At 69.0% G+C, this 55,733-nt stretch carries 53 protein-coding genes (2 of these 53 running past the window's edge); 24 read left to right on the forward strand and 29 right to left on the reverse strand.

Translation table 11 applies throughout. The features are described 5' to 3' along the window. Together ABC419_RS00525 and ABC419_RS00530 are read right to left on the reverse strand one after the other, a co-directional pair. Positions 1-36, reverse strand: the 5' end (the start) of a protein-coding gene (locus ABC419_RS00525) for a S1C family serine protease (protein WP_412876667.1). The gene continues 1,311 nt to the left of window position 1, outside the view; the window shows 36 of its 1,347 coding nt (coding positions 1-36); it begins with the start codon at positions 34-36; its stop codon lies beyond the left edge, outside the window. Between the two features lie 128 nt (positions 37-164). Further along, the gene (locus ABC419_RS00530) at positions 165-1,355 is read right to left on the reverse strand and encodes an acyl-CoA dehydrogenase (protein WP_412876666.1); all 1,191 of its coding nucleotides are present in this window, start codon (positions 1,353-1,355) and stop codon (positions 165-167) included. Between the two features lie 157 nt (positions 1,356-1,512). On the opposite strand from ABC419_RS00530, the gene ABC419_RS00535 reads away from it, so the two are divergent. Further along, positions 1,513-1,779: a DUF6356 family protein gene (locus ABC419_RS00535; protein ID WP_125899481.1), complete on the forward strand. Its 267-nt coding sequence runs from the start codon at positions 1,513-1,515 to the stop codon at positions 1,777-1,779. Between the two features lie 14 nt (positions 1,780-1,793). Here ABC419_RS00535 and ABC419_RS00540 read toward each other — a convergent pair whose 3' ends face one another. The 8 genes from ABC419_RS00540 to ABC419_RS00575 all read right to left on the reverse strand — a co-directional run bounded on the left by ABC419_RS00540 (position 1,794) and on the right by ABC419_RS00575 (position 14,041). Continuing rightward, complete coding sequence (locus tag ABC419_RS00540; protein WP_412876665.1) at positions 1,794-2,312, reverse strand: hypothetical protein; 519 nt, start codon at positions 2,310-2,312, stop codon at positions 1,794-1,796. Between the two features lie 74 nt (positions 2,313-2,386). After that, positions 2,387-2,830 carry a putative signal transducing protein gene (locus ABC419_RS00545; RefSeq protein ID WP_368924295.1) on the reverse strand — a complete coding sequence of 148 codons (444 nt, stop codon included), beginning with the start codon at positions 2,828-2,830 and terminating at the stop codon, positions 2,387-2,389. Between the two features lie 91 nt (positions 2,831-2,921). Continuing rightward, complete coding sequence (gene odhB / locus ABC419_RS00550) at positions 2,922-4,433, reverse strand: 2-oxoglutarate dehydrogenase complex dihydrolipoyllysine-residue succinyltransferase (RefSeq protein ID WP_412876664.1); 1,512 nt, start codon at positions 4,431-4,433, stop codon at positions 2,922-2,924. 55 nt (positions 4,434-4,488) lie between these two features. Next, the gene (locus ABC419_RS00555; protein ID WP_412876663.1) at positions 4,489-7,509 is read right to left on the reverse strand and encodes a 2-oxoglutarate dehydrogenase E1 component; all 3,021 of its coding nucleotides are present in this window, start codon (positions 7,507-7,509) and stop codon (positions 4,489-4,491) included. 342 nt (positions 7,510-7,851) lie between these two features. Further along, positions 7,852-8,754: a succinate--CoA ligase subunit alpha gene (gene sucD, locus ABC419_RS00560; RefSeq protein ID WP_412876662.1), complete on the reverse strand. Its 903-nt coding sequence runs from the start codon at positions 8,752-8,754 to the stop codon at positions 7,852-7,854. A 46-nt stretch (positions 8,755-8,800) separates the two neighbouring features. After that, a complete protein-coding gene (gene sucC / locus ABC419_RS00565) occupies positions 8,801-9,991 on the reverse strand; it encodes an ADP-forming succinate--CoA ligase subunit beta (RefSeq protein WP_087141821.1) in 1,191 nt (396 codons plus the stop codon). 168 nt (positions 9,992-10,159) lie between these two features. After that, complete coding sequence (locus tag ABC419_RS00570) at positions 10,160-11,677, reverse strand: spinster family MFS transporter (RefSeq protein ID WP_368924302.1); 1,518 nt, start codon at positions 11,675-11,677, stop codon at positions 10,160-10,162. Positions 11,678-11,812: 135 nt separating this feature from the next. Next, positions 11,813-14,041 (reverse strand): TonB-dependent receptor, encoded by a 2,229-nt coding sequence (locus ABC419_RS00575; protein ID WP_412876661.1) that lies wholly within the window; start codon positions 14,039-14,041, stop codon positions 11,813-11,815. A gap of 177 nt (positions 14,042-14,218) precedes the next feature. On the opposite strand from ABC419_RS00575, the gene ABC419_RS00580 reads away from it, so the two are divergent. Beyond that, a complete protein-coding gene (locus ABC419_RS00580; RefSeq protein WP_200168274.1) occupies positions 14,219-14,947 on the forward strand; it encodes a TetR/AcrR family transcriptional regulator in 729 nt (242 codons plus the stop codon). Beyond that, positions 14,944-15,726: a LytTR family DNA-binding domain-containing protein gene (locus ABC419_RS00585; RefSeq protein ID WP_412876660.1), complete on the forward strand. Its 783-nt coding sequence runs from the start codon at positions 14,944-14,946 to the stop codon at positions 15,724-15,726. The genes ABC419_RS00580 and ABC419_RS00585 overlap by 4 nt, the downstream gene beginning before the upstream one ends. Before the next feature lie 4 nt (positions 15,727-15,730). Here ABC419_RS00585 and ABC419_RS00590 read toward each other — a convergent pair whose 3' ends face one another. The 3 genes from ABC419_RS00590 to ABC419_RS00600 all read right to left on the reverse strand — a co-directional run bounded on the left by ABC419_RS00590 (position 15,731) and on the right by ABC419_RS00600 (position 18,858). After that, the gene (locus ABC419_RS00590) at positions 15,731-16,711 is read right to left on the reverse strand and encodes a magnesium transporter CorA family protein (RefSeq protein WP_412876659.1); all 981 of its coding nucleotides are present in this window, start codon (positions 16,709-16,711) and stop codon (positions 15,731-15,733) included. 224 nt (positions 16,712-16,935) lie between these two features. Beyond that, on the reverse strand, positions 16,936-18,399 hold the full coding sequence (locus ABC419_RS00595; RefSeq protein WP_412876658.1) for a carotenoid oxygenase family protein: 1,464 nt from the start codon (positions 18,397-18,399) through the stop codon (positions 16,936-16,938). A gap of 24 nt (positions 18,400-18,423) precedes the next feature. Then, a complete protein-coding gene (locus ABC419_RS00600) occupies positions 18,424-18,858 on the reverse strand; it encodes a DUF2141 domain-containing protein (RefSeq protein WP_200168277.1) in 435 nt (144 codons plus the stop codon). A gap of 209 nt (positions 18,859-19,067) precedes the next feature. Between ABC419_RS00600 and rpe the strand changes: the two genes are divergently transcribed. The 4 genes from rpe (at position 19,068) to purH (ending at position 23,628) form a co-directional block, all read left to right on the forward strand. Next, on the forward strand, positions 19,068-19,751 hold the full coding sequence (gene rpe, locus ABC419_RS00605; protein WP_368924312.1) for a ribulose-phosphate 3-epimerase: 684 nt from the start codon (positions 19,068-19,070) through the stop codon (positions 19,749-19,751). Next, positions 19,748-21,562: a heparinase II/III family protein gene (locus ABC419_RS00610; protein ID WP_412876657.1), complete on the forward strand. Its 1,815-nt coding sequence runs from the start codon at positions 19,748-19,750 to the stop codon at positions 21,560-21,562. Before rpe ends, ABC419_RS00610 begins: the two co-directional genes overlap by 4 nt. Further along, the gene (locus ABC419_RS00615) at positions 21,562-21,957 is read left to right on the forward strand and encodes a hypothetical protein (RefSeq protein WP_200168280.1); all 396 of its coding nucleotides are present in this window, start codon (positions 21,562-21,564) and stop codon (positions 21,955-21,957) included. The genes ABC419_RS00610 and ABC419_RS00615 overlap by 1 nt, the downstream gene beginning before the upstream one ends. A gap of 66 nt (positions 21,958-22,023) precedes the next feature. Next, entirely contained in the window at positions 22,024-23,628 is a 1,605-nt protein-coding gene (gene purH, locus ABC419_RS00620) for a bifunctional phosphoribosylaminoimidazolecarboxamide formyltransferase/IMP cyclohydrolase (protein WP_200168281.1), read from the forward strand. Positions 23,629-23,875: 247 nt separating this feature from the next. On the opposite strand, the gene ABC419_RS00625 is transcribed toward purH, so the two are convergent. After that, a complete protein-coding gene (locus tag ABC419_RS00625) occupies positions 23,876-24,691 on the reverse strand; it encodes a siderophore-interacting protein (protein WP_412876656.1) in 816 nt (271 codons plus the stop codon). Next, the gene (locus ABC419_RS00630; protein ID WP_412876655.1) at positions 24,688-25,188 is read right to left on the reverse strand and encodes a PadR family transcriptional regulator; all 501 of its coding nucleotides are present in this window, start codon (positions 25,186-25,188) and stop codon (positions 24,688-24,690) included. Before ABC419_RS00630 ends, ABC419_RS00625 begins: the two co-directional genes overlap by 4 nt. A gap of 213 nt (positions 25,189-25,401) precedes the next feature. Here ABC419_RS00630 and ABC419_RS00635 point away from each other — a divergent pair, with 213 nt between their 5' ends. From ABC419_RS00635 to ABC419_RS00645, 3 genes are read left to right on the forward strand one after another with little or no spacing between them, the layout of a single operon-like run. Continuing rightward, entirely contained in the window at positions 25,402-26,151 is a 750-nt protein-coding gene (locus ABC419_RS00635; protein ID WP_412876654.1) for a dienelactone hydrolase family protein, read from the forward strand. Between the two features lie 57 nt (positions 26,152-26,208). Continuing rightward, complete coding sequence (locus ABC419_RS00640) at positions 26,209-26,697, forward strand: Rrf2 family transcriptional regulator (protein ID WP_312219676.1); 489 nt, start codon at positions 26,209-26,211, stop codon at positions 26,695-26,697. After that, positions 26,666-27,589: an NAD(P)/FAD-dependent oxidoreductase gene (locus ABC419_RS00645; protein ID WP_234287879.1), complete on the forward strand. Its 924-nt coding sequence runs from the start codon at positions 26,666-26,668 to the stop codon at positions 27,587-27,589. Before ABC419_RS00640 ends, ABC419_RS00645 begins: the two co-directional genes overlap by 32 nt. Before the next feature lie 7 nt (positions 27,590-27,596). On the opposite strand, the gene ABC419_RS00650 is transcribed toward ABC419_RS00645, so the two are convergent. Genes ABC419_RS00650 through trpS form a run of 3 tightly spaced genes read right to left on the reverse strand, consistent with a single transcriptional unit; the run spans position 27,597 to position 29,862 of the window. Beyond that, entirely contained in the window at positions 27,597-28,061 is a 465-nt protein-coding gene (locus tag ABC419_RS00650) for an OsmC family protein (protein WP_200168286.1), read from the reverse strand. A gap of 32 nt (positions 28,062-28,093) precedes the next feature. Further along, positions 28,094-28,819, reverse strand: coding sequence for a GNAT family N-acetyltransferase (locus tag ABC419_RS00655; RefSeq protein ID WP_412876653.1), 726 nt, complete (start codon positions 28,817-28,819; stop codon positions 28,094-28,096). Positions 28,820-28,824: 5 nt separating this feature from the next. Next, positions 28,825-29,862: a tryptophan--tRNA ligase gene (gene trpS / locus ABC419_RS00660; protein WP_200168288.1), complete on the reverse strand. Its 1,038-nt coding sequence runs from the start codon at positions 29,860-29,862 to the stop codon at positions 28,825-28,827. Positions 29,863-30,112: 250 nt separating this feature from the next. Here trpS and ABC419_RS00665 point away from each other — a divergent pair, with 250 nt between their 5' ends. Next, positions 30,113-30,616 (forward strand): hypothetical protein, encoded by a 504-nt coding sequence (locus ABC419_RS00665; protein ID WP_412876652.1) that lies wholly within the window; start codon positions 30,113-30,115, stop codon positions 30,614-30,616. On the opposite strand, the gene murJ is transcribed toward ABC419_RS00665, so the two are convergent. The 6 genes from murJ to ABC419_RS00695 form a co-directional block, all read right to left on the reverse strand. Continuing rightward, on the reverse strand, positions 30,611-32,308 hold the full coding sequence (murJ, locus tag ABC419_RS00670; protein ID WP_412876651.1) for a murein biosynthesis integral membrane protein MurJ: 1,698 nt from the start codon (positions 32,306-32,308) through the stop codon (positions 30,611-30,613). The genes ABC419_RS00665 and murJ overlap by 6 nt on opposite strands. A gap of 30 nt (positions 32,309-32,338) precedes the next feature. After that, complete coding sequence (glnD, locus tag ABC419_RS00675; RefSeq protein ID WP_412876650.1) at positions 32,339-35,041, reverse strand: [protein-PII] uridylyltransferase; 2,703 nt, start codon at positions 35,039-35,041, stop codon at positions 32,339-32,341. 147 nt (positions 35,042-35,188) lie between these two features. Further along, positions 35,189-37,882, reverse strand: a complete 2,694-nt coding sequence (gene mutS, locus ABC419_RS00680; protein ID WP_412876649.1) for a DNA mismatch repair protein MutS — start codon at positions 37,880-37,882, stop codon at positions 35,189-35,191. 95 nt (positions 37,883-37,977) lie between these two features. Then, complete coding sequence (locus tag ABC419_RS00685; protein WP_125899508.1) at positions 37,978-38,877, reverse strand: aldo/keto reductase; 900 nt, start codon at positions 38,875-38,877, stop codon at positions 37,978-37,980. A 69-nt stretch (positions 38,878-38,946) separates the two neighbouring features. Further along, positions 38,947-39,579 (reverse strand): maleylacetoacetate isomerase, encoded by a 633-nt coding sequence (gene maiA / locus ABC419_RS00690; protein WP_412876648.1) that lies wholly within the window; start codon positions 39,577-39,579, stop codon positions 38,947-38,949. Further along, entirely contained in the window at positions 39,576-40,229 is a 654-nt protein-coding gene (locus ABC419_RS00695; protein ID WP_412876647.1) for a fumarylacetoacetate hydrolase family protein, read from the reverse strand. The genes maiA and ABC419_RS00695 overlap by 4 nt, the downstream gene beginning before the upstream one ends. 158 nt (positions 40,230-40,387) lie before the next feature. Here ABC419_RS00695 and ABC419_RS00700 point away from each other — a divergent pair, with 158 nt between their 5' ends. From ABC419_RS00700 to ABC419_RS00710, 3 genes are all read left to right on the forward strand, one after another. Further along, the gene (locus ABC419_RS00700; RefSeq protein WP_003166480.1) at positions 40,388-40,732 is read left to right on the forward strand and encodes a glycine zipper domain-containing protein; all 345 of its coding nucleotides are present in this window, start codon (positions 40,388-40,390) and stop codon (positions 40,730-40,732) included. Then, entirely contained in the window at positions 40,732-41,130 is a 399-nt protein-coding gene (locus ABC419_RS00705) for a hypothetical protein (RefSeq protein ID WP_313576905.1), read from the forward strand. Before ABC419_RS00700 ends, ABC419_RS00705 begins: the two co-directional genes overlap by 1 nt. A 102-nt stretch (positions 41,131-41,232) precedes the next feature. Continuing rightward, positions 41,233-41,412, forward strand: a complete 180-nt coding sequence (locus ABC419_RS00710) for a DUF1328 domain-containing protein (protein WP_003166483.1) — start codon at positions 41,233-41,235, stop codon at positions 41,410-41,412. A gap of 76 nt (positions 41,413-41,488) precedes the next feature. On the opposite strand, the gene ABC419_RS00715 is transcribed toward ABC419_RS00710, so the two are convergent. Both ABC419_RS00715 and ABC419_RS00720 read right to left on the reverse strand, forming a co-directional pair. Beyond that, entirely contained in the window at positions 41,489-42,277 is a 789-nt protein-coding gene (locus tag ABC419_RS00715; protein ID WP_200168236.1) for a metallophosphoesterase family protein, read from the reverse strand. Next, positions 42,277-43,242 (reverse strand): diacylglycerol/lipid kinase family protein, encoded by a 966-nt coding sequence (locus ABC419_RS00720; RefSeq protein WP_125899514.1) that lies wholly within the window; start codon positions 43,240-43,242, stop codon positions 42,277-42,279. Before ABC419_RS00720 ends, ABC419_RS00715 begins: the two co-directional genes overlap by 1 nt. 154 nt (positions 43,243-43,396) lie before the next feature. Between ABC419_RS00720 and ABC419_RS00725 the strand changes: the two genes are divergently transcribed. The 4 genes from ABC419_RS00725 (at position 43,397) to ABC419_RS00740 (ending at position 47,348) form a co-directional block, all read left to right on the forward strand. Then, positions 43,397-43,750 (forward strand): YMGG-like glycine zipper-containing protein, encoded by a 354-nt coding sequence (locus ABC419_RS00725; protein WP_125899515.1) that lies wholly within the window; start codon positions 43,397-43,399, stop codon positions 43,748-43,750. Positions 43,751-43,876: 126 nt separating this feature from the next. Next, on the forward strand, positions 43,877-44,332 hold the full coding sequence (locus ABC419_RS00730; RefSeq protein ID WP_412876646.1) for an OmpA family protein: 456 nt from the start codon (positions 43,877-43,879) through the stop codon (positions 44,330-44,332). 104 nt (positions 44,333-44,436) lie between these two features. Continuing rightward, positions 44,437-46,650: a protein-disulfide reductase DsbD family protein gene (locus ABC419_RS00735; protein ID WP_412876645.1), complete on the forward strand. Its 2,214-nt coding sequence runs from the start codon at positions 44,437-44,439 to the stop codon at positions 46,648-46,650. Positions 46,651-46,673: 23 nt separating this feature from the next. Further along, on the forward strand, positions 46,674-47,348 hold the full coding sequence (locus ABC419_RS00740; RefSeq protein WP_412876644.1) for a thioredoxin family protein: 675 nt from the start codon (positions 46,674-46,676) through the stop codon (positions 47,346-47,348). A gap of 83 nt (positions 47,349-47,431) precedes the next feature. Here ABC419_RS00740 and ABC419_RS00745 read toward each other — a convergent pair whose 3' ends face one another. Beyond that, positions 47,432-47,908 (reverse strand): hypothetical protein, encoded by a 477-nt coding sequence (locus ABC419_RS00745; RefSeq protein WP_125899519.1) that lies wholly within the window; start codon positions 47,906-47,908, stop codon positions 47,432-47,434. A gap of 150 nt (positions 47,909-48,058) precedes the next feature. Here ABC419_RS00745 and pgi point away from each other — a divergent pair, with 150 nt between their 5' ends. The 3 genes from pgi to ABC419_RS00760 are packed head-to-tail and all read left to right on the forward strand — an operon-like array spanning position 48,059 to position 50,537. Beyond that, positions 48,059-49,663 (forward strand): glucose-6-phosphate isomerase, encoded by a 1,605-nt coding sequence (gene pgi, locus ABC419_RS00750; RefSeq protein ID WP_412876643.1) that lies wholly within the window; start codon positions 48,059-48,061, stop codon positions 49,661-49,663. Continuing rightward, the gene (locus ABC419_RS00755) at positions 49,660-50,046 is read left to right on the forward strand and encodes a DUF4260 domain-containing protein (protein ID WP_412876642.1); all 387 of its coding nucleotides are present in this window, start codon (positions 49,660-49,662) and stop codon (positions 50,044-50,046) included. Before pgi ends, ABC419_RS00755 begins: the two co-directional genes overlap by 4 nt. Next, the gene (locus tag ABC419_RS00760) at positions 50,043-50,537 is read left to right on the forward strand and encodes an ion channel (protein WP_412876641.1); all 495 of its coding nucleotides are present in this window, start codon (positions 50,043-50,045) and stop codon (positions 50,535-50,537) included. Before ABC419_RS00755 ends, ABC419_RS00760 begins: the two co-directional genes overlap by 4 nt. A 59-nt stretch (positions 50,538-50,596) precedes the next feature. Here ABC419_RS00760 and ABC419_RS00765 read toward each other — a convergent pair whose 3' ends face one another. Then, positions 50,597-51,064, reverse strand: coding sequence for a YMGG-like glycine zipper-containing protein (locus tag ABC419_RS00765; protein ID WP_200168231.1), 468 nt, complete (start codon positions 51,062-51,064; stop codon positions 50,597-50,599). 239 nt (positions 51,065-51,303) lie between these two features. Here ABC419_RS00765 and groES point away from each other — a divergent pair, with 239 nt between their 5' ends. Continuing rightward, a complete protein-coding gene (gene groES / locus ABC419_RS00770) occupies positions 51,304-51,591 on the forward strand; it encodes a co-chaperone GroES (protein WP_003166488.1) in 288 nt (95 codons plus the stop codon). Positions 51,592-51,647: 56 nt separating this feature from the next. Next, positions 51,648-53,294, forward strand: coding sequence for a chaperonin GroEL (groL, locus tag ABC419_RS00775; protein ID WP_200216301.1), 1,647 nt, complete (start codon positions 51,648-51,650; stop codon positions 53,292-53,294). 89 nt (positions 53,295-53,383) lie between these two features. Here groL and ABC419_RS00780 read toward each other — a convergent pair whose 3' ends face one another. Further along, a complete protein-coding gene (locus ABC419_RS00780) occupies positions 53,384-54,328 on the reverse strand; it encodes a LysR substrate-binding domain-containing protein (protein ID WP_412876640.1) in 945 nt (314 codons plus the stop codon). A 389-nt stretch (positions 54,329-54,717) separates the two neighbouring features. Here ABC419_RS00780 and ABC419_RS00785 point away from each other — a divergent pair, with 389 nt between their 5' ends. Continuing rightward, positions 54,718-55,733 carry the 5' portion of a leucyl aminopeptidase gene (locus tag ABC419_RS00785; RefSeq protein WP_412876639.1) on the forward strand. The gene runs 625 nt beyond the window's last position, so the window shows 1,016 of its 1,641 coding nt (coding positions 1-1,016); its start codon is at positions 54,718-54,720; the stop codon falls past the right edge of the window.

Consider the following 55,733-nt stretch of genomic DNA (forward strand, 5'->3'; position numbering starts at 1 on the left):
CAGGGCGGCGCCGGCCAGCAGGCTGTGTTTGGTCATTCCGGTTTCCTTCAGGCGCCGACCGCCTTCGGCCGACAGACGGGCGAGCATCGCCGCCCCGCAGGCGAGACAAACGCGCGACAACGGCAAAGGATCGTCGCGTCGCGCGTTTTCTGCAACGCTTGGGATCAGAAGGCCGCTTCGCCCGTGATCGCACGGCCCAGGATCAGGGCGTGGACGTCGTGCGCGCCCTCATAGGTGTTGACCGTCTCCAGGTTCATGGCGTGGCGCATGACGTGCAGCTCGCCGGTGATCCCGGCCCCGCCGTGCATGTCGCGGGCCTCGCGCGCCACGGCCAGGGCCTTGCCGCAGTTGTTGCGCTTCATCAGGCTGATGGCCTCGGGAACCCAGGCACCCGTGTCCAGCAGACGGCCCAGGGCGTAGGCGCCCTCGAAACCCAAGAAGATCTCGGTCTGCATGTCCGCCAGCTTCTTCTGCACCAGCTGGCGCGACGACAGCGGGCGGCCGAACAGGGTGCGCTCGGCCACATAGTCGCGGCTGGCGTGGAAGCAGAACTCGGCCGCGCCCATGGCGCCCCAGGCGATGCCGAAGCGCGCCTTGTTCAGGCAAGAGAACGGCCCCCGCAGGCCCTGGACGCCCGGCAGCAAGTTGGCTTCCGGCACGAAGACGTCGTTCAGGCCGATGTCGCCCGTCACGGAGGCGCGCAAACTGAGCTTGTCGCCGATCTTGCCCGTGGTGAAGCCGTCGAAGTCGCGCTCGACGATGAAGCCGCGGATCACGCCGTCAAGCTTGGCCCAGACGATGGCCAGGTCGGCGATGGGCGAGTTGGTGATCCAGTATTTGCCGCCGTTCAGGCGATAGCCGCCCTGAACCGCGACCGCCGTGGTCTTCATCGAGGCCGGGTCCGACCCGCCGTCCGCCTCGGTCAGGCCGAAGCAGCCGACCAGCTCGCCCGCCGCCATCTTCGGCAGGAACTTCGTCTTCTGCTCTTCGGAACCGAAGGCGTAGATCGGATACATGGCCAGGGACGACTGCACCGACATGGCCGAACGATAGCCGCTGTCGATCGCCTCGACCTCGCGGGCGATCAGGCCATAGGCGACGTGCGACGCTTCGGAACCGCCGTACTGTTCCGGCAGCATGGCGCCCAGGAAGCCCATCTCGCCCATCTCGGTCATGATCGCGCGATCGAACACCTCGTCGCGGAAGGCGGCGACGACGCGCGGCAGCAGGGCCTCGCGCGCATAGGATCGCGCCGCATCCTGAACCATCCGCTCCTCGTCGGTCAGACGGCCCGTCAGGTCGAAGGGGTCTTCCCAGCGGAAGGTCTGGGCGGAAGTGGTCTTGCCGTCGGCCATGTGTCGTCCTCTTGAGCATCAGAGAGGAGGCTTCTCCGCGCCCGCGTCACGCGGGGTTGAAGCGGCGTGACGAAGCGCCCTCTGTTCCTGGCGCGGGTTTAGGCCAGAATGCGGCGGCCGGGTAGAGGGACCGGCGCGAACACGCTAGGCTGTCTTCATGTCGAACGCTTTCAACCGCCTGTTCCGCGATCACCCGCGTGAGGTCGATGAGACCTATCTCGAGCATATGGCCGCTTCGTCGCGCTTCGGCTTCAAGCTGATGCGCCTGGCCGGATGCGCCTTCATCCATGCGGTGACGCCGGGTCTGCACAAGACGACCGTATCTGACGCCATTCGCGGCATGGCCCACGACATGGGCGGCCGCGCCGCAGAAGCCCGCGAATGCCGCATGCGCGACGCGGGCGTCTGGGACGTCGGCCTCTAGCCCCTGACGCGCCGTCAGTCCGGCGTCTGGGTGCGGCTGTAGAAGCCCGAGATGTCAGAGCCCATGCCGCAGAAGCGGTTGGCGGCCGTGCTGTCCTCGACAAAGGCGCCTTCCGGACCCACGCGCACCTTCACCACCGGCGCGTCGGCGCCGATGTCGGCCGCCGTCAGTTCATTCAGCTCGCCTTCGAACGGGATCAGCTTGGCGTGGATGACATCGTCGCGGTCCTGAGCGCCGCGCGCCTGAAGCTCGCAATCGGCCGCCGTGGCCCCGCCGTTCGGAACGCCCCCGGCGCGGATCAGCACGCGCCATTCGGCGCCTTCCTCGATCAGCTTGAGATCGGCCTGGGCCGGATCGGTGCGGCGGAAGTCGGCGCTTCTCTCGGCGACAGCCGGGGCCGTTGCGGGGGCCGTCGCCGCAGCGTCTTCCGCCTTAGGCGCGGCGGCGGGCGCCTCGGCCGGGGCCGGCCCGCAGGCCATGAGCGCAGCCGCCAGGGTCAGGGCGCCGGACGCAGGGATCAGATTGAGACGCAAGCAAACTCTCCATCACAAGGAAGCGGGGCGAAGCTCCGTTATTTTCAATGCGCCCGTCAACCGCCCGCAACGCCTCAACCCAGGGCGCCGTTCACCGACGCCCATAAATAGGCGCTCCCGGACAGCAGCAGGATCGCCGCAATCAGCGCCAGGCCCGCCCACTGCAGCGCGTTGAAGCGCCGCGGCATGGCCGTGCCGACAAAGCCGGCCCCGGTCGCGAAGGCGAACAGGGCCAGTCCGCGCGACGCCGTGCGAACCGTCGAATCCGGCCCGTCCAGATCATCGCCTTCATCGGTCGCGAATTCCCCGTTCCCGGCGCGCGCCAGCAGGTCGCGCGCCCGCGCCGCCTGATCCGCCCGTCCCATCAGCCGGATGCCCAGGGCGCGCTGCATCAAGGGATCGACCGTGGTCTGGAACCGCTCGGTCACCGACACCTCGATGTCGTGCGACGACAGGAAGGCGGCGGCCAGATCGGCCTCATAGACGTCTTGATAGCGGGCGATCTCGACCAGGCTCATGGCGGCAGCCTAACACGCCTGCAGGACGCGCAATTGAAAACGGCGAGATCCGAAGATCCCGCCGTCGTCAGTCGTTCGCGTGGTGCGGAGCTTACAGGTCCAGCAGGGCGCGCGCCGGGTCTTCCAGCAGCTCCTTGATGCGGACCAGGAAGGTCACGGCTTCCTTGCCGTCGACGATGCGGTGATCGTAGCTGAGGGCCAGGTACATCATCGGACGGATCTTGACCTCGCCGTTGATGGCCATCGGGCGCTGCACGATGTTGTGCATGCCCAGGATGCCCGACTGCGGCGCGTTCAGGATCGGCGTCGACATCAGCGAGCCATAGGTGCCGCCGTTGGTGATGGTGAAGGTGCCGCCCTGCATCTGATCCATGGTCAGGGCGCCGTCACGGGCAGCCTTGCCCAGGGCGCCGATGCCCTTCTCGATGCCGGCCAGCGACAGGGCGTCGGCGTCGCGCAGAACCGGAACCACCAGGCCCTTGTCGGTGCCGACGGCGATGCCGATGTCGTAGTGGTTCTTGTAGATGATGTCCGTGCCGTCGATCTCGGCGTTGACGGCCGGGATTTCGTGCAGGGCCTGAACCACGGCCTTGGTGAAGAAGGACATGAAGCCCAGCTTCACGCCGTGGCGCTTCTCGAAGACCTCCTTGTACTGGGCGCGCAGGGCCATGACGTTGGTCATGTCCACCTCGTTGAAGGTGGTCAGCTGGGCGGCCGTGTTCTGGGATTCCTTCAGGCGACGGGCGATGGTCTGACGCAGGCGCGTCATCTTCACCCGCTCTTCGCGCGGTTGGTCGGCGCGCGCCGCGGCCGGGGCGGCCGCGGCGGGCGCAGCCGGAGCGGCGGCGCCGATGGCGGCGATGGCGTCGGCCTTAGTGATGTTGCCCTTCGGACCTGAGGCCGACAGCGAGGCCGGGTTGATGTTGTTTTCCGACACCACGCGCTGGACGGCGGGCGACAGATGGGTCGAGGTCGGAACCTGGGCCGAACCGGCGTTGGCCGGGGCGGCGGCCGGGGCCGGTGCAGCAGCCGCCGGAGCAGCCGCAGCGGCCGCGCCCGAGGCGGCGACCGAACCGATCACCTGACCAGGGGTCACGGTGTCGCCGTCGGCGGCGATGATGGTCAGGACGCCGGCGGCCGGGGCCGAGACTTCCACGGCCACCTTGTCGGTCTCGATCTCGACCAGCAGCTCGTCCTTGGCGACAGTGTCGCCCGACTTCTTCAACCAGGTTCCGATCGAGCCTTCGGCGACGCTCTCGCCCATGGTCGGCACGGCGATGTCGACCGCAGCGCCGCCCGAAGCGGCCGGAGCGGCGGCCGGAGCCGCAGCCGCCGGAGCCGGAGCCGGAGCCGAGGCGGCGGCCGCGCCGCCTTCGCTCACCGAGCCCAGCACCGTGCCGGGAACGACGGTGTCGCCGTCATTGGCGTTGATCGCCGACAGCACGCCGTCGGCGGGGGCGACGACTTCGAGTGAGACCTTGTCGGTTTCCAGCTCAACCAGGACTTCGTCCTTCTTCACGGCGTCGCCGACCTTCTTGGTCCACTTGGCGATGGAGGCTTCGGCGACGGATTCACCGAGGGCGGGGGTCAGGATATCGGCCATCTTCAGTGTCTTTTCGTGTCTGAACTTTGCTTGTCTTTTAGGTCAGGCGCGGCGGTCAGGCCATGGCCTCGGCGAGGAAGGTCTCGAGTTCCTTCAAGTGTCGGCTCATCAGGCCCGCGGCGGTCGAGGCCGAGGCCGGGCGACCGACGTAGCGCGCGCGCTTGGCCTTCACGTTCAGCTTCTCGAGCGTCAGCTCGATCCACGGATCGACAAAGGTCCAGCCGCCCATATTCTTGGGTTCTTCCTGACACCAGACCAGATCGGCGTTGGGGAAGCGCGCCAGCTCCGCCGAGATCGACTTGATCGGCCACGGATAGAACTGTTCCAGACGCAGGATGTAGATGTCGTTGACGCCCGCCTTCTCGCGCGCGTCCAGCAGGTCGTAATAGACCTTGCCCGAGCAGACGACGACCTTGCGGATGTCCTTGTCGGCCTTGAGCGTGACGCCCGCCACGTCCGGACGCAGCTCGGCGTCGTCGCGCAGCACGCGGTGGAAGGACGAACCCTCGGCCATGTCGGCCAAGGTCGAGACGGCCTTCTTGTGACGCAGCAGCGACTTGGGCGTCATCAGGATCAGCGGCTTGCGGAACGAGCGGTGCAGCTGGCGACGCAGGATGTGGAAGTAGTTGGCCGGCGTCGTGCAGTTGGCGACCTGCATGTTGTTCTCGGCGCACTGCTGCAGGAAGCGCTCCAGGCGAGCCGAGGAGTGCTCGGGGCCCTGGCCTTCATAGCCGTGCGGCAACAGCATGGTCAGGCCGCTCATCCGCAGCCACTTGCGCTCACCGGACGAGATGAACTGGTCGATCACCACCTGGGCGCCGTTGACGAAGTCGCCGAACTGGCCTTCCCACATGGTCAGGGTGTTCGGGTCGGCCAGCGAATAGCCGTACTCGAAGCCCAGCACCGCCTCTTCCGACAGGGCCGAGTCGATGACCTCGAAATGGGCCTGACCTTCGCGCAGGTTGTTCAGCGGGAAGTAGCGCTGCTCGGTCGTCTGGTCGGTCACGCCCGAGTGACGCTGCGAGAAGGTGCCGCGCACCGAGTCCTGACCCGACAGGCGGATGTTGTAGCCTTCATCCAGCAGGCTGGCGAAGGCTAGGCTCTCGGCCGTGGCCCAGTCGATGTTCGCGCCGCTCGACACCGCATCGCGACGGCCGTCGATGACGCGCTTCAGCGTCTTGTGCATGTCGACGCTGTTCGGGATCGTCGTCAGGCGGTGGCCGTAGTCGAGCAGCTTCGCGGCCGGAACCCCGGTCTTGCCGCGCTGCTGCTGATCATCGCCCGCATCGACGCCCAGACCCTGCCACTGGCCGTCCAGCCAGTCGGCCTTGTCGGCCTTGAAGGTCTTGCCGGCTTCGAACTCGGCGTCGAGGAAGGCCTCGAAACGGGCGATCTCGGCGTCGGCCTCGGCCTGGGTGAGGACGCCTTCGGCGACCAGGCGCTTGACGTAGATCTCCAGCGTGGTCGGCTGATTCTTGATCTTCGCGTACATCAGCGGCTGGGTGAAGGTCGGATCGTCGCCTTCGTTGTGGCCGAAGCGGCGGTAGCAGAACATGTCCACCACCACGTCCTTGTGGAACTTCTGACGGTATTCCGTGGCGACCTTCGAAGCGAAGACGACCGCTTCGGGATCGTCGCCGTTGACGTGGAAGATCGGCGCCTGGACCATCAGGGCGACGTCAGACGGGTAGGGCGACGAACGCGAGTTGCGCGGCGCCGTGGTGAAGCCGATCTGGTTGTTGATGACGAAATGCAGGGTGCCGCCGGTGCGGTAGCCCTTCAGCCCCATCAGGGCGAAGCACTCGGCCACCACGCCTTGCCCTGCGAAGGCGGCGTCGCCGTGGATCAGCAGCGGCACGACCTTGGAGCGGTCCAGCACCCATTCGTTGTCCGGCTTGCCGACGTTGACCTCGGCCTCGCGGATGTCGAAGGCCTGCTTGGCGCGCGCCTTGCCCAGGACGACCGGGTTGACGATCTCGAGGTGCGAGGGGTTCGCGGTCAGCGACAGGTGGACCTTGTTGCCGTCGAACTCACGGTCCGACGAGGCGCCCATGTGGTATTTGACGTCGCCCGATCCTTCGATGTCCGACGGTACGGACGAACCGCCCTGGAACTCGTGGAAGATGGTCTTGTAGGGCTTGCCCATGACCGCGGCCAGGGTGTTCAGGCGGCCGCGGTGCGCCATGCCGAAGACGATCTCGTCGACGCCCAGGGCGCCGCCGCGCTTGATCACCTGCTCCAGGGCCGGGACCATGGCCTCGCCGCCGTCCAGGCCGAAACGCTTGGTGCCGGGGAAACGCTTGTGCAGGAAGCGCTCGAAGCCCTCGGCCTCGACCAGCTTCTTGAAGATGGCCAGCTTGCCTTCCTTGGTGAAGGCGTTCTGCTCGAACTTGTCCGGGCCTTCAAAGCGCTGCTGCAGCCAGGCCTTCTCGTCCGGCTCGGCGATGTGCATGAACTGCACGCCGATGTTGCCGCAGTAGGTGCGCTTGAGGATCTCCAGCACCTGGCGGACCGAGCCGGTCTCCAGGCCCAGGACGCCGTCCAGGAAGATCGGGCGATCCATGTCGGCGGCGGTGAAGCCGTAGAACTCGGGCGTCAGCTCCGGGTTCTGGATCGGCGGCTCGATGCCCAGCGGGTCGAGGTTGGCCTGCAGGTGGCCGCGCACGCGATAGGCGCGGATCAGCATCAGGGCGCGGATGGAATCGTGGGCGGCGGCGCGCACGTCGGCGGCCGAAACGGCGCCCGAGGCGTCAGCAACCGGAGCGGTCGGGCGAGGGCCGGGCTTGCCGGCGGCCTTGGGATCGACCTTGGGGGCGGGCCAGCGGCCGTCGAACACGGCGGTTTCCTCGGTCGGCTCGGAAGCGCCCGAACGACCCCAGGAGCCGGCGGCGGCCGACTGCTTCACCAGGTCGGCGTTGTCCTTCAGCTGATCGAAGAAGGCGCGCCATTCCCCCGACACCGAGCCGGGGTCCGCAGCCCATTTTTCGTGCAGGTCCTCAATGAAGGCGGCGTTCGCGCCATAGAGGAAGGAGGTCTCGGCAAAGACCTGGTTCAGCCGACCCGCATCGTCCGCCATTTTTCTCTCAATCGTCCCTTTACAACCGCCCGCGCACAGCCGCGCGGAGAGCAGCGCCGTTCATATAGGCCCTGTTTCCTTACTGGTCATGACCGAAGGGAGGCCGACCGGGTGGAAATTGGTCGAATCGGCAAGAAAAAACGCCCCCGGACGATTCCGGAGGCGTTACAAAAGGTCACACGGCGCGAAAAACACCCCCGGAACGCGGATAGATCAGACTTTGGTCCAATCCGCCGCCCGCCCGCCGCCGAACCCACCCTGAAGTGAATCCGGCGCTCAAGCAGCGAGCCGCCGCGCGGCGAGCGGTAGCGCCCGCACGCGCAGCGTGCGCCGCTGAAAGGCTTAGCCCTTCAGCACTTCCACCAGAGTCGTGCCCAGGCGCGCCGGCGACGGCGAAACGCGGATGCCCGCGGCCTCCATCGCAGCGATCTTGGATTCCGCATCGCCCTTGCCGCCCGAGACGACGGCGCCGGCGTGGCCCATGGTGCGGCCCTTCGGAGCGGTACGACCGGCGATGAAGCCGGCCATCGGCTTCTTGCGGCCCTTGTTGGCTTCGTCGATCAGGAACTGGGCGGCGTCTTCTTCGGCCGCGCCGCCGATCTCGCCGATCATGATGATCGACTCGGTGGCGTCGTCGGCCAGGAACATCTCCAGCACGTCGATGAACTCGGTGCCCTTGACCGGGTCGCCGCCGATGCCGACGGCCGTGGTCTGGCCCAGGCCTTCGTTCGTGGTCTGGAACACGGCTTCATAGGTCAGGGTGCCCGAACGCGAGACGATGCCCACGTTGCCCTTCTTGAAGATGTTGCCCGGCATGATGCCGATCTTGCACTCGTCCGGGGTCAGGACGCCGGGGCAGTTCGGGCCCAGCAGGCGCGAGTTCGAACGGTCCAGGCGGGCCTTGACGCGCACCATGTCCTGCACCGGGATGCCTTCGGTGATGCAGGTGATGAAGGGGATCTCGGCCTCGATGGCCTCGATGATGGCGTCGGCCGCGCCTGCCGGCGGGACGTAGATGACGGTGGCGTCGGCGCCGGTGCGCTCCTTGCCTTCGGCGACCGAGGCGAAGATCGGCAGGCTTTCGCCGTGCGAGCCGGTCCAGGTCTGGCCGCCCTTGGTCGGGTGCACGCCGCCGACCATCTGGGTGCCGTGATAGGCCAGGGCCTGTTCGGTGTGGAAGCCGCCGGTCTTGCCGGTCAGGCCCTGGACCAGGATCTTGGTGTTCTTATTGACGAGGATGGACATGTGTCTGTGCTCTGAATTCTGTGTGTCTGCTGGGCGGTAGCGGCGCTTACGCGACCGCCGCGACGATCTTCTGGGCGGCGTCGTCCAGGTCGTCGGCAGCCTGGATGGTCAGGCCCGACTCGTTCAGGATCTTCTTGCCCAGCTCGGCGTTCGTGCCTTCCAGACGCACGACCAGCGGCACCTTCAGGCCCACTTCCTTCACCGCAGCGACAACGCCTTCGGCGATGACGTCGCACTTCATGATGCCGCCGAAGATGTTGACGAGGATGCCCTCGACCTTCGGGTCAGCGGTGATGATCTTGAAGGCCGCCGCGACCTTGTCCTTGCCGGCGCCGCCGCCGACGTCGCAGAAGTTGGCGGGTTCCTTGCCGTACAGCTTGATGATGTCCATCGTCGCCATGGCCAGACCGGCGCCGTTCACCATGCAACCGATGTTGCCGTCCAGGGCCACATAGGCGAGGTCCCACTTGGAGGCCTCGATCTCCTTGGCGTCTTCTTCGGTTTCATCGCGCAGGGCGCGGATGTCTTCGTGGCGGTACAGGGCGTTGCCGTCGAAGCTGACCTTGGCGTCCAGAACGCGCAGACGGCCGTTCTCCATGACGATCAGCGGGTTGATCTCGAGCATGTCCATGTCCTTCTCGACGAAGGCCTTGTACAGGATCGGGAACAGCGACTTGCCGTCTTCGGCGGCGTCGCCCGTCAGTTCCAGCGCGGCGTTGATGGCGGCGATGTTCTCGGCGGTGACGCCGGCTTCCGGGTTGATGGCGATGGTGTGGATCTTTTCCGGGGTGGCGTGGGCCACTTCCTCGATGTCCATGCCGCCCTCGGTCGAGACGACGAAGGCCGTCTGACCGACCGAGCGGTCGACCAGCAGCGAGCAGTACAGCTCACGGGCGATGTCGGCGCCGTCTTCGATGTACAGGCGGTTGACCTGCTTGCCGGCCTCGCCCGTCTGGGCGGTGACCAGGGTGTTGCCCAGCATTTCCTTGGCGTGGGCGACGGCTTCCTCGATCGAGAAGGCCAGACGCACGCCGCCCTTGGCGTCGGCGCCCAGTTCCTTGAACTTGCCCTTGCCGCGGCCGCCGGCGTGGATCTGCGACTTCACGACATAGAGCGGGCCAGGCAGTTGCTTGGCGGCGGCTTCGGCCTGGTCGGCCGAGGTGATGGCGACGCCCGCCGCGACCGGGGCGCCGAAGCCCTTGAGGACTTGCTTGGCCTGATACTCGTGAATGTTCATGTCTGGATCCGCGCCGTTAGGGAGGTTTGTGGAAACTTTGGCCGCGCTTATAGGCGTCGCGCCTTCGCCTGCGCAACCGTCTGTCGTCTTATGGCCCGGCAAGGCTTTTCTTATGCACGGCGACCGCCCCTACGCCGCGACCGCCATTGGATCGACAACGGATCAGGATCAGTCGACCCAGTCCTTCTTCAGCGTTCGCGATGCGCCGAACAACAGGATGGAAGCCATGAGATAGAAGCCCATGCCGGTGTAGATGGCCCAGCGCAGGCTCTCGTCGCCGAAGGTCGGGCGCAGCAGGTCGCTCATCCAGCCGAAGTAGTAGAAGCCCACGGCCAGACCGAGCAGGTTGTTGATCAGCAGGAAGATGGCCGAGGCGGTCGAGCGCATCGGCGCCGGCGCCAGATGCTGCACCGCCGCCGTCACCGGCCCCAGCCAGGCCAGGTTCAACCCCGTTGGAATCAGGAAGATCAGGAAGGCCAGCGCAAGAGCCATGGCGTGACTGCCGCCGCCCGGGATCAGGCCGATCAGCCAGGGCGAGTTCATCGCCAGGATGAAACAGGGCGCCGAAATGATGAAGGCCACGGCCGGCACCAGCGGATAGGCTCCCTTGGACCGGCGCGCCATCTTGTCCGCCAGCGAACCGCCCAGCCAAATGCCCAGCAGTCCGCCGATCAGGGCGATGCCGGCGTAGTACCAGCTGACCTGCGCCAAGGTCAGGCCGAAGCTGCGCATGAAGAACAGCGGCAGCCAGCCCGCCACGCCATAACCGCACACCGAGGACGACGCGGCCCCCAGCGCCAGCAGCCAGAAACTGCGCTTGCGCATGATGACCGAGCCCGTCGCCCGCGCGATGAACAGGGAGACGCCGATCACCGCGAACAGACCTGCGCCGAAGAACGGAACAAGCGGGTTGTCGAGGCCCGCGCCGAACAGGGACAGCAGACCCAGCCCGGCCAGGACGCCAGCGACGCCGAAGCAGACCAGGGCGACCTTGCGGCCCAGGCTGACATCGCCCTCAATCGGAACCGAGGCCGGCGCCGCAACCGCGGCCTCAACCTTGGCGGCGGCGTCCGCACCGCCGCGCTGCGGATCACGCACCGTCAGCCGCAGCAGGGGCGCGACCAGGACGCCGAGCACCCCCACGACGATGAAGGCGGTGCGCCAGCCGTACTGCGCCGCCAGCAGGCCGCCGACCAGGGTGCCGCCCGCCGTGCCCAAGGGAATGCCGAAGGCGAAGGCGGCCAGGGCCCGCGCCCGCTGGTTGGGCGGGAAGTAGTCGGCGATCAGCGAGTAAGCCGGGGCCACCCCGCCGGCCTCGCCCACGCCCACCCCCATGCGGAACAGGAACAGCTGGCCAAAGGATCCCGCCACCCCGCACAGGGCGGTGAAACCCGACCAGACCGTCAAGGCGCCGGTCATGATCCACACCCTGCTGGCCCGATCGGCCAGCCACGCCAGGGGAATGGCCAGGGTCGAATAGACCGAGGCGAAGGCGATGCCGCCCAGCAGGCCGAACTGTTCGTCGCTGAGCTGGAACTCCTGCTTCAGCGGCGCCGCCAGGATGCCGATGATCTGCCGATCCACGAAGTTCAGCATGTAAACAAAGATCAGGATCGCCAGCACATAGTAGCGATAGCCTGGCGAGACGGCGCTTCCCTCGGCCTTTGCGGCTTCGATCTGGCTCATGGACGTTTCCCGACTGATTTACTTGCGACGACGGTAGCGGCCGCGCCGCTCTGCGCCACGAAAAAAGAAGGGCGGCGGCTCCAACGAACCGCCGCCCGCGACCAGATGATCAGGCGTTCAGGAGAAAGCTCCAGATCAGAACTTGTACTGCAGCGACGCCGTCACGGTGCGCGGCGGGCCGTAGTAGCCGATCACGGAGTCGTTATAGAAATCGCCGACCGGCGTCTTGGCGAAGTTGTAGCCGCCGACGCGGTATTCCTCATCGGTCAGGTTCTTGCCGTACAGGCCGACGGTCCACTTGTTGCTGGGGTCCGTCCAGACGATGGACAGGTCCACCAGGGCGAAGGCTTCCTGGTCCAGATCGGCGTTCGGATACTCGAACTGGCTGTAGTCGTCGCGATAGCTGACCGACGGCGTCACGGCCAACGCCCCGCCCGCCAACTGTCCCTGCCAGGTCAGGCCCAAATAGCCGGTCCACTTCGGCGCGTTCTGCAACACGACGAGATCGGAGATGTCCTCATACTGCTGGGTGACCAGATTGTAGCGAATGAACTTCTCGAACTTGGAGTCCAGGTAGCCGACAGCGAAGTTTGCGGTCAGGCTATCGGTCAGGATCAGCGAGCCCTCGAACTCCGCGCCATGGAACTTGGAGGCGCCGACATTGTCGACGAAGCTGGCGATGCCACCCGGCGCCGGAACCTGGGTCGTGATCTGCTGGTCCTGGTACTCGTTATAGAAGATCGCCGAAGCGAAGTTCAGACGACGATTGAAGGCCGACCCCTTCAGGCCGATTTCATAGGAATCGACGGTTTCAGGCTCATAGCCGTTGACGGTATCCGGCGTCAGGATCGCATCGCCGCGCATGTCGAAGCCGCCCGACTTGTAGCCCTTCGAATAGGAGGCGTATCCGGTGATGCGGTCCGAGAAATCGTAGGACAGCGAGACCTTCGGCGTGAACTGATCAAAGGACTTGGAGCGGGTGTAATCCGTGCGCAGCAGGATCGGATTGCGCGCCGTGCCGCCCAGCAGCGGGCTGCGCGTCGCGCCCAGATAGTTGGCGCGGAAGACGTGGCCGGTCTTGTCGTCGATCGTGTAGCGCGCGCCCAGGCCCAGGTGCAGACGGTCGGTCAGGTCCAGATTGACGTCGGTGAACAGGGCGACGCTGGTCGTCTCCACATAGCCGGCCGTGCCGATCACGATGCCGAAGTTCTGGGCGATCGTATCGAAGGCGCCCGACGCCGTACCGTCCAGATAGAAGATCCCCGCCACGCCCTGGATCCGGTCCGTGCTGAACAGCGCCTGGAGCTCCTGGGTGAACTGGTGGTCACCGTACACCGCAGGGATGTCCAGCGTCGGCGCTGGCGTGTTGTCAAAGTCGATCAGGGTGTCCGTGTCGCCCGTGCGATAGGCTGTAATCGATTTGAAGGTCCAGACATCGTTGAGGTCGACCTGCGCCGTCAGCGACACGCCCTCGGTCGTGACCTTGTTGCGATCGCCCAAGCCCGCATAGGTATCGTACACGCTGTCCGGCACGCCCGCGCCCGGGCCGACGCCCGGCCGCTCGCGGTGGCCGTGACGGGGGTTGGAGCGGTCCTCGACCCGATCATAAGCCAGGCGGAAGAAGGCGTTGTCGTAGGGCTGGAACTCGACGCTGACCCGCCCGGCGATGACGTCCTTGTCGTAATGCTCGGCTCCGGTGTTCAGGTTCTTGCCGAAACCATCACGATTGTAGCTGGCGACAGCCGCGCCGATACGTAACTTGTCGGTCACCGGCATGGAGCCCTGAGCCAGGAGATCGATCTGGTTATAGCTGCCGTAGGCGCCGCGTAGCGTCAGTTCCGGCATGTCCGGATCCAGTCGCGACGTCACGTACTTGATGGCGCCGCCGACCGTGTTGCGGCCGTACAGCGATCCTTGCGGCCCGCGCAGAACCTCAATCCGCTCGATGTCGAAGATGTCGAGCACGGCGCCTTGGGGGCGCGCCACATAAACATCGTCCACATACAGGCCCACGCCCGGCTCGAAGCCCCACAAGGGATCCTGTTGGCCAATGCCGCGAATAAACGAAATGAGGGTGGAGTTGGAGCCGCGCGCCACCTGCACCGTCGCGTTGGGCGTCTGCTGCTGCAGGGCGGTGATATCCGTGGCGCCGGTCTGTTCCAGGCGCTCGGCGCTCATCGCCGACACCGACACGGGCACGTCCTTCAACGCTTCGTCGCGACGGCGCGCGCTGACGATGATGTCATCGACCGATGAGGCCTGCTCGCCGGTCGAGGGCGCGTCCTGGGCCTGAGCCTGGACGGCCGAGGCCATCACGCCGAATGCGGCGCCCGCCAAGAGGGCGGTCTTCACGAGTCTGTTCATTTGCATCCCAATCCTGTTTCCAGCCCGAGCGACGCTTTTATTCAGCGTTCAATGATTTTTTGCATTGGTGACGATCTTTCGCCCGCCTGTCAAACAGCCAAGCCTGATTTTCGCCACGGAAGGGTCCGCCCTGTGGCGCCGTTGCACTAACCCCCAAAGCGCGACTAGCTTCCGGCCATGACGAAGAGCGACCTGCCGCCGCCCCAGATTCCGCCGCTGCCCCTCGCGCCCGCCCGGCGCGGACGGCCCAAGAAGTCCAAGGCGGCCGCGGCGGGCGAGACGCGCGAAGCCATTCTGAACGCGGCCGAGGATCTGTTCTCCAAGCACGGCTTCTACGGCGTCACCATCCGCGAGGTGGCGCGCGAGGCGGGCGTGGATACGGCCCTCGTCCACTATTATTTCGGAGCCAAGAAGGAGCTGTTCGACGCCGTCTTCAACCGTCGCGCCGAGGTGTGGAACGCCGAGCGCGTCGCCGCCGTCGATCGTTACGCCGAGGCTGCGGGCGACGCCATGACGCTGGAAGGGCTGTTCGAGGCCTTTCTGCGCCCGCCGTTCCAGTGGTCGCTGAAGGGCGGGCCGGGGTGGAAGCACTACGCCGCCCTGGTGGCCCAGACCAACGCCAACCCGGCCTTCGGCGGAGAGACCATGGCCCGCTATTTCGACCCGGCGATCCGTCGCCTGCTGGAGCTGGTCAAGCGCATCATGCCCGAGGCGGACGAGGCCGATCTGTACTGGGCCTATCACAATCTGTCTGGCGCCCTGACCCTGACCCTGGGCGAGACAGGGCGCCTGGACCGCCTGTCCGGCGGCCTGTGCCAGTCCGGCGACCTGGACAGCGCCTGCGACTACATGGTGCGGTTCGCCGCCGCCGGCTTCCGCGCCGTCTGCGGTTCGAGGCGCGCGTGACGGCTCGACTGGATTTCTCGCCGGGGTCCAAGGCGCGGGACTTCCTGCGCGGCCTGGCGGTGGCCGTCGGGGCGGGCGTCTTCCTGGCGCTGGGCGGCGCCTTCGGCTCCAACGGCGCGCCGCTGGCCCAGCGTCTGGCCTATTGGGTGCCCGTGCTCGTCGTCGGCGGCCTGTGGGGGCACCTATGCAGCCTGCTGGTCGAGCGCTTCATCGACGTGGACGCGCGCCCCTGGCTGGGCGTCGCCGCCCTGACCCTGGTCATCACCGGGCCGCTGACGCTCATGGTCTGGGCCATGACCGGCCTGATGTTCGAAGGTCGGCTGCGCCACGCCGACGACCTGCGCCACTTCTTCCCGCCGGTGGCGCTGATCACCGCCGTGCTCAGCATTCTGAACGTCTTCCTGGGCCGCAAACAGCCGGTCGAAACTCACGCCGCCGCGCCGGGCGCCGCGCCCGCCCGTTTCCTCGACCGCCTGCCGCCTCGCTTGCGCGGCGCGCGGCTGATCGCGGTCCAGGCCGAGGACCACTATCTGCGCCTGCACACCGACAGAGGCTCAGACCTGATCCTGATGCGGCTGTCCGACGCCCTGGCAGAGTTGGAGGGGCTGGAGGGCGCCCAGACCCACCGCAGCTGGTGGGCGGCCAAGGGCGCCGTGGCCTCGGTCACACGCGGCGACGGCCGCGCCGCCCTGACGCTGGACGGCGGCCCTGGCGGCGAACTGATCGTCCCCGTCAGCCGCCGCTACGCCAAGGCCCTGCGCGACGCGGGCTGGTGGTGAGGCCCTACAGCCAGCGCTTCTTGCGGAAGACGAGATACGGCAGGGCGGCCGACAGGATCATCGCCCCCACCGCCGCCGGGTAGCCGTACTGCCAGTGCAATTCCGGCATCACGTCGAAGTTCATACCGTAGATGGAGGCGATCAGCGTCGGCGGCAGCAGGGCCACGGCCGCGACCGAGAAGATCTTGATGATCTGGTTCTGCTCCAGATTGATCAGGCCCAGCGTCGCATCCATCAGGAAGGTCACCTTGGACGACATGGAGACGCTGAGTTCGCTCAACGCCGCCGCATCGCGTTGCAGCAGGCGCACGGTCTGGCGCGCCTCGCGGTCCGCCTTGCCCCCGGCGCGCGCGCCCGACAGCGCCGCGTGATAGGCCAGCAGTCGTTGCAGGCTGGACAGGCTCTCGCGGATCAGGGCCAGGAAGTCGCCTGCCCGACCGATATCCTGGATCACCAGCTGCAGGTTATGGCTCTCCACCGCCTTGGGATCGCGCTTGCGGAAAATCTGGCGCGAGATGGCGTCCAGTTCCAGCCCCTTCATCTCCAGGGCGTCGGCGTAGCGGTCGATGACGGCCTCGATCAGCCCCATCATGATGGCCTCGCCGCCGGCCAGCTTCTCTCCCGGCTTGTGGGTGGCGCGGGCGATGAACAACTGGAAAGAGCGCGGCTGGCCGTAGCGCACCGTCACCAGCCGCCCGCCCTTGAGGATGAAGGTCACGGGCGTCTTGACCGGATCGTGCGTCTCCAGGTCCGTGGCCACGGCGGCGATCATGAAGACGCCGTTGTCTTCGGCGTAGAGACGGGCGGACGGCTCGACATCGTCCATCTCGTCCCGGCTGGGGATGTCGATGCCGGTCAGGGTCTCCAGCGCCGCCACCTCGTCGGCGGTCGGGGAGACGAGATCGATCCAGCACGCGGGGCCGTGATCCACGGCCGTATCCAGGCGCACGAGCCGATCGGCGCGCCAGTCATAGGCGTTCAGCATAAGTCGCTTCCTTTCGCGAGGACGCCCTCGCGCGGAAGCGGAGCGTCCTCAGAGCGTCGAAGAAGTTGAAGACGGACTTCGGTCTTCGGGGTTCATCTGAGGGTTTCCAAAAAGACGCCGCCCCAGGATAGGCATCTGGGCGGCGAAGGGGTCTTGGCCCGTTCGGCGGCGGGGGTCAACCGCGCGCCGACGGGCCGCCGCGAGGCGATGGCGCGGTGTGGCTTTCACGCCCAGTTTCCATGAAACGCCGCCGGCAGGGCCACATCGGCGCGCCAGGTGGCGACCGGGCCGTCCTCGACGTGCATCAGGTCCAGGACGTGCAGTTCGCTGACCCCCGCCTTCAGGTTGATGGTCGGGCCGACCAGCCAGGCGTCGGCCTCGTGCGTCCCGCCGGGCTTGGGGACATAGACCATCTCGTCCGTCACATGGCCGGGGCCGAAGTCGAAGGAGCGGGTGCGCCCCGACGACCAGTCGGTGACGGCGACCGCCGAAGCCAGGGGTCGGCCGGCGCGCTCGCCCGTGGTGTGCAGGCTGAAGCGACGCGCCAGACCGGCCCGGCGCGGGTCGCTGCGCGGGAACTCGCCGACGACGCCGGTCCGCTCCAGCCGCCCGCGCCCGTTCGGCGACAGCACGACCATGGCCAACTCGGCCGGTTCGCCGCCCAGCGGCACGCCGTTCAGCACCTCCTGGGCGCCGCGCGCGGCGAAGTCCATGTCCTTGTGCGCGCACAGGTCGAAGCGGATCGTGCCGTCCGCCTCGTTCCAGGCGTCGCCGACGTGGAAGAAGCCGAAGGACGGCAGGTCGTAGATCCGCCGCTGGGTCAGGTCGGCCTTGTCGACCACCAGCACCTGCGTCCCCGCCTCGGGCGTCCAGTCGAATCCCGCCGACATCGGCGCGACGTTGCGGACATGCACCCAGGGCTGAAGCACGATGACCAGATGCCGGGCCGTGGCGCTGAAGTCGTGGATGTAGCTGGCGCGCGGCAGGGCGATCACCTCGGCGTCCTCCAGCGCGCCGTCCGCCGCCAGACGCCAGACCATGGCCTGACGACCGTTCACGCCCAGGTTCCAGATGCGGCCGTCCGGCTCGATACGCGGATGGGCCAGGAAGGGCATGTTCTTCAGATCAGGCCGCAGCGTGACGAAGTCCTCGGTCTCCAGCGTCTCGGGGTCCATGGCCAGGGGCGAGCCCGCCTCCCACAGCGCCCACAGCTTGCCGCCGACCTTGTGTACCGAGGTGTTGGCCGGGCTGGCGTCATCAGCCGAGCCGATGCGAGCGCGCGGATCGCCGACCGTGCCGAAGCCGGGCATCAGCATGGCGCCGACCTCGGCCTCCTGGCGCCGCTTGCGGGTGTCGGCGAAGCGGGCGGCCAGGCTGGCCTGACCGTCCTGCACCCGCCAGCGACGGATCAGGCCGTCGCCGTCGAACCAGTGCTGGGATGAACGGCCGGGCCGCCGGAACTTGGCCGGACCATTGCGATAGAGGCTGCCCGCCAGCCCCTGCGGCGCCCGGCCGTGCACCAGACGCAGGGCGCGCGGCGCCACGTCGCCCTCGACGTCGGCGGTGGCCAAGGACCAGTCGGCGGTCGCCGCCAAGGCTTGCAGAGCATAGGCCCTATCAGGGGCCAGGACGCGGGCGGCGGCGAGCGCGGCGGCGCCCATGAACAGGGTGCGGCGGGTGGGGGTCATGGCGGTCTCTTCAGACAACGGGGCTTAGCGGATGCGGATGGTCTGGGCCGTGGCGCCGGAAACGTCGAAGCGGGCGCGCTCCCACCTGGCCGGCCCCATGTTGCCGACGGCGTTGTTGGAGAAGGCGAAGGGTTCGGTCGGCATGCCGAACGGATTCACATCCATCTTTCCGTTGCCGTTGACGTCGTGGAACGCCTTCATGCCGTAGGCGCCGGCGGGCAGGTTCTCGAACACGACGGCGCGCTCGCCCGCCGCCACATCGACCCGCGCCGCACGGCTGGGCGCGCCGCTCTCATAGGCGGCCTCATCGGCGTAGAGGGCGACCATGACGGCGCCGGTCTCGGCTCCCGTCTCGAAGGTGAAGGTCAGGCGGTTGTCGGCGGACTGAGCGGCGACCGGAGCGGCGACGACCAGAGCGGCGACGGCGAGGGCGGCGGCGATAGGAAGAAGGCGGATCATGGCGGGCGTCCTTGAAAGCGTGGTGAAGAGGTCGCCGCCTTTCTTCCTCTCCCCGCCAGACCCCGCCAGCGGCCTTGCGTCCGCGACCGCCGCGCCTTCGTCAACGGCCACCGCCCGCCGTTCACGAAGCGCCAATGACCGGCTTGGACGCGGCCTGCGGCAGCAGCCCGGCTTGCTCCCCGCGCCGAGGGGCCGTAAGTCGCAGAACCATGACCCAGACGTCCGCGACCGCCGCCCCGCTGATCTGCCCCTCCATCCTGGCCAGCGACTTCTCCAAGCTGGGCGAGGAGATCCGCGCCCTGGAGACCGCCGGGGCCGACTGGATCCACGTCGACGTCATGGACGGCCATTTCGTGCCCAACCTGACCATCGGCCCGGACGTGGTGAAGGCCCTGCGTCCGCACACGACCCTGCCGTTCGACGTGCACCTGATGGTCGCCCCGGTCGACAACTGGCTGGAGGCCTATCGCGCGGCGGGCGCCGACATCATGAGCGTCCACCCCGAAAGCGGCCCCCACGTCCACCGCACCCTCGGCCAGATCCATCAACTGGGCGCCAAGGCGGGCCTCGTCTTCAATCCGGCCACGCCGCTGAGCGTGCTGGAAGAGGCGGTCGAACTGGTCGATCTGGTGCTGATCATGTCGGTGAACCCCGGCTTCGGCGGTCAGAAATTCATCGAGACCTCGCTGAAGAAGATCGAGCGCGCCCGCGCCATCCTCGACCGCGCGGGATCGAAGGCGCACCTTCAGGTCGACGGCGGCGTCGTCGCCGCCAACGCCGGGGCCTGCGTCGCCGCCGGGGCCGATGCTCTGGTCGCCGGCTCTTTCGTCTTCAAGGGCGGGCCGGACGCCTACGCCGCCAACATCCAGGCCCTGAAGGCCGCCGCCGCGTGAGCCCCCTCGGCCCCTTCGCCCCGCGCGACAGCGACGTCCCCCTGGCCGAGGGGCACATCCCCGGCCTGAAGGGCGCGCCCATGCGCACGCCCGTGCGCCCCGCCTCGGGCGCCCGGCCCGACCCGCGCCTGTGGGCCTCGGTCGCCAAGGGGCTGGCCGCGCGCCAGCTGTGGGTCGAGCTGTACGGCCTGCCTGGCTACGGCCTGACGCTGGGCGGCCCGACCGCCGAGGGCTTCGCCGTCAGCCCGCGCGACTTCCGCCCCCTGCCCGAAGAGGCCCCGCGCCCCCTGCTGTCGGGCAAGCTGACGCTGGCGGGCCTGAGCCTGGACGCCGACAGCCCGGTGGCGCTGTGGAACAGCCCCACCCCCAGCCGCGCCTTCGCGGTCGAGCTGCACAGCTTCAACTGGATGCCCGCCATGATGGCCCAGGGCGATCGCGGGACGCGCGAGGCCCTGGCCATGACCCTGGCCTGGCGCGAGGTGTTCAGCCGCTGGTCGCCCTTCTCCTGGGATCCCGACATCCTGGCCCGCCGCGTCTATCACCTGGCCTGCGCCGGACGGCGGCTGGCGGGCGCAGCGACCGAGGTCGAGCGCCTGCAACTGACCGACATCCTGGCCCATCAGGCGCGCCAGCTGCTGCGGCCGCCCGGCGGGATCATGGGCCGGGCCGAGCGTCTGACCGCCGCCGCCGTCGCCGGCTGCGCCCTGACCGGCAAGGCCGGCGCCGCCATCCGCAACAAGGCGCTGAAACGCCTGCCCGGCGCCCTGGCCGCCACGGTCGCCGCCGACGGCGCCCACGCCACGCGCGCGCCGGAAATGGGGCTGGAGCTGCTGCTCGACCTGCTGACGCTGGACGACGCCCTGGCCCAGCTGTCGGAGGTGACGCCCGAGCCGGTGGCCGAGGCCATCTCGCGCCTGACGCTGGCGCTGCGCGTCCAGACCCTGCCCGACCGGCGGCTGGCCGTGTTCCAGGGCGGCGGCCCCTCGACGCCCGAGCGCGTCGCCGCCGCCCGCGCCCATGACGATGCGCCCGCCGCCCCGCCCAGCGGCGCCGTCGGCGGCCTGCTGCGCGTCTCCAGCCCGCTGCTGACCGTCACGATCGATGTCGAGGCCCCGGCCCGCAACGCTTGGTCGGCCGCCGCCTGCGGCCAGCCCGCCGCGCTGGAGGTCGTCTGCGGCCGCGACCGCCTGTTCACCTCGGCCGGATGGACGCCGCGCGCCCTGGACCGCCAGGCCCTGCGCCTGACGCCCGGCGCCTCGACCCTGACCCTGGGCGAACAGCCGCTGGGCGAGCCCCTGTCCGGCTGGAAGAGCGAGCTTCTGGGCCCGCGCCTGGTCGGCCCCGCCCTGCACGTCACGCGCCAGCATCAGGACGGCGACGGCGCCGTCTGGCTGGAGGTCGAGCACGACGGCTGGATGCCCGGCTATGGCCTGATGCACCAGCGCCGCCTCTACATCGACCAGCGGCTGGACGAACTGCGCGCCGAAGAGCGGCTGCATCCGCCCGAAGGCCGACCCGAGGCGACCCGCGCCATCGCCGCTCCCTACGCCCTGCGCTTCCAGCTCGAGCCCGGCGTCCAGGCCTCCCTGGCCCGCGACCGCCGCTCCATCCTGCTGCGCGGCCCGTCCGGGCGCGGCTGGTGGTTCCGCAGCGACGGCCCCGACGTGGCCATCGAGCCCGCCGTCCACATTGACGAAGGCCTGACCCGTCGCTCCTTGCAGATCGTCGTACGCGGCTCGGCCCGCACCGACGCCGAGACCAAGGTCCGCTGGAAGCTGAGCCCGGCGGGCGCGAGCGGCGACCCCCACTGATGCTTCGCATGATCTGTCAGCGCTGGATCTACCGGGTCGGCAATTCGACAGTCTGCGTGGACAACGCCTTCAGCTGGGCCGGATGGGCGCAGGAACGCCTCAGGGTCAATGACGAGACGGTGCAGGACAGTCGCGGCATGTTCCGTACGCGCCAATCCTACGCGGAACCGTGGCTGACCACGATCGGCGAGGGCGAGCTGTCGGTGCGTATGTCCGCACGCATTATGAGCATCCAGTGCGAGCTTCTGCTGAACGGCGAGCCGCTGGAGCCCGAGGCCTATATGGCGGCCCGCTGGGCGGGCCCAAAGAACACCTGGCCTGTCGAAGAGGATTGGCGGCCTGCTCGGCGTGGGGACTTCATCGCCCTACCGAAGGCCGAGGCCGCCAAGGGCTGACGCCGCGCCCCGTTGGTGCTAGAGGCCCCGCCATCTCCCCGCCCCAGCTGTTAACGGACGCCGCCCATGCCCGCCGCTCCCGACTTTCCGCCCGCCCCGGACGCGATCAAACCTGTCCGCGCCCTGATTTCATTGTCGGACAAGGCGGGGCTGGAGGATGCGGCGCGCACCCTGGCCGGCCTCGGCGTCGAGCTGGTCTCGACCGGCGGCACCAAGGCGGCGATCGCGGGCTTCGGCCTGCCGGTCAAGGACGTGGCCGACCTGACCGGCTTCCCGGAAATGATGGACGGCCGGGTCAAGACCCTGCACCCCGTGGTGCACGGCGGCCTGCTGGGCGTGCGCAACGCCCCGGCCCACGCCGCCGCCATGACCGAGCACAATATCGGCGCCATCGATATCGTCTGGATCGACCTCTATCCCTTCGAGCAGACCGTGGAATCCGGCGGCGGCTTTGAAGCGGCCATCGAGAACATCGACATCGGCGGCCCGGCCATGATCCGCTCGGGCTCGAAGAACCACGGCCACGTCGCGGTCGCCGTCGATGCGGAAAGCATCGGCCTGATCGTCGCGGCCCTGAAGGCCGACGGCTCGACCTCGCTGGCCCTGCGCAAACAACTGGCCGCCCGCGCCTTCGCCCGCACCGCCGCCTATGACGCCGCCGTCTCCGGCTGGTTCGCAGCTCAGCTGGAAGACGCCGCCCCGGCCCGCAAGTCGATCGCCGGTTCGCTGGCCCAGACCCTGCGTTACGGCGAGAACCCGCATCAGACCGGCGCCTTCTACCGCACCGGCGAGAAGCGTCCGGGCGTGGCCTACGCCACCCAGGTCCAGGGCAAGGAACTGGGCTACAACAACATCGCCGACGCCGACGCCGCCTATGAGCTGGTGGCCGAGTTCGAAGCCCCGGCCTGCGTCATCGTCAAGCACGCCAACCCCTGCGGCGTGGCCGTCGGCAAGAATCTGTCGGAAGCCTACGCCCGCGCGCTGGAATGCGACGCCGTGTCGGCCTTCGGCGGCGTCATCGCCGTCAACCGGCCGCTGAACGGCGAAGACGCCCGCGCCATCACCGGCATCTTCACCGAAGTCGTCATCGCGCCGGGCGCCGATGAAGAGGCCAAGGCCGTCTTCGCCGCCAAGAAGAACCTGCGCCTGCTTATCACCGACGGCCTGCCCGACCCACACGGTCCGGGCGAAGTCTTCCGTTCGGTGGCGGGCGGCTTCCTGGTGCAGTCGCGCGACCGTTCGTTGATCAAGCCGTCCGACCTGAAGATCGTCACGCGCCGCCAACCCACGCCGACCGAGATTCAGGACATGCTGTTCGCCTTCACCGTGGCCAAGCACGTCAAGTCCAACGCCATCGTCTACGCCAAGGACGGCCAGACGGCGGGCATCGGCGCCGGCCAGATGAACCGCCGCGACAGCGCCCGCATCGCCGCCATCCGCGCCAAGGAAGCCGGCGAAGCCAAGGGTCTGGCCCACTCCCTCGCCGAGGGCTCGGCCTGCGCCTCCGAAGCTTTCTTCCCCTTCGCCGACGGCCTGTTGGAAGCCGTCGCCGCCGGGGCCACGGCGGTGATCCAGCCGGGCGGTTCGATCCGCGACGAGGAGGTCATCGCCGCCGCCGACGAACGCGGCATCGCCATGGCCTTCACGGGCGTGCGCGTGTTCCGACACTAGGCTGAAAGCGCACTAACGCGAGCCGCGCGGCGGCTCGCTGCTTGAGCGCAAAGGAAGAGGGCGCTGCCGGTCGTCGGCAGCGCCTTTTTTCGTGGCCGATTTTTAGCGCCGCACATTCAACTCCGCTCATCCCGGCGGACGCCGGGATCCAGTGCTTTGGCTTCAGGCGTCGCGCCCAAGGATAGAGCTCAAGATTGGCGCTCTCACTGGACCCCGGCGTCCGCCGGGGTGAGCGGGAAATGAAACATCAGTCCTCGATCACCTCGTGCGAGCCGGCGCGGCCCAGACGCCAGTAGCCGGCGACCTTCATCCATTTCTGGTTGAACGGCCGAGCCGCCAGCAACGCCGCCCGCATCGAGCGAGCGACCGAGGACTCGCAGGCGACCCAGACATAGGCGTCGGCCGGGTCGATCCGTTTCGCCGCCGCGACCGCCGCCGTCGTCAGGGCCTCCGGGCGGCCGCGCGGCCCGCCGTTGCGATGCACCCAGACGATCTCGACGTTCGCCGGACTGGGCAGATCCAGCTCTCCGCCGGCGTCGTTCACCTCGATGCAGGCGATGGCGCGCGTGGTCGCAGGCAGCTCCTCCAGGCGCCGAGCGATGGCGGGGATGGCCGCCTCGTCGCCGACGAGCAGGTGCTCGGCGAAACTGGTCGGGATCAGGAAGGAGCCGCGCGGCCCGCCCAGCCCCAGTTCATCGCCCGGCCGCGCTTCCTCGGCCCAGGCCGTCGCCGGGCCGCCGTGGCCGACGGCGAAGTCGATGGTCAGCCGACGATTGGCGGCGTTGAAAGCCCTCGGCGTATAGTCGCGCGCCACGGGCCGAGGCTCCGAGAACACCGGCCCGTCCGGCCCCAAACTCGGCAGCACCAGAGGCTCGCCGCGCGGTACGGGAAAGATCTTCACATGGTCGTCGAAGCCGGGGCTGAAGAAGCCGTCCAATTCGTCGCCCGTCAGGACGATCCGCTTCAGCACCGGCGTCAGCTGCTCCACCGCCTCAACGCGGGCGCGGCGGAACTTCAGCTCGTGCCGCACGCGGCGCGGTTGTCTCAGCAGGGCGTCGGTCATGCCTGTCTCACCTTTTCGGCTGCGGCTTCTATCAGATCGGCGATGGCCTCGACCTGGGCCTCGCTCAGCGGCGGCTCCTGGGACAGGCGCTCATGGGTCGCCGCACGGAAGGTCTCGATGGCCTGGGCGATACGGGCCGGACGGTCGGCGCGACCGCGCAGGGCCTTCATCTTGCGCTCGGCGTGGGCCAGGGCCTCGGCGTTCTCACCCAGCAAGCGGCGCCCCTCGTCGGTGACGGCGTAGCGTTTCTTGCCGCCCTCGGCGACGACGCTCACGGCGCCCATGTCCTCCAGCAGGGTCAGGCTGGGGTAGATGACGCCGGGGCTGGGCGTATAGGCGCCGCCCATGCGCGCCTCGATGGCCTTGATCAACTCGTAGCCGTGGGCGGATTTGTCCGCGATCAGCGACAGCAGCACCCAGCGCAAGGCGCCGTGCTCGAACATGCGGCCGCCGCCGCGACGGCCGTGGCCTTCGCCGCGCATCCGACCCTCGCCCATGCGTCGCCCTTCCGGCCGCATCGACCGAAAAGGGCCGCCGTGCCCGCGCGCAAAGCCTTGGCCCATGCCACAGCCGCGCTTTCCGATTCCCTTGAATCCTCTCATCTGCGTCTCTTCTCTCACTTCGATATATCTAATTTGCAAACAGATATATCGATATATCGAAAGCGCAAGACCCCTTTCTTCGGCGACGGGACGGATTAAGCTGCGCCGATGGACACCGTCGCCGCCCGCTGGGCCCTGCTGGAACCGCATGTGCATGTCGTCGGACCGGACGATGATCGCGCCCGTCCGGCGGTGCTTCTGTTCCATGGCTGCGGCGGCCTGCGCGCCCACCTGCCCCGCTACGCCGAGGCGGCCAAGGCGGCGGGCTGGCGCGCCTTCATCGTCGATTCCTACGCGCCGCGCGACTGGGGCCGGGCCTTCACCCTGGTCGCCGTCTGCACCGGCCTGGCCTTTCGCGGCTATGAGCGGGCGGGCGACGTGCTGGCGGCCATTCATGGCGTCTCGCAACGCCCTGACGTCGACGCCTCGCAGCTGGCGCTGGGGGGCTGGAGCCACGGCGGCTGGGCCATCATGGAGATGATGAGCGAGACGCCCGAGCCGGGCCGCATGGGCGTGGCCGATCCCGCAACCGCCGACCTGTCGGGCGTGAAGGCCGTCTGGCTGGCCTACTCCTATATCGGCCCCTGGGCCTTCAACCGGATGAAGCCGTGGCGTCATTGCCCGCGCGTCCTGGCGCTAACGGCCAAACGCGATCACCTGACCACCGTGCGCAACGCCGAACGGGTCAACGCCATGATCCGCGACTGCGGCTCGGAGGTCGAAAGCTGGGTCGCCGACGGCACCCACGCCTTCGACGAGCCGACCAACAACGGCCCGATGCGTCATCACCCGGAGCTGACCGAAGAGGCGCTGCGCCGCTTCACCGCCTTCCTGAAGGACAGCGCGCCCCACGCCTGAAAATAATCACGAGGCCGCGCCTTGACACGCGCCCCATCACGTAACAATTGAAGTTACATGAAAAGAGACTCCCGCCTCTCCAACATCCTGCACGCCCTGCTGCATATGGCCGAGCACGAACAGCGCTGCGGCCGACCGATGACCTCGGACATGCTGGCGACCTGTCTGTCGACCAATCCGGTCGTGGTCCGCCGCACCATGGCGGGCCTGCGTGAACAGGGGCTGGTCGTATCCGAGAAAGGCCACGGCGGCGGCTGGCGGCTGGCGCGCCCGCTGGAGGCCGTCACCTTGGGCCAGGTTCACGCCGCCCTGGGCGAACCCGGCCTGTTGCCGGAGACGCCGCCGGTCGAGGCCGAGGGCTGCCTGATCGAGGCGGCCGTCAATGACGCCCTGTCCGACACCTACGCCGCCGCGCGCGCCTTACTGGCCGCGCGGCTGGACTCCATCACCCTGGCCGATCTGGCGGCGGACTTCTCGCGCCGGCTGGCCGCCCATCCCAAGAGAGACCTGCTCCATGCGCACCAGCGAAAATCCGATGCCCCATGACGCCGTCGTCATCGGCGGCTCCTACGCGGGCCTGTCCGCCGCCCTGCAGTTGGTGCGGGCGCGCCGCCGCGTCCTGGTCATCGACGACGGCCGCCCCCGGAACCGCTTCGCCGCTCGCGCGCACGGGGTGCTGAGCAACGACGGCCGTCCGGGGGCTGAGATCGCCGCCGCCGCTCGCGCCCAGGTCGCGGCCTATCCCACCGCCGCCTTCCGCATGGCCGAGGCGGTGGACGCGGCGCGCATCGACGGCGGCTTCTCGGTCGCCTTCGCCGACGGCAGTCGCACCATGGGCCGTCGCCTGATCCTGGCCCACGGGGTCGAGGACGTCCTGCCCGATCTGCCCGGCGTGAAGGAGCGTTGGGGCCGCACCGCCCTGCACTGTCCCTGGTGCCACGGCTATGAGGTCGGCGGCGGTCCGATCGGCGTCCTGGGACGCGGCGACCATGCGGTCCAGTACGCCAGCGTCGTCGCCGAATGGGGCCAGGCCGTGCTGTTCATCGACCCGGCGCGCCTGAGCGAAGACGAGGCGCGCATACTGGCCCGACGCGGCGTGACCATCGAGCCGACGCCCGTCGAACGGCTGGAAGGCGAGGCGCCGACCCTGACCGGAGCGCGGCTGATCGACGGCCGCTTCATCCCGCTGAAGGCCGTCTTCGTCGGCGCCCATGTGCGGCAATCCGGCGGCTTCGCCGAGAGCCTGGGCTGCGAGATGACCGACACCCCCATGGGCCGCATCGTCAAGGTCGACGCCCAGCAGCAGACCAGCCAGCCGGGCGTCTTCGCCGCCGGCGACCTGGCGCGGCCGGCGGGCAACATCACCCTGGCGACGACGGACGGCATGACCGCCGCCTACGCCGCCTTCCGCTCCCTGATCGAAGAGGAGACGGCCTAAAGGAGGCTCAGCGCGGCTCGATCTTCACCTCGGCGCGAACCGAGTTGGCGATGTAGCAGACGTCATGGGCGCGGTGATGCAGGTCGGCGATGGCCGCCGCATCCGGCTGCTTGTCGCCCGACCAGGTCACGGCGGGACGCAGCACCACCTCGGTGATCGACATCTTGCCGCGCTCGTCCTTGCCCAGCGTCCCTTCCGCATCGTCGCGATAGGAATCGACCACGAAGCCGTCCTTGCGGGCGTAGGCCAGGAAGAACAGCATGTGGCAGCTGGACAGGGCGGCGACCAGGGCCTCTTCAGGATCCACGGCCGCTTCTTCGGACAGGGGCGGCGGGATCATGGGCGAGGGCGCCGACGACCCGCGCACCACCGCGCCGCCGTCGAAGCGCCAGTCATGGCCGCGGCCGTATTTGTTGTCGCTGAAGGGCTGATCGCCCCGGTTCCATTCGACGACGGCGACGTGCTGGCTCATGACAGGCTCCGAAACAAAGGGTCGAAGCTAAGCTAGGCGCCCTCAGCGGGTTTCGCCAGATCGCCCTTGACCAGATCTCCTTGGGCCAGCATCCGCATCTGCATCTGCGCCCGGATGGAGAAGCCCAGCGAATGATACAGGGCGATGGCCCCGGCGTTGTCGGCGTAGGAATGCAGGAAGGCCGTCTCGCCGCGCGCCAGGATGCGCGCGATCACCGCCCGCATCAGCGCCCCGGCGTAGCCCCGCCCGCGCGTGTCGGGATGAGCGCAGACGCCCGAAACCTCGGTGAAGCCGTCCGGCTTCAGCCGCTCGCCCGCCATGGCCAGCAGCCGCCCGTCCTGCTTGACCCCGAAGAAGTCGCCCAACCGGTGCGTCTTGTCGAAGAAGGGCCCCGGCTCGGTCAGCGTCGCCAGGGCCAGCATGGCGGGCGCGTCGGCCTCGGTCAGGGGCTCGATGGCGATGTCGCGCGCCTTGGCCGGGGTCAGGTCGACCAGCACCATCTGCGTCAGCACCGCCTCCTTCAGCACCGTCAGACCCGGCGGGACGGGGGTGCGCTCCGCCTCGACCGTGGCCAGCAGGCCCTCGGGCTGCTCCAGCGCCGAAATGGCCGCCAGGCTTTCCGGCGACTGATCGACGCCGGCGACGAAGACGCCGTAACCCGGCGCCAGCCGCAGCGCCCCGCCTGCGCCCACGGCCAGGGACGCCTGACGCGCGGACGTCAGGGCGTTCCAGACCGGACGGTCGAGCGGGTGCGCCATTCGGCTCAGCCCCGCCAGAAGCCGACGATCTTCTTGACATCGGCGATGGTCGGCTCGGCGATCTCACGCGCCTTTTCGGCGCCCGCGGCCAGGGCGCGGTCGATTTCGGCCGGGTCGTTCATCAGACGGCGCATCTCGGCGGTGACGTTCGCCATCGAGGACACGGCCAGCTCCGCCAGCTTGGGCTTGAAGGCGCCGAAGCCCTGGCCCGCGAACTCGGCCAGCACGGCCTCGCGCGTCGTGTCGGACAGGGCGGCGTAGATGGCGACCAGGTTCTTGGCCTCAGCCCGGCCTTCCAGACCCTCAACCGTTTCCGGCAAGGGCTCCATGTCGGTCTTGGCCTTGCGGATCTTGTTGGCGATGGCGTCGGCGTCGTCGGTCAGATTGATGCGCGACAGATCCGACGGATCGGACTTGGACATCTTGGCCGCGCCGTCGCGCAGGGACATGACCCGCGTCGCCGGACCCTGGATCAGCGGCTCGGGCAGGGGGAAGTAGCCCGGCGTGCCGAAGTCGTTGTTGAACTTCTGGGCGATGTCGCGGGTCAGCTCCAGATGCTGCTTCTGGTCCTCGCCGACAGGCACTTCGGTCGCCTTGTAGAGCAGGATGTCCGCCGCCTGCAGCACCGGATAGGTGTAGAGGCCGACGCTGGAGCGTTCCTTGTGCTTGCCCGATTTCTCCTTGAACTGGGTCATCCGGTCCAGCCAGCCCAGGCGACCGACGCAGTTGAAGATCCAGGCCAGTTCGGCGTGGGCGGGCACGGCCGACTGCGGGAAGATGACCGCCTTGGCCGGGTCGAGGCCCGAGGCCAGATAGGCCGCCGCGATCTCGCGCGTCTGGGCGGCCAGCTTCTCCGGCTCCTGCCAGACGGTGATGGCGTGCATGTCGGCGACGAAGACGAACAGGGGCGCGCCCGTCTCCTGCAGTTCGGTGAAGCGCTTCAGCGCGCCCAGATAGTTGCCTAGGTGCAGGGCGCCCGAGGCCTGGATGCCGGACAGGATGCGGCGCGGACCGGTGTATTGGGCCGGAGTCTGGTCAGTCATGATGATGGATCTCGGAAGTCGAAAGGCGAATGTCGGCGCGCGTCATCCCGCGCGAAAGGCAGGCGTGCGAAGGCACGAGGCGGCAGGTCAGCCGCGCCATCGTCCGTGAGCGAGTTTTCGTCCCGAAAGCGCCATGTCCTCGCGCTTATCGGTTCGGGGCGCGAAGGGCAACACTCCTGCGGCGGTTCGCACGTCGCCGCGATCATGGAACGGTGTTAGCCTCCTCTTCCATCGGCATGGAGGGAAGGACATGGACGAGTTCGAAGTCGCCCCGCCCGAGGGTTTCGACTCTCGCCTGGCGCTGACGCGGATGCTGGCGCTGCTGCGCCACCTGATCGACATGATCGCCGAGTTCAGGGAGACGCTGATCCTGACCAGCGGCGGCGATCCCGCCGACCCGGTGCTGGACGACGCCTTCCTGGCGGCGAGGAGCCTGGCGCTGGAAGACGTCGACGCCCTGATCGCCTTGGTCGATGCAGCGGACTTCACCGCCCCGGCCATGGTCGAGCATCGCCTTCAGGGCGAGGCGCTGCGCTTCAAGATGCTGGCGATCCTGGCGGCCTATCGCCTGGTCGTCGCCGCCCAACCCAGCCGGAATCCAGGCATGAGCCGAGGCTGGTCCCTGTACCGCCGCGCCCTGCGCACGACGCTGGCGGCCATCGACGGGCCGCTAGAATCCCTGACGGCGGCGCTCGGCGCCAAACAGGGTCTGGTGGAGTTCAAGAAGGCGCTGGAGGTTCTACTGGACCTATGACCGGGCCGAGCGCCGGACCAGCCCCTTGACCTCGGCCACCGTCACGGCGCGCGTCAGGAAGGCCAGGACGACATAGGCCAGACCGCCCGCCGCCACGACCAGCAGCAGCGTGATCTCCTTGGCGCCGTGGGTCGAACCCAACATGGCCAGCAGGTCCGCGACCGGCGCCTGCAGCATCGGCCGCGCCCAGGAGGCGACGCCGACCACCGCCGCCAGCCCCGCGCTGGCCAGGGCGATGCGCCCCAGACGCCAGACCGCGCGCGGGCTGGGCCGGTAATGACCGCGCCGCCACAGGGTCGCCGCCAGCAGGATGACATTGGTCCAGGCCGAGGCGCTGACCGCCGCCGCAATGCCCGACACCCCCATGCCCAGATAGAAGAGGCCGATCGCCAGCGCCGCGTTCACCGCCACGGACACCAGGGCGAAGACCATGGGCCTGCGCGTATCGCCGCGCGCGAAGAAGGCGGGCGCCAGGATGCGGATCAGGACGAAGGCGGGCACGCCCCAGCCGAAATGCAGCAGGGCGTGAGCCGTGTTGACGGCGTCGATCTGAAGGAAGGCGCCGCGCGTGAACAGGGCGTCGATCAGGAAATAGGGCATGGCCATCAGGGCCGCCGCCGCCGGCAGGGTCAGGGCCATGGACAGGATCAGCGCCTCGTCCATTGAGGCCTGCTGCTGGCCGTGATCCTGCGACGCCACCGCCGCGGACAGCTTGGGCAAAAGGGCGATGCCGATCGCCACCCCGACCAGCCCCAGCGGCAGCTGATACAGCCGGTCCGCCGTCGCCAGCCAGGTGCGGCCGCCGTCGACGAAGCTGGACAGGTTGCCGGAGATGAAGACGTTGATCTGGGTCGCGCTGTTGCCGATGGCGGCGGGAACGGCGGTGATGATGATGGCCTTCACCGCCGGGGTCATCTTCGGCAGGCTGAGACGGATGTTCGCCCCCGCCTTGCGCGCCGCCCACCAGCACAGACCCGCCTGGGCCACGCCCGCGACCAGCACGGCCCATGAGGCGGCGTAGGCGGCCTCGATCTGGTCGCCCTTCACCGGGATGACGGCGGCCAGCATGATCAGGTTCAGCAGGATCGGATAGGCGCCCGAGACGATGAAGCGCCCCCGCGCGTTCAGCACCCCGCTGAGCAGGGAGGCGATCGCCATACAGGGCAGGTAGGGCATGGTGATCTGGGTCAAGATCACCGCCAGCTTGAAGCGTGCAGGGTCGTCCAGAAAGCCGATGTTGATGACGGTCATCAGCCACGGCATGGCCAGTTGGGCGACCACGGTCAGAGCCACGGTGACGGCGGCCACGGCGGCCAGGGCGTCGGTGGCCACCTTGTCCGCCGCCGCCTCGCCTTCGCTTTTCAGCGTCTTGGCGTAGGCGGGCACGAAGGCGGCCGCGAAGGCGCCCTCGGCGAAGATGCGCCGAAACAGATTGGGGAAGTTCAGCGCGGTGTAATAGGCGTCGGCAGCCGGTCCCGCCGAGGCCCCCAGCGCCGCCGTAATGACCAGATCGCGCGCGAACCCGGCCAGACGGCTGAGCAGGGTCATGGCGCTGAAGATGGCCGAGGATCGCGCCACGCCGCCCGTCTTGGCTGTTGAAGCAGACGCAGGCGGTTGGACGACCGGCTCGACCGTGGCGTTTGCCGCAGAAATCGGCGCGGCCGGTTCGATGGGATCGGTCTTGTCGTTCACGGCTGTTCCTGCGCTCGGTCCCGAAACGCCTTAGCGCGCCTGCGAGCCGCTGGATACGGGCTTGCGGCCCAACGCGCCTTCCAGATCCGAGACGTCGCGCACGCTGGCGCGCACGGGGACGATGCGCCGTCCCGCCGGGCCTTGCGGCGCGCGATCCAGCACCTCCAGAAGATCTGTCTTCAGAGCCTCCAGCTTCGACTTGCTCCTGGGTTTCCGACCGTCGGCGTCGGTGATGTAGAAGCCGTCCACCGCCCGCTCGCCGAAGCTGGCGACGTGGGCCGAGCGGGTCGAATAGCCGTGCGTCGAAATCGTCCGCGCCAGGTCCGCCAGCAGGCCCGGACGGTCGGCGCCCGAGACCTCGATCACCACGGCGCTCGTCCCCGTATCAGCGTCGATCCGCACCACCGGCCGCACATCGAAGACGGCGCGGCGGGCGCTGACGCGCGGCGCCTCAAGCGTCGAGGTCCGCGCCCCCTTCAGCACCGCCCGCTCCATCGCCCGGACCAGAATGGCCAGTCGTCGCGGCTCGCGCCCGCCATAGGGCTCGCCCGCTCCATCCTGAATCTCGAACACGTCCAGCGCCATGCCGTCCACGGCCGTGGCCAGCCGCGCGCCCACCACGTCTGCGCCCGCCATCGACAGCGTCGCCGCCAGATCGGCGAACAGGCCGGGCCGATCGCGCGCCGCCACGGCCACCCGGGCGGTCGATTCCAGCGGCCCTTCGGCGGGCAGGGCCTCGACCGCCGCCCCTTCGCGCCGCGCCCGTTCGACCAGCGCCGGATGGTCGGTCAGAGGGTCTTCACGCGTCACGGCGTCGCCCCGGAACAGGGCCTCGGTCGCCTCGAACAGGGCGCGCATCAACTGCCCCTTCCAGCCGTTCCACACCCCCGGCCCCACGGCGCGGATGTCGGCCACGGTCAGCACCATCAGCATCCGCAGGCGCTCCGGATCGCCCACAGCCTCCGCAAACGCCCGCACGGTCGAGGGGTCGGACACGTCGCGCTTCTGTGCGTAGTCGCTCATCAGCAGATGATGGCGCACCAGCCAGACGACCAGCTCGATCCGGCGCGGATCGACGCCCAGCCGTTCGCAGGCTCGACGCGCGGCGATGGCGCCGTCCTCCAGCTGGCCCCGGTCGCCGCCCTTGCCCACGTCATGCAGCAGCATGGCCAGCATCAGGACTTCGATATCGGCGATGCGCGGAACGATGGCGGTCGAGGCCGGGTGGTCCGCCTTCAGCTTGCCGCGCGCGATGTCGTTGATGATCCCCACCGCCTGCAGGGTGTGCTCGTCCACCGTATAGGCGTGGTACATATTGAACTGGGTCTGGCCGACAATCCGCCCCCACTCGGGCAGGAAGCGGCCGAGGAAGCCCGTCTCGTTCATGATCGACAGGACGCGATAGGGCCGCTGGCCGTGGGCCAGCACCGTCAGAAACGCCTCGGCCGCGCGCGGGTCGCGGCGCAGGGCGGGCGTCACCAGCGTCAGCGAGCGGATCACGGCGGCGAAGGCGTCGGGGTGCAGGTCCAGGTCCAGCCGGTCCGCCTCGACGAACAGCATCAGCAGCCGCGCCGGATCGCGGGCGAAGACATTGGCGCCCGTCACCGTCAGCCGTCCCTCCTCCACCGCCAGACCGTCGAAGGCCAGCTTGACCCGGCGCCGCCGGATCAACCGCGACAGGCCGCGCGCCAGCCCTTCGGCCTTCTTCTGCTGACGCGCCTCCAACTGGGCCGAGACGGCGCGGGTCAGGGCGCCGACCTCGCGCGCGACCTGAAAATAGCGGCGCATGAAGCGCTCGACCGCCAGTTCGTCGCCGCGCCCGCGCCAGCCCATGCGCCGGGCGATCTCGGGCTGGACGTCGAAGGTCAGCTTCTCCTCGGCTCGCCCGGCGACCAGATGCAGCAGGATGCGCACCCGCCACAGGAAGCCGATCGCCTCGCGGAAGCTGCGCAGCTCGCGCGCGGTCAGCAGGCCCTCCAGCGCCGCCTGCCCCCGCTCGCTGTCCGGCACCAGAGAGCGGGCGATCCAGAACAGGGTGTTGAGGTCGCGCAAAGCCCCCTTGCCGTCCTTGACGTTCGGCTCGACGCGGTAGCGGACGGCGCCGGTCTTCTGCAGGCGCACGTCGCGCTCGGACATCTTGGCGGCGATGAAGGGACGCGGGTCGGCGCGGGCGACGGCGGTGCGGAACCGCTTCAGCAGGCTTTCGCCCAGGGCCGCATCCCCGGCCAGCACCCGCGCTTCCAGCAAGGTCGTGCGCACCGTCATGTCGTCGCGCGCCAAGGTCAGCGTTTCGCCGATGGAGCGGAAGGCCGAACCGACCTTCAGCCCCAGATCCCACAGGACGTAGTGGACGAACTCGACCACCGCCCGGGCGCGCGGACTGATCGCCTGGCCCGGCCGCAGGAACAAAAGGTCGAGGTCCGAGAACGGCGCCAGCACCCCGCGTCCGTAGCCGCCGACCGCCAGCAGGGTCAGCCGCTCGTCCGGAGCCGGATAGACTTGTTCGGTCGCGAACCGCCACAGGGTGGTCAGCAGGGCGTCGGCGGCCTCGGCGTAGAGGCGCGCGGCTTCGGCCCCGTCGGTGGCGCTTTCGGCCCGGCGGGCGGCGCGGGCGCGGTCAGCGTCGAAGCTTTCGCGCAGGAGCGCGGTGACGGCGGCGCGCGGGTCCGGCGCCGAGGCGGCGTCGAGAATGGCGGACGAGAGCGGGGACGAGGCGGTCACGGTGACGACCATAGCACGCCCTTTTCTTCCCGCTCATCCCGGCGGACGCCGGGATCCAGTAAGAGCTTCACCCTCAACGCCCAAAAAAGCGCTCCGTGTCCAAGCGCGCATTTGGGGCTAAAGGACTGGATCCCGGCGTCCGCCGGGATGAGCGGGGGTTTAGGTCTTCGCCAAGCCCTTGAGTCGATAGAGCGCCTCCAGCGCCTCGCGGGGGGTCAGGTCATCCGGGTCGATGGCGGCGACGGCTTCATCGAGCATGGACTTCATCGGCGGCGGGGGCGGCTCGGCGGCGGCGAACAGGGGCAGGTCGTCCAGACGGGCGGTCGCCGCCTTCTCATTCTCCAGCCGCTCCAGCACCTCGCGGGCGCGGCCGACGACGGCGGTGGGAACGCCCGCCAGACGCGCCACCTGCACGCCGTAGGAGCGGTCCGCCGCGCCGGGCGCCGCCTCGTGCAGGAAGACCAGTTCGCCGTTCCACTCGCGCGCCTTCATCGACAGGTTGCAGACGTGGTCGAGCCGTTCCTCCAGCTGGGCCAGCTCATGATAGTGGGTGGCGAACAGAGTGCGGGCGCGGTTGGTCTCGTGCAGAGCCTCGGCCGTGGCCCATGCGATGGCCAGGCCGTCGTAGGTGGCGGTGCCGCGCCCGATCTCGTCCAGCACGACGAAGCTGCGGCCGGTCGCCTGGGTCAGAATGGCGGCCGTCTCGACCATCTCCATCATGAAGGTGGAGCGGCCGCGCGCCAGATCATCGCCCGCGCCGACGCGACTGAACAGACGATCGACCACGCCCAGCTTCATCGACCGCGCCGGGACGAAGGCCCCGGCTTGAGCCAGCACGACCAGAAGCGCGTTCTGGCGCAGGAAGGTCGACTTACCGGCCATGTTCGGGCCGGTGACGATGGACAGGCGCGAGGCCCCGACGCCGTCGCCCGCCAGCTGGCAGTTGTTGGGGGTATAGGGCAGGCCCTGCGCCTTCACCGCCGCCTCGACCACCGGGTGACGGCCCGCCTCGACGGCGAAGCACAGGCTGTCGTCCACGCTGGGGCGCACGGCCCCGACCTCTTCGGCCCATTCGGCCAGGGCGGCGTGGGCGTCCAGTTCGGCCAGAGCCTCGGCCACGCCCTGAAGCGGTCCGGCCAGACGCGCGACCTCGCGGCGCCAGCCCTCGAAGGTCTCGGCCTCGATGGCGAGAGCGCGGTGTCCGGCCTGACTGATCTTGGCGTCGAGCTCCGACAGTTCGACGGTTGTGAAGCGCACCTGATTGGCCAGGGTCTGGCGGTGGATGAAGGGGCTGTCCGGTCCCGCCCGCAGCAGAGGTTCGGCCGCCTTGGCGCTGGTCTCCAGGAAGTAGCCGAGGACGGCGTTGTGGCGCACCTTGAAGGCGACGCCGCTGTCGGCGACGGCCTTGGCCTCCAGTTCGGCGATGACCTTGCGGCTGTCGTCGCGCAGGGTGCGGGCGGCATCCAGTTCGGGCCGATGGCCGGGGTTCACATAGCCGCCGTCGCGCGCCAGGTGCGGCGGCTCGTCCATCAGGCCGTCGGTCAGTTCGGCCAGCAGGTGCGACAGGTCGCCCTCAAGCGCCAACTGGTCCAGGCAGGCGGTCACGCGTGCAGGCGGCCCGGCCAGCGGATCATTGGCCGAGGCGGCGAACAGGGCGCTCAGACCCTCTGCCGTCTTCAAGCCCGAGCGGATCGCCGCCAGATCGCGCGGCCCGCCGCGCCCCAGCGCCAGCCGCGAGGTCGCCCGCGCCACATCGGCCGAGGCGCGCAAGGATTCGCGCAAGTTCCGGCGCAGATCGCGCCGCTCCAGCAGCCACTCCACCGCATCCAGCCCCGCGTTGATCGCGCCCGGATCGCGCAAGGGTCGCGAGACGCGCTCGGCCAGCGCCCGCGCCCCGCCCGAGGTCACGGTGCGGTCGATGGCGTGCAGCAGGGAGCCGTCGCGCTCGCCCCGCTGGGTGCGGTCGATTTCGAGGCTGAGGCGGGTCGCCGGATCGATGGCCAGGAAGCCGCTCTCGCCCGAGCGGCGCGGCGGGGTCAGGGCGGGGATCCTGCCCGCCTGCGTCGTCTCCAGATAGGCGGCGATCAGACCCAGCGCCGAAACTTCCGCCTCTTCAAAGGCGCCGAAGCCGTCCAGCGCCGAGACGCCGTAGAGCCGCTGCACCCGGTCCTTGGCCCCGACCGGCTCGGCCAGGGCCTGGGGCATGGCCTGAACCACCCCGCCGGACCCGTCCAGCGCCCCCTTCATCGTCTCGTCCGAGAACAGGCGGTCGGGGACCAGCACCTCGGACGGACGGAACGCCGCCAACGCCGCGCCCAAATCCGATAGGTCGCAGGCGACCGAATCCACCACGCCCGCCGACAGTTCGACCACCGCCACGGCGGCCCTTCCTTTACGGATCGCCACGGCCGCCAGCCGATTGGCGCCGCGCGCGTCCAGCAGCGTGTCCTCAGTCAGGGTGCCTGGCGTCACCACCCGCACGATGTCGCGGTGGACCACGGCCTTAGAGCCGCGCTTCTTGGCCTCGGCCGGGTCTTCCAGCTGTTCGCAGACGGCGACCTTGAAACCCTGACGGATCAGCCGCGCCAGATAGCCGTCCATGGCGTGGACCGGCACCCCGGCCATGGGAATGTCCTCGCCCTGATGCTTGCCGCGTTTGGTCAGGGCGATGCCCAGCGCGGCGGCCGCCTTCTGCGCGTCCTCGAAGAACAGCTCGTAGAAGTCGCCCATGCGGAAGAACAGCATGGCTTCGGGCTGTGTAGCCTTGACCGACAGATACTGGGCCATGACCGGCGTAGTGCCAGCGTCGGGCTTGAGGTCGGTTTTGGGCGGGTGGGAAAGGGGCGCGTTCATCTGACCCGCAGGGTGGCGGATCGCGGCGGCGGCCTCAAGCGCGGGCGGCGACGCTCATACACAGGCGAAAGGCGACCTGTGGACAGCTCTGTGGATCAGGCGGCGCTGACCAGCCGCAGACGTGGGCGCGAAGCCAGGGCGGCGGGCGTCTCGTCCAGCGCCAGGGCGTCCCAGTCGATGTCGGGGCGCGGGGCGTGGGAGGCGGCGATGATGGCGCGCAATTCGGCCGAGGAGGCCACGCTGGCGATGACGGAGGCCACGCCCGGCAGGGTCAGGGCGTAGGCCAGCGCCGCCTGCATCGGATCGACCCGCGCCTCGGCCAGACGGCGGCGCGTGCGCGACAGGGCCATGCCGTGCGCGGCCAGTTCGGGCGGCAGGCTGTCGCGGTTGGCGAACAGCAGGCCCTGGGCGAAGACCGAGGCCAGATGCACCTCGACCCCTTGGCTCGCCAGCTCGGCGATGACGCCGCATCGCGCCGCGCGCTGGTCCAGAATGTTGCAGGTCAGTTGCACCACGTCCGGCTGGAAACGACGGGCCAGCAGGCCGGGGCCGTCCTCGACCGTGGCGATGAAGCCGACCTTGCGGAAGACGCCTCGCGCCTTCAGGGCCTGAAGGCGGTCCCACAGGGCGCGGCCCTCGGCTCCCGCCAGATCGGCGGCGTTCTGCACCAGGACCGCGTCGCCGCGCGGCAGGCCCATCCGCTCCAGCGAGCGGCGGGCGCGCGCCTCGACCCGGTCCAGACCATCGGCCAGGGGCACGGTGCGCACCGTGACGCGGAAAGGCGAGGGGAAGGGCCAGGCCTGACCCAGCATCCGCTCGACGTCGCCTTCGGGCCGGGTGGCCACCAAGCCGATTCCGGCGTCGCCCGCGGTCTGGAGCAGGTGGCGCGTCGCCTCCTCCCGCTGGCCGGGCGGCAGCGGGCGGGACCGATCAGGCTCAACCACCAGGGCGATGGCGAGTTTGTCGGCCGGAGAGGGCGGAACGGCGAATCTCACACCGCCACTTTCGCCGTCAAAGCTTAAGGGAGATTGACCGAAATCAAGGTCGTTGGTGAATGAAGAGGCTTAATCCGCGTCCGGCTGGTTTTCCGGCAGGGCGGCGATGAAGGCCGGGTGCGCCTCGGCCCTCGCCTCGATCTCCAGCAGGCGCGGGAAGGCCGCCAGATCGACGTTGAACCGCCGCGCCGAATAGAGTTGGGGCATCAGGTAGCAGTCGGCCAGGGTCGGCGCGCCGCCGAAGCACCAGCCCTCGCCGTGACGCACGACCAGCGCCTCCAGCGCCGTGAAGCCGTCGATGATCCATTGACCGGCCCAGGCGTCGACCCCCGCCTGATCGGCGCCCAGACCGCGCACCGCCTTCAGCACTCGCAGATTATTGAGCGGATGGATGTCGCAGCCGATCACCGCCGCCATCGCCCGCACCTGCGCCCGGCCCGCCGTATCGCGCGGCAGCAGGGGCGGTTCGGGATGAGTTTCCTCCAGCCACTCCAAAATGGCCGGGCTCTGCGTCAGCACCAGGCCGCCGTCCGTCTCCAGCGCGGGAACCAGGCCTTGCGGATTGAGCCTGAGGTAGGCGTCGGACTTCTGCGCGCCCGTGCGCAGGTCCAGCGCCGCCTGCCGATATTCGACCCCTTTGAGATTGAGGGCGATACGGGTGCGATAGCTGGTGCCCGAGCGCCAGTAGCCGTGCAGGATCATGATTGCACCGTGAAGTTGAGCGAGGGCAGGCCCGCGATGACCGCCTCGACCTGATCGCCGGGGTTCAGGGGACCGACGCCTTCGGGCGTGCCGGTGAAGATCAGGTCGCCGGGTTGCAGCGCCCACAGTTCGGACGCCTTGGACAGGACGCCGTCCACGTCCCAGATCATGTCGGACAGGCGGCTGGACTGACGAACCTCGCCGTTGACCTTCAGCTCAATCGTCGCGTCGGACGCGGGCGGCGTCAGGCTGAGCGCGCCGCAGGGCGCAGACTGATCGAAGGCCTTGCCCGCCTCCCACGGCCGCCCCTTGGCTTTCGCTTCAGCCTGAAGATCGCGTCGCGTCAGATCGACGCCGACGGCCCAGCCGACCGGCCGGGCGTCCGCGCCCAAGGCTACGACCAGCTCGACCTCATAATGCAGGTTCTGCGTCGCCGACGGATAGGCCGGATGGGCCCCGTCCACGACCAGGGCGTCGCCCGGCTTGGCGAAGAAGAAGGGGGCGGGCTTGTCGGGATCGGCCCCCATTTCGCGGGCGTGGGCGGCGTAGTTCTGGCCCACGCACAGGATGCGTCGCACGGGCAGGCGGCGCGCCTCGCCTTCGATCGGCAGGGACGGCGTCGGGGCGGGCGAGAACAGCCATTCAGTCATGACGCCTGTTCTAGAAGCGACGCGCGCGTCGCGCCAGATGGCCGCATCTGCGACCTTTGCCCATGCTGCATTGCAGGAACCTTGATCGTCGGTGTGGCGTTCCGGGCAGGGCTTCTCTATTTAATCGTCAAGCTTACACAAGGAGCGGAGCGCGCATCATGGCCACGTCCAAGGCTCGTGAAGACATCAAGAACGACCTCAAGACCCTGAAGGAGGACCTCAAGGCCGGCGCCCGCGAGGAAACCCAGCGTCTGAAGGAAAAGGCCTCCGAGGCCGAAGCCCGCCTGCGCGAGCAGGGTGAGGAGCTGCGCGAGAAGGCGCGCGGCTACTACGACGACGCCAAGGTGCGCGGCCGCGAATATTACGACGAGGCCGCCGAGAAGTTCGACGAAGCCCAGCGCTATGTCGTCGAGCGCGTGCAGGAGCGTCCGATCCAATCGACCGCCATCGCGCTCGGCGTCGGCGTCGTCCTGGGCCTGCTGCTGGCCGGGCGTCGGCGCTGATGATTGGGCGGGGGCTCATCAACCGCGCGGTGGCGACCTTCGTCGCCGCCGGCGCGGCCTTCGTGGCCATGGTCGCCCTGGGGGCCACGGTCTATTACCTGCTGCTGCTGGTCGTGCCGCCGCTGATCGGCGCTGCCCTGACCGCTCTGCTGTTCGCCCTGATCGCGGCCATCGTCGCCCTGGTCTTCGTGCGACGAGCGCATGGTGATGACGAGGACGAGGAATACGACGAGCCCGAGGGCCTCGGCGTGCGGGCCTTCCGGCTGTTCCAGCAGCGTCCGATCCTGGGCGCTGCTGCGGCTCTGGCCGGCGGCTTCATCTTCCTGCGCAACCCGGCGCTGGCCACCATGGTGGCGGCCGCCTTCACCGAGAAAAGCAGAGTCCGAAACCGACGCTAAAGGAACAGCCAAGTCTCCGGGGCGTTGTTTCAGGCAAGCGGCGCTGTCGACGGGAGAGGTCGAAAGCTCGCTCCCGTCAACATTTCTCGGAGGGTTCCGCCTATGCTTCGTTGGGCTATTATTTTCTTCATCATCGCCTTGGTCGCAGCTGTGCTCGGCTTTGGCGGCATCTCGGGCATGTCGTTCGAGATCGCCAAATTCATCGCCATCATCGCCGTCATCCTGTTCGTCGTCTCCCTGCTGGTGGGCGGGCTGAGGGGCCGCGGCGGGCCGCGCATCTAGCCGAACGGCCAGACATCGAAATCAGGGCCGCGACCATGCCGTCGCGGCCCTTTTTCATGACTGGAACCAGGAGCCGTCAGGCGCGGCGACGCGGCAGACGCCAGGTCTGGTGATCGGCGAAAGCCCGACCATCCCAGGCCACGGCCGAAACCGTCACCGTCTCGGCGTCCCATTCGATACGGTTGAAGCTGGGCGGCGATCCGCGCTCGCGATGCGACAGCGTCCCGCAACCGACCGCATAGGAGCAGTGGTCCCCCACCCCGATCGGCAGGGCGAAGGGCACATGAACGTGGCCGGTGACGATCAGGTCGACACCCGCCTCGGCGAAGATGCGGGCGGCCCGCTCGCCGCGCTTGACCTCGCCGGTCATCGGCGCGCCGATCATCTCGACCAGGGGATGATGGCAGGCCAGGACGCGCAAGGCCCCGGCCGGCGCCTGACGCAGGGCCTCGGCCGCGCGGCGCGTCTGATCCAGATCGATGACGCCCTTGGACCAGTTGGGCCGCGCCTGCCAGCCGCGCGCCGTCGTCACGCCGCGCACCATCAGATCCTCGCGACGGAACTGATGGTCATGCGCCGGATGGCCGGTCGCCTGCTCAAACGCCCGCCAGGGCCAGAACAGCCGGGCCAGCACATCCCAATAGGGCACGTCATGGTTGCCGACGGTGACGAAGACCGGCTCGGGCAGGGCGCGAATCCACTCGCCCGCCGCCGCGAATTCGCGCGGATAGCCCCTCTGGGTGATGTCGCCGGTGATCAGGATCAGATCGGCCCCGGCACCGTGAGCGTAGTCAGCTGCGGCGGCCACCGCGTGTTCATGCTCGCATCCGAAATGAACGTCCGAGAACTGAAGGACCAGACCCACTAGACGCTGTCCCTGCCCGCCGGAGGCTTGGGCGCCAGAGCCATGAAGGCGCGTGGTACGAATTTCACCGCCGTCTCGCGGCCCAGCAGCATCGGCTCGCCGTCGATCACGGCGGGAATGCGCGAACGGGCCTCCACCTCGATCTTGCGCGCGCCGCGGGTGGTGACGGTCGGATCCTGGCGCCAGTCGTCGAACAGGGCGTGGGCGGCCAGACGGAAGGCCTGGGCCGCGTCGGCGGTGTTCATGGCCGCCGCCTCCAGCCCGTCGCACTTGACCATGGCCTTGGAGATCAGCGGGCTGATCAACACCAACGCTTCGGCCTTTTCCCGCGCGCCGCCGTCCAGCGCATAGCGCACCCGACCCGAGAAGGCCTTCTTCAGCGCCCGGCGGCCATAGGTCCAGGCCATCTTCAGCTTGCCCTCGCGGATGGCCTCGCGCGCCGGGGCCCACAGGGCGGGCGAGCCCAGGATGGCGGCGCAATAGAAGGCCTCGCCCTCGACCTCGCCGCCGGACACGCACTGGGGCGCGCCTTCTTCCAGCGCCAGCCGAAGCGCCGCCTTCCAGTCCGCCGTGCCGTACAGGGCCTTGGGCAACATGTTCATGGTGCCGCCGGGCAAGGGGGCGATCAGCGGCCCGTCCGGTCCGGCGCGGGCGGCGACCGAGCGCGCCGTCCCGTCGCCCGCCAGGATGAACAGGGCGTCCGGCCGCGCCGCCAGGGCTTCGCCGATCTGATCCGGAATGCGTGCGCCCTCCAGCACCACCACCTCGGCCTGCAGCGGATAGACGGCCAGCAGGGCGGCGGCTTCGTCGGCCGCCTGCGGCCCGACGCCGCCCGACAAGGGATTGACCAGGATGATGACCCGCTCCAGCCGGACCTCCCCGGTCAGAGGGCGAGGCTCCTCGACCGTGTCGTGCGACGAAGGGGCGGCGGCCAGGGCGCTCAGGAAATTCGGGGCGTCGATCATGGGCGGCGAACGCCTGCGCGGGCGGCCAGTTCCGCACCTGCGACAGTGAGGGAAAAATAAAGTGAAGCTTGTGGCGTTTTGCCTCGGAACCGCCCTCTTCGGACTGCGTTATCGAAGCTTCAGGGGTGCCCCCTAAGGGATGAAGGACAGAACCATGAACAAGGCGATTCTCGCCATTGCCGGCGCCGGTCTTCTGGTGACCGCCTGCGCCAGCGACCCGTATTACGGCGGCGGCGCCGGCTCGAGCCAGGCCGTCCGTCAAGGCGCCGTCGGCGCGGGCCTGGGCGCCGTGGCCGGCGCCATCATCGGCAACAACGTCGGCGGCGGCAACGCAGCCACGGGCGCCGCCATCGGCGCGCTGGCCGGCGGCGCGGCCGGGGCCATCCGCGGCTCGAACCAGGACCGCAACAACCAGCAGCGTTACCGCGACAACCAGGGCCGGTACTACTACTGCTACGACAACCGCCAGACCGAGTGCTACTGGGAGAACGGCCAACGCCGTTATTGATCCAGGCTTCTAGCCTCTGGCGCCCGAAGCGTTTTCGGGACACTCTGAAAGGGCGATCCGCATGGCGCGGGTCGCCCTTTTTGCTGGAGGGCGCGCACGCCGCACGGCGCGCGCGAGGGGCCTGACATGAAGCTTGTTTCCGTCGTCGTTCTGCTGACCGCCGGCCTGGCCTTAGCCGGGTGCGCCGCCACGAGCGGCTATAAGGAGCGCAGCGATCTGGTCAGCGACCCGTCCGCCTGCGCCGACAAGCGGTTCGAGGTCTATTTCGTGCCCGACCGCGCCACCCTGACCGACGCCGCCCGCCAGGCCATCGGCATGACCGCGACCCAGCTTCAGGGCTGCCAGATCAAGCACGTCAAGGTGACGGGCCTGGCCGACGCCCGCAGCGGCAGCGCCGCCGCCAACCAGACCATTTCCGAACAACGCGCCCGCGCCGTGGCCGAGGCCCTGGCCGGCGCCGGCCTGCCCGCTCCGGCCTTCGACATCGAGGCCGCCGGCGCCCAGGGCGCCGTGGTCGGCGGCGTCAACGATCCCCTGCGGCGCCGCACCGAGGTGCTGATCGAGGTCGGCGCCCCGCGCTGACGCCCCAGGCGGCTGAGCTGCGGCCCGCCGTCGCGGGCCGTGGATAGGCGCGGCTTGAGGGTCTAAGGTCGCGCCTTTCCCTGATCCTGTCCCCGGCGTCGCCCTTGCGCATCCTGCTTCTTCTGCTGACCTGGCTCGCCTTCGCCCTTCCGGCGGCGGCGTCCTCATCTGCGCCCACGACCGAGGCCGCCTTGCGCGACGCCCTGGCCGCCGGGGCCGCGCCCGCCGCCAAGACGACCGTCGCGCCGGGGCCCCAACGCACCGAGCGGATCGAGGCTGAACTGGTCGCCATGGGCGCCTGGGCCACGCCCGGCTCAACCGCCGTCGTCGCCATCCGCCAGAAGATCAAGCCCGGCTGGCACACCTATTGGCGCAACCAGGGCGATTCCGGCGGCCCGACGACCCTGACCTGGGCCTTGCCCAGCGGCCTGACGCCCGGCGACATCCTGTGGCCCCTGCCCGAGCGTCAGCGGCTGCAGAGCCTGATGAACTACGGCTATTCGGATACGGTCTTCCTGCCTGTGCCGATCGAGATTCCGGCCGACACGCCGCCGGGTCGCAGCCTGCCCCTGCGCGTCACCGCCCATTTCTACGTCTGCAGCGACGAGATGTGCGTGCCGGAAGACCTCGACCTGGCGCTGGACCTGCCGGTGCGCGAGGGCGCCGCGCCGCTGGACGCCCGTTTCGGCCAGGCGGTCCAGGACGTGGTCGCCGGCGCCCCTCGTCCCGCCGGAATCGACGCCCGCGCCGCCCTGGTCGACGGCAAGCTGACCCTGACGGCGATCGGCGGCCCGCTGGCCGGGACCACGCCGAAATGGGCCTATTTCTATCCGTTCGAGGGCGGGGTGATCGACCACGCCGCCGCCCAGTCGGGCGAGCGCGGCCCGCAAGGGCTGACCGTAACGATCACCGCCGGACGCGGCCTGACGACCAATGGGCTGAAAGGGCCGATCGGCGGCGTCCTGTCCACCGATCTGGGCGCCTGGGAGATCACGGCTGAACCGGGCGCGGCCCTGACCGGCGTCACGGGCGATGGCGCGATCGGCGACGGCGAGGGCGCACAGGCTGGCGCCTCGACCACCGGCCTGCCCGACTTCGCCAAGGCGGCGTTGTTTGCCCTGCTGGGCGGTCTGATCCTGAATCTGATGCCCTGCGTCTTCCCCATCCTGGCGATGAAGGCCGCTTCACTCAGCCGCGCCGCCCATGACCCGGCCGAGGCGCGCCGCGACGGCCTGGCCTTCCTGGCCGGGGTGCTGGCGACCTTTCTCATCCTGGCGGGGGCGCTGCTGGCCCTTCGCGCGGGTGGTCAGGTTCTGGGCTGGGGCTTCCAGCTGCAGTCGCCGGGCGTGGTGGCGGCCCTGGCCCTGCTGATGCTGGCGGTGGCGCTGAACCTGTCGGGCGTCTTCCACGTCGGCGCCGGGCTACAGGGCGCCGGACACGGTCCCCTGTCGCGCCTGCCCGGCGCGGCGGGCGCCTTCTTCACCGGGGTGCTGGCGGTGATCGTCGCGGCGCCCTGCACCGCCCCCTTCATGGCCTTTGCACTCGGCGCCGCCCTGTTCATGCCCTGGCCGATGGCCCTGGCGGTCTTCCTGATGCTGGGGCTGGGCCTGGCCCTGCCCTATGTGCTGATCAGCCTCAATCCGCGTCTGTTGGCCCGTCTGCCGAAACCCGGCCCGTGGATGGAGACGCTGCGCAATCTGCTGGCCTTCCCCATGTACGGCGCCGCCCTGTGGCTGGCCTGGGTCTATGGCCGCCAGACCGCCGACGCCCTGGCCCTGCTGTTCGGAGCCGGGCTGATGCTGGCCCTGGCGCTATGGCTCTACGGCCGAGCGCAGGTCGCCGCACCCGGCAAGAGTCGGATCGCGGGGATCGCCGCCCTGCTGGCCCTGATCGCGGCGCTGGGCTTCGGCGTCCTGGCGGGGCGCGCCGCGCCCGCCGCCCCGGGCAGCGCAGGCGCTTCGACGCATCTGCCGTCCCAGCCCTGGTCCGAACAGGCGGTGAAGGCCGCCCTGGCCGAGGGGCGTCCGGTCCTGGTCAACTTCACCGCCGACTGGTGCGTGACGTGCAAGGTGAACGAAAGCACGGCCCTGTCCTCGGCCCGTACGGCTGAGGCGCTGGAACAGGCGAACGCCGTCTATCTAGTCGGCGACTGGACGCGGCGCGACGACGCCATCACCGCCGAGCTGCAACGGCACGGCCGCTCAGGCGTACCCCTCTATCTCGTCTATGCGCCCGGCCGGCCTGAGCCGCGCATCCTGCCTCAACTCTTGACCGAAGGCGTCGTCATCGACGCCCTGAAAGACGCCGCCGCCCGCTGACCTATCACCCCGAGGAGACCGCCATGTTCCGCCTGCTGACCGCCGCCTCCGCCTCTCTGCTGCTGCTCGCCGCCTGCCAGCAGCAGCCCGCCGCATCGCCTGAACGGTCCGAAACCGCCGCCGTCGCGCCCGAAACGACCGAGGCGCCCGCGCCTGGCGAAACGGCCCCGGCCTTCACCCTGGTAGACGCCGAGGGACAGCAGCGCTCCCTGGCCGATTTCCGCGGCAAGACGGTGGTGCTGGAGTGGACCAACGAAGGCTGTCCCTTCGTGAAGAAGCATTACACCGGCGCCATGCAGGCCCTGCAGCGCGAGGCGACCGCCGACGGCGTGGTATGGCTGACCATCATCTCCTCGGTGCCGGGAACCCAGGGCTTCGTCGAGGGAGAGGAGGCGCAAGCTTGGAAGGCCAAGCACCAGGCCGCCTTCACCCACCTGCTGCTCGACCCGACCGGCGAGGTCGGCAAACGCTATGACGCCAAGACCACGCCGGACATGCGCATCATCGATCCCGAGGGGCGGCTGATCTTCGTCGGCGGCATCGACGACCGGCCGACCAACAAGGTGGAAGACCTGGATGGAGCCAACAACTTCGTCCGCGCCGCCCTGGCCGACGCCAAGGCCGGGCGCGCGGTGCAAACCGCCTATGCCGCGCCCTACGGCTGCGCCATCAAATACCCCGAGACCATCGAGGGCTGAGGACGGCCTTTGCGGCCATCCTCCCGCCTGGCCTCAATTCGCGCGAAGCGCGCTAGCCCCGGCAATCCAACCCCAAGCCGAGGTTAGGCCTCGGGTTGAGGCGGCGAGATGATGACCTCGACGTTGTCGTTCAGCAGATAGGACAGCTCGTCGAGGGCCAGCTTGCGCGCGGCTGCGTCAGAGGCGCTCTCCAGCGCCGCGACCTTGACCGGAATGTCTTCCGAGATGCCGCGCAGAATGCACTTCAGATCGTTGTCGGTGCCGCGCTCCTTGAGGATCAGATGACCCTGCATGTCGCGCTGGGCCAGGTCCGCCGCCTGGGTCTTGAACGCTCCATAGGCCGCGCCGGTGAAGAAGCCGGCCTTGTCCGCCTCGCCCGAGGCCGCCCAGGCATCGACGATCGTCTTCAGAGCGCCCGAACGGGCCACCAGGTCAGCGAACAGAGGCTCCTGGGCCACCGAGACCGGAGCGGCGGGCGCCACCGGCGGCAGGGCGGCGGCTTCGGCGACCGCGGGGTCGGCCAGCATCAGGGCGACGGCGAGAGCTATTCCGCAGGACATGGCGTGCCTTTCACAAGGGACCGGAACGTCGGACTTCCACCAGGAAATCCTTGTTGACCCAGTCTTGGATTGAACTCTTCACGGCCTGGGCCGTAAACCAGAGCTTGCAAGCGCCGGGCCAAAAGGCCGGGACCGCCATAGGAGACGACGATGCCGCACGCCGCCTGGGCCGAACTCGAGGCCGCCGCCCGACGGGACGCGGATGCGCGAATCCAGGAGCAATTCACCGCCGACCCCGACCGGCTGACGCGGCTGACGCTGGACGTGGCCGGCCTGCACATCGACCTGTCCAAGCAGAGCTGGACCCAGGCGGGCCTGAAAGCGGCGCTGGCGCTGGCCCGCGCCTGCGACGTCGAGGGTCGTCGCGCGGCCCTGTTCAATGGCGAGGCGGTCAATCTGACCGAAGGCCGCGCCGTGCTGCACCCGGCCCTGCGCGCGCCGGACGGCGCCGCCTTCCACGCCCTGGGCGAGCCGGTCTCGGCCGAGGTCGAGGCCGTGCGCGCCGAAATGAAGGCCTATGCCGAAGCGTTACGGTCCGGGAATGAAACAGGCGCGAGCGGGCGCCCCTTCAAGACGGTGCTCCATATCGGCATCGGCGGTTCCGATCTGGGACCGCGCCTGATCTGGGACGCCCTGCGGCCCCTGGACCCGGCCATCGACCTGCGCTTCGTCGCCAACATCGACCCGCGCGAGATGGCTGAAGCCTTGGCCGACTTGGATCCCGAAACCACCTTGGTCATCGTCGTCTCCAAAACATTCACAACCCAAGAGACTCTCGCCAACGCCGCGCTCGCCAAAACCTGGCTGACCGCCGCCCTGCCCGCCGAGGGAATGGGGAAACACTTCATCGGCGTCACCGCCGCGCCGGAAAAGGCGGCGGCGTTCGGCTGCAGCCGCAGCTTCGCATTCAGAGACTGGGTCGGCGGACGCTATTCCCTGTGGTCGGCGGTCAGTCTGTCCTGCGTCATCGGCCTGGGCTGGGAAGCATTCCAGGGCTTCCTTGACGGCGCCGCCGCCCTGGACCGTCACTTCCTCGAGGCCCCGCTGGAGAGGAACGCGCCGGTGATGCTGGCCCTGGCCGAGATCTACAACGTCGACGGCCTGCACCGCCCGGCGCGGACGGTCGCTCCCTACGCTCACGCCCTGCGCCGTCTGCCCGCCTTCCTGCAGCAACTGGAGATGGAGTCAAACGGCAAGCGTGTCCGCTGCGACGGCTCGCCCGTCGGTCGCCAGACCTGCCCCATCGTCTTCGGCGAAGCCGGCACCAACGGCCAGCACGCTTTCTTCCAGCAGATCCATCAGGGGCCGCAAGTCGTCCCGTCTGAATTCATCATCGTCGCCTCCACCAACCAGAGAACCCTGGAAAGCCCTCTCTGGGCCAATGCCTTGGCGCAGGCCCAGGCCTTGATGCAAGGCAAGACCGAGACTCAGGCCCGCACTGAACTGATCGCGTCGGGCGCATCGGAAGACGAGGCCGACCGTCTGGCGCCGCACAAGACCTTCCCCGGCAATCGGCCCTCGACCGCCATCTTGATGGAACGGCTGACGCCCCAGACCCTCGGCGCCCTGATCGCCCTCTATGAACACAAGACCTTCGTTGAAGGCGTGCTGTGGGACATCAACAGCTTTGACCAATGGGGCGTGGAACTGGGCAAGGTTCTGGCCAAGGCCCTGCTGAAGGGCGCCGCCACGGGCACGCCTTCGGCGGATCTCGACCCCTCCACGGCGGACCTGCTGCGGCGGCTGACGGCGTGACCGTCGTCGCCCCGGCCTGGCAGCGGTTGGAGGGGCTGGCCCTGCTCGTCCTCGCCGCCTTGGCCTATGGCCGCTTCGGCCAGGGCTGGGCGCTGTTCGCCGTTCTCTTCCTGGCCCCCGACCTGTCCTTCGCCGGCTACCTGGCGGGTCCGCGCGTGGGAGCCTGGGCCTATAACCTGGCGCACAGCCTGATCGGGCCGCTGCTGCTGGCGGGCGCGGGCCTGCTGGCCGCCGCGCCCTGGGCGACCGCGCTCAGCCTGATCTGGCTGGCGCACATCGGCTTCGACCGCGCCCTCGGCTACGGCCTGAAGTCGCCGGAGGCCTTCGGCCTCACCCACCTGGGCCTGATCGGCCCGGCCAAGCGCGCCGCTCGCCCGTCATGATCGGCGGAATCGAAAACAGCGGCGCCATGGACATGACCGTCGAACTGCTGACCGCGACCGTCATGGTGCTGACGACCGTGGGTCTGCACGCCGTCGGCCTGTTGACCCTGGGCCGGGTGCTGGCCGCCGGAGACGCCAGGGCGGGGCGCGGCCAGGCTGTGCGTCTCAACCCTTTGTCGCCGCGCGGCGCCGCCTATACCGTCACCGTGGTTTTGGGACTGTTCATCCTGCACGGGGTCGAGATCTGGCTCTACGCCGCGCTCTTCTATCTGCTGGGCGCCGTGCCCGACCTGCGCGAAGCGGTCTATTTCTCGTCGATCAGCTACAGTTCCATCGGCTACGGCGACGCCTCCATCGATCCGGACTGGAAGCTGCTGGGCGCGATCGAGGGCATCAACGGCGCCATCCTGCTGGGCTGGACCGTGGCCTTCTTCGTCGCCGTCATGGGGCGGCTGCTGCCGACCGGCGAGCGAGGCAGCGGCTTCGAATAAGGCCGCCCATGAAAAAGGCCCGGCCGTGCGGCCGAGCCCTTCCTCATCTCACGCGCCGCCTACCAGCGACGGTCGTAGCGATAGTCGCGATCCCGATCGCGGTCGCGGCGGTTCTGATAGCTGCGCCATTCACCGTGGTTCCGCCAATAGCGGCCGTCGCGATAGTAGCGACCGTCGTTCCGCTCATAGCGGCCGTTGTAATAGCCGTCGCGGCTGTTGATGCCGTGCTCGCGCTCCCAGTGGCCCTGGTTTCGATAGCAGCGGCCGCCGCGGTAATAGCCGCAGTCGTCGTTGTTCGAGGACGAGGCCGCGCCCAGGGCCGCGCCCGCCAGGGCGCCGCCCGCGACATAGCGTCCGTCGCCTTGACCGATCAGGGCGCCGGCGACGCCGCCGACCACGGCGCCCAGGACGGCGTCACGGCCGGTGTTGTCGCGATCGCGGTCGCGATAGTGCTGGGCCGCAGCCGGGGTCGAAGCCAGCATCGTCAGGGCGATAGCGCCGACGCCGATCTTGGACAGGGTCTTCATGGCGGGCTCCTTTCGAAAGCCGGTTGATCCGTTGTCCCCCTTTTAGCGCCGCCTGTCTGAACGACCCCGGCGGCGTGCGTTCATTTTCGCTTCATCTTGAGACCGGATTTCGGGCGCCGTCGCCCTTGACGCCTCCCGCCCCCCTGCCTAACTCCCCGGTCGTTAGCACTCGGGGAGGGCGACTGCCAAAGTCGCGGGCTCCGAGGGCTGGAACCAACATCCTAACGGGAGTTACTCAGATGGCGTTTCGTCCGCTCGGCGACCGCGTGCTGGTCAAGCGCGTTGAAGAAGAATCCAAGACCAAGGGCGGGATCATCATCCCCGACACGGCCAAGGAAAAGCCCCAGGAAGGCGAAGTCGTCGCCGTGGGCCCCGGCGTCCGTGACGAAGACGGCAAGTTCGTCGCCCTGGAGCTGAAGGCCGGCGACCGCGTCCTGTTCGGCAAGTGGTCGGGCAGCGAAGTGAAGATCGACGGCGAAGACCTGATCATCATGAAGGAATCCGACGTCCTGGGCGTGCTGTCGTAAGACGCGCCTCGGTTTCCGGTTTCTAATTTAAAATCTTATAGATAGGAGCAGCCCGCATGGCCGCTAAAATCGTAAAGTTCAACACCGACGCTCGCGACAAGATGCTGAAGGGCGTCAACGTCCTGGCTGACGCCGTCAAGGTGACGCTGGGCCCGAAGGGCCGCAACGTCGTGATCCAGAAGTCGTTCGGCGCCCCGCGCTCGACCAAGGACGGCGTCTCGGTCGCCAAAGAGATCGAGCTGGAAGACGCCTTCGAGAACATGGGCGCCCAGATGATCCGCGAAGTCGCCTCCAAGGCGAACGACAACGCGGGCGACGGCACCACCACCGCCACCGTCCTGGCTCAGGCCATCGTGCAAGAGGGCCTGAAGGCCGTCGCCGCCGGCATGAACCCGATGGACCTGAAGCGCGGCATCGACCAAGCCGTCGCCGTGGCCCTGGACGAAGTGAAGACCATCTCCAAGCCGGTCTCCAACAACTCGGAAATCGCCCAGGTCGGCACCATCTCGGCCAACGGCGACGCTGAAATCGGCGAGCTGATCGCCCTGGCCATGGCCAAGGTCGGCAACGAAGGCGTCATCACCGTCGAAGAAGCCAAGACGGCCGAAACCACCGTCGACATCGTCGAAGGCATGCAGTTCGACCGCGGCTACCTGTCGCCCTACTTCATCACCAACCCGGACAAGATGGAGGTCGCCCTCGAAGAGCCGCTCATCCTGCTCCACGAGAAGAAGCTGACCTCGCTGCAGCCCATGCTGCCGGTGCTGGAAGCCGTGGTTCAGTCGGGCCGTCCCCTGCTGATCATCGCCGAGGACATCGAAGGCGAAGCCCTGGCCACCCTGGTGGTCAACAAGCTGCGCGGCGGCCTGCGCGTCGCCGCCGTCAAGGCTCCGGGCTTCGGCGATCGCCGCAAGGCCATGCTGGAAGACATCGCCATCCTGACGGGCGGCCAGGTCATCTCTGAAGACCTCGGCATCAAGCTGGAAACCGTCACCCTGGACATGCTGGGTAAGGCCAAGAAGGTCTCCATCACCAAGGACGACACCACCATCGTCGAAGGTTCGGGCGAGAAGGACGGCATCGAGGCCCGCGTCGGCCAGATCAAGCGTCAGATCGAGGACACCACCTCGGACTACGACAAGGAAAAGCTGCAAGAGCGTCTGGCCAAGCTGGCCGGCGGCGTGGCCGTCCTGCGCGTCGGCGGCTCGACCGAAGTCGAAGTGAAGGAAAAGAAGGACCGCGTCGACGACGCCCTGAACGCGACCCGCGCCGCTGCCGATGAAGGCATCGTCCCGGGCGGCGGCGTGGCCCTGCTGCAAGCCTCCAAGAAGCTGATCGATCTGAAGGGCGTCAACGCCGATCAGAACGCCGGCATCAACATCGTGCGCCGCGCCCTGCAGGCTCCGATCCGTCAGATCTCCGAGAACTCGGGCGTCGAAGGTTCGATCGTGGTCGGCAAGGTCATGGACTCGACCGACGCCTCGTTCGGCTTCAACGCCCAGACCGAAGAGTACGGCGACCTCGTCCAAATGGGCGTGATCGATCCGGCCAAGGTCGTCCGTTCGGCTCTGAAGTCGGCCGCCTCGGTCGCCGGCATCATGATCACCACGGAAGCCGCCATCGCTGACGCGCCGAAGAAGGCCTCGGCCGGCGGCGCCCCCGACATGGGCGGCATGGGCGGTATGGGCGGCATGGACTTCTAAGTCCAAGTCACCTCACGCTGAGACTGCGGAAGGGGCGGGATCGAAAGATCCCGCCCTTTTCTTTTCCTTCTCCCGCTAGAGGAGAAGAATTAACGCCCCGCCTCCCCGACCTCGCGCCCCGCCAGCCGCGCCCCCTCGACCACCGCCGGGTCGGTCCGCGCCGTGTCCAGCACCCAGTCGCGGAAGCGGGCGATCTTGGGGGTCAGGCGGCGGTCGGGCGGGTAGCAGAGCCAATAGCCCTCGGCCAGGGCGACCGTCTCCTTGAACGGCCGGACCAGAAGTCCCCGTTCGATCTCGCGGCCGTAGAGGATGGGCGAACCCAGGGCCACGCCCTGATCGCCCAGCGCCGCCGCCACCTCCATCGCCTGATTGTCGGCGGTCAGGCGCGGCGGCGCGGCGGCATCGGCGGGCGCCACCCCGGCGGCGGCGAACCAGGCCGCCCATTCCTGCGGCTCTCCGACCAGATGGGCGCGCTTCAAGTCCGCAGGCGTCTTCAGATCCAGCCGGTCGCGCATAGCGGGGGTGCAGACGGGCGTGAAGACGGCGGGCATCAGGAAACGGCTCTCCAGCCCCGGCCAGCGGCCCGAACCAAAACGCAGCGCCACGTCCAGCCCATCCGCCCCCAGGCCGGACAGGACCGGACTGGTGTCCACCCGCACCGCCAGATCCGGGTTGGCCAGCTGGAAAGACCCCAGCCGCGTCGCCAGCCACTGGGTCGCCAGGGTCTGCAGCGTGGTAACGGCCAGCACGCCTTGGTCGGTCTCGATCACTTCGGCCACGGCGCGGCGCAGCAGGGTCATCGCCTCGGTCGCCGCCGTGGCCAGCCGCTCGCCTTCGGGCGCCAGGGCCACCTGCCGCGTGCCGCGCGTGAACAGGGGCCGCTCCAGCCGCTGCTCCAGGTCGCGGATGCGCCAGCTGACCGCCGCCTGGCTCATGCCCAGAACCTCGGCCGCGCGGGTGAAGCTGAGCAGACGCGCCGCCGCCTCGAACACGCGAAGCGCGTCGACCGGGATGCGGGAAAGAGGATCAGACATAAGTCAACCTTATGGATGAACGCCGTCGTCTCGTTTGTGACAGTCGCCACCATGCGCCATTCTGATGATCTCAGAAAGGAGGACGAACAATGGAAGACATTCACCGCACTCATAAGGAACCCGCGTGGGGCTGGATCGGCGCCTTGCTTGACGCCCACCGCCTTTCACGCCGCGAAACCGGCGATGTCCGTCTCAGGGCCCGACCCTGCCCGACGCCCCCGCGTCCGGCGGCCTGCTGACGGCAGCCGCTGCGCCGGGCGCGGCCTCTAGCGCGCGACAAGCGCGACAAGGCGTCGCGCCCGGCGTCCTTCCGCCAGCGGAGCGGTTGCCCCCGCGCGGCGCCCCCGCCCATAAAGGCGCCTTCATCGTCACAGAGGGGGCCCTCATCGATGCGCCGCACCACCCGTATTCCGTCCTTCGCCGCAGCCGCGCTGATCGCCGCCGCCGGCCTGACCGTCGCTGTTCCGGCCGAAGCTCAATCGCGCCGCGCCGCGCCCGCCATCGAGCGTTCGGACTGGCCCGCGCGCGCCGCCTCGGCCCAGACGCGCGCCGTCACCTTCGCCGCATCAGCGGCCCCGTCGGGCGCCCTGGTTCTGCCGCTGTCGTCGGAGGCCGAGCTGGCCGCGCGCGGCGCCGCCCTGGACGCCGGGACGCGCCAGGCGATCGCCTCGGCCCTGACCGCCGCGCGCTTCGACTACAAGGCGCGCCAGACGTTGAATCTGCACGGCGTTGGCGGCTGGGACCGCATCCTGGTCGTCGGTCTGGGCGCAGCGCCCAAGGCCGCAGACATTCAGACCGCCGGGATCGTCGCCGGCCGCGCCCTGAACAGCCAGCCCGGCGCCCTGACCGCCCTGACCTCGGGCCTGTCGGCTGATCTGGCCTCGGAACTGGCGATCGGCCTGGGCATCGGCCACTATCGCTCGGATATCTATGTCACCACCGGCCGCGACCGCCCGGCGCCCGGCGCCCTGACCGTCGTCGCCGATGACGCATCGGGCGCCCAGGCGCATCACCGTCGCGGCGCCGCACTGATCGAGGCCATGGCCTGGACCCGCGACGTGTCCAACGAACCGGCCAACGTCATCTATCCGGAAAGCTTCGTCGAGCGCGCCCGCGCCGCCTTCGCCGGCGTGCCGGGGGTCGAGATCACCGAACTGGACGTGCCCACCATGCAGCGCCTGGGCATGGGCGCCCTGCTGGGCGTCGGCCAGGGCTCCAGCCGCCCGCCGCGCCTTCTGGCCGTGCGCTATCGCGGCCAGGGCGCGGCCAACGACGGCCCGATCGCCCTGCTGGGCAAGGGCATTACCTTCGATTCCGGCGGCATCTCCATCAAGCCCGGAGCCAATATGGGCAATATGAAGATGGACATGTCCGGCGCCGCCAGCGTCGTCGGCGCGGTCCTGGC

Origin of the sequence: Brevundimonas phoenicis, assembly GCF_047237745.1 — a bacterium.
GTDB lineage: Bacteria > Pseudomonadota > Alphaproteobacteria > Caulobacterales > Caulobacteraceae > Brevundimonas.

Coding starts and splice junctions, on each gene's coding strand:
- ABC419_RS00530 (WP_412876666.1), bottom strand. CDS start 1,355: ATGGCCGACGGCAAGACCACTTCCGCCCAGACCTTCCGCTGGGAAGAC.
- ABC419_RS00535 (WP_125899481.1), top strand. CDS start 1,513: ATGTCGAACGCTTTCAACCGCCTGTTCCGCGATCACCCGCGTGAGGTC.
- ABC419_RS00545 (WP_368924295.1), bottom strand. CDS start 2,830: ATGAGCCTGGTCGAGATCGCCCGCTATCAAGACGTCTATGAGGCCGAT.
- odhB (WP_412876664.1), bottom strand. CDS start 4,433: ATGGCCGATATCCTGACCCCCGCCCTCGGTGAATCCGTCGCCGAAGCC.
- ABC419_RS00555 (WP_412876663.1), bottom strand. CDS start 7,509: ATGGCGGACGATGCGGGTCGGCTGAACCAGGTCTTTGCCGAGACCTCC.
- sucD (WP_412876662.1), bottom strand. CDS start 8,754: ATGTCCATCCTCGTCAATAAGAACACCAAGATCCTGGTCCAGGGCCTG.
- sucC (WP_087141821.1), bottom strand. CDS start 9,991: ATGAACATTCACGAGTATCAGGCCAAGCAAGTCCTCAAGGGCTTCGGC.
- ABC419_RS00570 (WP_368924302.1), bottom strand. CDS start 11,677: ATGAGCCAGATCGAAGCCGCAAAGGCCGAGGGAAGCGCCGTCTCGCCA.
- ABC419_RS00575 (WP_412876661.1), bottom strand. CDS start 14,041: ATGAACAGACTCGTGAAGACCGCCCTCTTGGCGGGCGCCGCATTCGGC.
- ABC419_RS00580 (WP_200168274.1), top strand. CDS start 14,219: ATGACGAAGAGCGACCTGCCGCCGCCCCAGATTCCGCCGCTGCCCCTC.
- ABC419_RS00590 (WP_412876659.1), bottom strand. CDS start 16,711: ATGCTGAACGCCTATGACTGGCGCGCCGATCGGCTCGTGCGCCTGGAT.
- ABC419_RS00595 (WP_412876658.1), bottom strand. CDS start 18,399: ATGACCCCCACCCGCCGCACCCTGTTCATGGGCGCCGCCGCGCTCGCC.
- ABC419_RS00600 (WP_200168277.1), bottom strand. CDS start 18,858: ATGATCCGCCTTCTTCCTATCGCCGCCGCCCTCGCCGTCGCCGCTCTG.
- rpe (WP_368924312.1), top strand. CDS start 19,068: ATGACCCAGACGTCCGCGACCGCCGCCCCGCTGATCTGCCCCTCCATC.
- ABC419_RS00615 (WP_200168280.1), top strand. CDS start 21,562: ATGCTTCGCATGATCTGTCAGCGCTGGATCTACCGGGTCGGCAATTCG.
- purH (WP_200168281.1), top strand. CDS start 22,024: ATGCCCGCCGCTCCCGACTTTCCGCCCGCCCCGGACGCGATCAAACCT.
- ABC419_RS00625 (WP_412876656.1), bottom strand. CDS start 24,691: ATGACCGACGCCCTGCTGAGACAACCGCGCCGCGTGCGGCACGAGCTG.
- ABC419_RS00630 (WP_412876655.1), bottom strand. CDS start 25,188: ATGGGCGAGGGTCGGATGCGCGGCGAAGGCCACGGCCGTCGCGGCGGC.
- ABC419_RS00635 (WP_412876654.1), top strand. CDS start 25,402: ATGGACACCGTCGCCGCCCGCTGGGCCCTGCTGGAACCGCATGTGCAT.
- ABC419_RS00640 (WP_312219676.1), top strand. CDS start 26,209: ATGAAAAGAGACTCCCGCCTCTCCAACATCCTGCACGCCCTGCTGCAT.
- ABC419_RS00645 (WP_234287879.1), top strand. CDS start 26,666: ATGCGCACCAGCGAAAATCCGATGCCCCATGACGCCGTCGTCATCGGC.
- ABC419_RS00650 (WP_200168286.1), bottom strand. CDS start 28,061: ATGAGCCAGCACGTCGCCGTCGTCGAATGGAACCGGGGCGATCAGCCC.
- ABC419_RS00655 (WP_412876653.1), bottom strand. CDS start 28,819: ATGGCGCACCCGCTCGACCGTCCGGTCTGGAACGCCCTGACGTCCGCG.
- trpS (WP_200168288.1), bottom strand. CDS start 29,862: ATGACTGACCAGACTCCGGCCCAATACACCGGTCCGCGCCGCATCCTG.
- ABC419_RS00665 (WP_412876652.1), top strand. CDS start 30,113: ATGGACGAGTTCGAAGTCGCCCCGCCCGAGGGTTTCGACTCTCGCCTG.
- glnD (WP_412876650.1), bottom strand. CDS start 35,041: ATGGTCGTCACCGTGACCGCCTCGTCCCCGCTCTCGTCCGCCATTCTC.
- mutS (WP_412876649.1), bottom strand. CDS start 37,882: ATGAACGCGCCCCTTTCCCACCCGCCCAAAACCGACCTCAAGCCCGAC.
- maiA (WP_412876648.1), bottom strand. CDS start 39,579: ATGATCCTGCACGGCTACTGGCGCTCGGGCACCAGCTATCGCACCCGT.
- ABC419_RS00695 (WP_412876647.1), bottom strand. CDS start 40,229: ATGACTGAATGGCTGTTCTCGCCCGCCCCGACGCCGTCCCTGCCGATC.
- ABC419_RS00700 (WP_003166480.1), top strand. CDS start 40,388: ATGGCCACGTCCAAGGCTCGTGAAGACATCAAGAACGACCTCAAGACC.
- ABC419_RS00705 (WP_313576905.1), top strand. CDS start 40,732: ATGATTGGGCGGGGGCTCATCAACCGCGCGGTGGCGACCTTCGTCGCC.
- ABC419_RS00710 (WP_003166483.1), top strand. CDS start 41,233: ATGCTTCGTTGGGCTATTATTTTCTTCATCATCGCCTTGGTCGCAGCT.
- ABC419_RS00720 (WP_125899514.1), bottom strand. CDS start 43,242: ATGATCGACGCCCCGAATTTCCTGAGCGCCCTGGCCGCCGCCCCTTCG.
- ABC419_RS00725 (WP_125899515.1), top strand. CDS start 43,397: ATGAACAAGGCGATTCTCGCCATTGCCGGCGCCGGTCTTCTGGTGACC.
- ABC419_RS00730 (WP_412876646.1), top strand. CDS start 43,877: ATGAAGCTTGTTTCCGTCGTCGTTCTGCTGACCGCCGGCCTGGCCTTA.
- ABC419_RS00740 (WP_412876644.1), top strand. CDS start 46,674: ATGTTCCGCCTGCTGACCGCCGCCTCCGCCTCTCTGCTGCTGCTCGCC.
- ABC419_RS00745 (WP_125899519.1), bottom strand. CDS start 47,908: ATGTCCTGCGGAATAGCTCTCGCCGTCGCCCTGATGCTGGCCGACCCC.
- pgi (WP_412876643.1), top strand. CDS start 48,059: ATGCCGCACGCCGCCTGGGCCGAACTCGAGGCCGCCGCCCGACGGGAC.
- ABC419_RS00760 (WP_412876641.1), top strand. CDS start 50,043: ATGATCGGCGGAATCGAAAACAGCGGCGCCATGGACATGACCGTCGAA.
- ABC419_RS00765 (WP_200168231.1), bottom strand. CDS start 51,064: ATGAAGACCCTGTCCAAGATCGGCGTCGGCGCTATCGCCCTGACGATG.
- groES (WP_003166488.1), top strand. CDS start 51,304: ATGGCGTTTCGTCCGCTCGGCGACCGCGTGCTGGTCAAGCGCGTTGAA.
- groL (WP_200216301.1), top strand. CDS start 51,648: ATGGCCGCTAAAATCGTAAAGTTCAACACCGACGCTCGCGACAAGATG.
- ABC419_RS00780 (WP_412876640.1), bottom strand. CDS start 54,328: ATGTCTGATCCTCTTTCCCGCATCCCGGTCGACGCGCTTCGCGTGTTC.